Consider the following 55191-nt stretch of genomic DNA (forward strand, 5'->3'; position numbering starts at 1 on the left):
GCCGATCCTCGCCCATCACCTTGATGCTGACCGGCTGGCCGATCCGCAGACCTGACAGCTTGGTCTCCTCGAAATAACCCTCGACCCGGAACGAGCGGCTGTCGATCAGAGCCAGCACCGGCTTGCCGGCGGTGACATAGTCGCCGGTGCGCAAGGTCAGGTCCGACAGGAAGCCGTCGGTCGGGGCCAGCACCACGGTGCGCTTGAGGTTCAGCACCGCGACATCCCGCGCCGCCAGGGCCTGGGACAGGGCCGCCTGGCTCAGCTCGACCTTGGACAGGCTCTGCTCGGTGACCTCGCCGGCGACCAGGTCGCCCAAGGCGCGGTTGCGGACGAGCTCACGGCGGGCCTGGGCGAGACCCGCGCGCTGGGCCTCGACGGCGGCGTCGGCCTGGCGCAGGGCCAGGGCGTAACGCTCGCGGTCGACATAGAACAGCGGCTGGCCGACCTTGACCGTCTGGTCGTTGGCGGCGTCGACCCGGGTGACCAGGCCCGAGACATCGGGGGCCACCTGCACGACATCGGCGCGGACGCGGCCGTCGCGGGTCCAGGGATCGACCTGGTAGTGGGTCCACAACGCCTTGCCGCCGACCAGGGCGGCGATGACGACGACGCCAGTGACGGCGACGCGGGCGGTGGTCATCAGAACGGATTTCAGCGGGGGCATGGGTCAGAACTTCAGGGGTGATGGAACCGTCACGACGGCGGCCCAGAGGATGACGAACAAGGCGGTGTCGAAGAGCGCCGGGTGCCAGACAAAGCGGTAGACTCCGACCTTCGACAGGGCGCGACGCAGCACGAACGAGGCGGCCAGGGCGATCACCGCCGAGACCAGGACGGACGACAGGAAGACCCCGTCGATATTGAGTTCACCGGTCATCGGGCGATCTCCGGAACGAAGGCGGGAGCCTCCGGGAACAGGTTGCGGCGCAGGCCGACCAGGCCCGAGACGCCCTGCACGGCCGAGGCGGCGGGGGCGATCGACAGGCTGCGCAGGGCGGCGTCGACACGGGCCAGCAGGTCCTCGCCGGGCTTGCGGCTGTGGCCGGCGGCCAGGGCGGCGAAGTGCTCGCCGACGCCGTCGAGGGCGGCGTCCAGCTGGCTCTTGCCCTCGGGCGAAAGGTCCGGACGGGCGGTCTGGACAGCGACCAGGTTCATGCCGACCCGCAGGTCGCGCAGGGCGTCGACGCCGACGAAGTCATGCTGCTGGCCGGCCTGGGCCAGCTTGGGCGTCAGCATGCCCAGACGGTCGACCAGGATGGCGGCGAAGGCGGCGGGCTCGGGCGCCTGGCGGGCGCGGGCCAGACGGGCCAGGCCCCTCCAGGTGCGCACCAGCAGCCGTCGGGCGCTGGCGTCCACGCCCATCGAACGCAGGCCGGCCGTGACCATGATCGCAAACAGCAGGCCGACGAACTGGCCCAGATTGCCGTTCAGGAACCCGGCGAAGTCGGCGCTGAAGGTCTCTTGCAGAGCCAGGGCGTTGCAGAAGCCCATCAGCACGGCCAGGGCGGCGCCCATGGTCGCGGGGTTGGGGATATAGAGGCCCAGCAGCAGCAGCGGCGGGGCCATGACCAGCAGCAGCATTGGAAAGCCGTCAATCGCCGGCAGGATAGCGAACATGTAGACCGCCGCCAGCGGCAGCGAGAACAGCGAGAACAGGCCGAAGTTCTTGATGGCCGGCACGGGATCGTCCATCGCCGCGAAGAAGCAGCAGAACACCGCCGCCATCACCGGCGCGGCCGCCCCGTCGCCCCAGCCGGCCAGGATCCAGGTCGCGCAGGACAGCAGGATAGCGATCGCCGCCGCGCCGCCCGACAGCAGGGCCAGCGGCAGGTCGGCGTGCATCGGGCGCAGGCCCTTAGCCCTAGCCGAGGCGTCCAGGGCCGGCGACAGTGGGGCGTCGGGATTGTCCAGGCGCGCCATCAGGGCGTGGCCCTCGGCCAGGGCGCGGACGGCGTCGGACAGCCGCACCAGCAGGCTCTCGATCAGCAGGCTGTCCCAGGCCGCGCCGCGACGACGGGCGGCGAGGTCCTGCAGGCGCTCGATCAGGTCCAGGCCCTGGTCGCGCGGCGAGCCAGCCTCGATCCAGGTGACCACCGTGTTGAGGGCGGCGCGGACGCGGTCGTCGCGGACCTCACGCAGGGCCTCCATGCGGTCGGCCAGGCCCGACAGCAGCGGGATCAGCAGCAGCATGCGCTCGTGCAGGGCGCGGACGACGCCGGTGGTCTCGCGCAGGCGCGAGGTGTCGAACGGCAGGTGGACGGCCAACATCTGGATCTCGCTGGCGGCGGCGGCCAGGTGGCGACGGTCGCGGGCGATGGCCTCGGCGTCCTCGCCGCGCAGCACGTCCAGCGCCCAGCGGTCGGCCTCGCCCAGCCAGGTCTTCAGGCGCGCGCGCAGCACCGCGCCCACCGGACGCGGGAAGACCAGGCTGTGGGTCAGGGTGGCGCAGAGGATGCCCAGGCCGATCTCGATCACCCGCGAGACGGCGACGTCGAAGATCGCGCCGGGCTGGGAGACGCTGGGAAAGCCGATGATCGCGGCCGTATAACCGGCCAGCATCAGCACATAGCTGCGCGGCGTGCGGTCCAGCAGCGAGATGGTCAGACAGCCGCCGACCCACAGGGCCAGGGCCAGCGACAGCAGCCACGGCGCGTTGACCAGGTTCGGCACGAGGGCCACCGCGGCCATGGCGCCCAGTATGGTGCCCAGCACACGATAGACGGCCTTGGAGCGCACGGCCCCGGCCAGCGGCTGGCTGACGATATAGGCGGTGGTCATCGCCCAGTACGGGCGCGGCAGGCCCAGGGCGAAACCGATATAGAGGGCCAGCATCGCCGCCGCGAAACTGTTCACCGAGAACAGCAGCGTATGCCGATCGAGCTTGGGGAACATGGGAGCCTAGACCCCCTGCCCGGCCGCGGCGTCCAGGGCGGCCTCGAAGGCGGCGAAGGTGCGCAGGGCGGCTTGAAGGTCGGCGTCGCTGACACCCGTCAGCATCTGGGCCCGCACCACCTGTACGGCGTCCTCGACCACGGCGGCCAGCGCCTGGCCTTCGGCGGTCAGGTGCAGGGTCTTGGCGCGCTTGTCGGAGGGGTCGTCACGACGTTCGACCAGGCCGGCCTGGGCCAGCTGGTCGAGGATGCGGACTAGCGAAGGCCCTTCCACGCCAATCTCCTCGGCCAGGGTCCCCTGGCGCATGCCGCCGCCGGCGCGGGCGATGTGCAGCACCGGCATGGCCTTGGCGTCCGAGATGCCGTGGGCGGCCAGGGCGCGATTGACTTCCTTGCGGTACACGCGCGCCAGACGCAGCAAGGCGCCAGCGAAGGCGCGTTCATCGAGGGTGCGAGGAGAGGTCATGGAACGGCGATCTTTTAAATAGGTAGCTTCCTATCTAAAATAGATAGCATCCTACCTATCTTTCCGCAAGAGCGGCGCCGTGAAAGGACTCAGAGCGGCGGAGGACCGTCCCGCCACTGCGGCCAGTCGGCGACGATGTGGTCCACGACCCGCGATCCGACCACGCCGATATTGGCGACGGTCTCGGCAAAGCCGCCGGCTGTCTGGCCTGGCGCAGGGTCGAGATGCTGCAGGGTCGTCTCACCCGGCGCGCCCTGGTCGAAGTTCACCGCGCCGCGCAGGCTCAGGATGCGCCCCGTTCCCCACTGGCGCTTGATCACCAGCGCCAGGGCGACGGCCTCCATCTCGGTGATCACATAGTCGTCGGCGCCGTAGAGCTTGGCGATGTATTGGGCCTCCTTCGACAAGCCCGGCCCATGGAAGAAGGTGTCGCCGGTCATGTGCGTGCCGACCGTGACCGAGGGGGCCGCGCGCGCCCGAGCGTCGGCATAACGCATGCGGTAGCGGCGGGCGGCGTCGCTGTCCTGCATCGGCGCGCCTTGCGACAGGCGCACGGCCCAACCAACCAGGGTCGGATCCAGCTTGAAGCGGCGATACTCCTCGTAGCCGGCTCGCGGCATGAAGGTCGGCGCGCCGGGCGTGTTCTCCTCCGGCGCCCAGCGATGGCCCAGATCATAGTCGACCAGCCAGGTGGCCCAGGAGACGTCGCCGATCGTCCCACGCGACGGCGGGGTTCCGCCGACGCCGCTGAGGATGAAATAGGCCTGCGAGAAGTCGTAGGCCGGGTCCAGCAGGATGGCCTGCATCGAGGCCGACGCATTGACCTTGCCCATGCCCAGGATCGAACCGCAGACGCCGTCGGTATTGCAGTAGACGGGCTTGAGGGCGCCCTTCACGGTCCGGGGCGGGCTCTGGCGCCAGTAGCGTTCGTACCAGGGCTGGAACTCGCCGGCGCGATCGCCGGTGTTCTCGCCGATCTCGAACATGGCGGCCACGAAGACCTTGACCTTGATCGGGTCTGCGTGGGCGCCGCTCGCCAGGGCGAACGCGGCGACAATCGCGGCGAGAGCAAATCGGAAAAGCGGTCGAATAGTCATGGCTGAACGCTATCGACCTTCGAGGCTGATTTGCCGAAGGCCCGCGCCGTCGAAGACGCGGGCCTTCCCGTCATTGCTCGATTTCGATGCGCCAGACCTTAGCCCAGCGCCTTCTTGTACAGCGCCAGCAGGTTGGCCCAGGCCGTCTCGGCGGCGGCCTCGTTGTAGACTTGGCTGCCCTTGACCGTCCAACCGTGGGCCGCGCCGGCGAAGACCTCGACCTGGGCCGGGCGCTTGGCCTCGGCGAAGGCGGCCTTCAGCTTGTCCTTCACGTCCGGTTCCTTCTGATCGTCGTTCTCGGCGATCTCGATCAGGTACGAGGCGTGGGTCTTGGGGATCAGCAGGTGCGGGCTGTCGGCGTCGGCGGTGATCAGGCCGCCGCCATGGAAGGTGGCCACCGCGCCGATCCGGCCGGGAGCCGCGCCAGCAGTGCGGAACGACAGCGGACCGCCCATGCAGTAGCCCTGCACGCCGATCTTCTTGGCCTTGTCGGTCTGAGGCTGGGCGTCGAGGAAGGCGACATAGGCCTCGGCGTCCTTGAAGGTGCCGGCCGGCGTCACCGAGGCGCGCAGCGGCGTGATCTTCGCGCGGTCGTCGGGGTTGGCGAAGTTGAACGTCCCGTCGATCACCGGCGCCTTCTTGACCCGGTAATAGAGGTTGGGGACCAGCACCACATAGCCGGCGGCGGCCAGGCGGCGGCCCATGTCGCGGAACACCGGACGCAGGCTCATGACGTCGGGCCACAGCAGCACCGCCGGGTGCTTGCCCTTGCCCTTCGGATAGAACAGGGCCGCGTCGGCCTCGCCGTCGGCGGTCTTGATGGTGACGTCCTTCTCCTCGACCGTGTCGTCGGCGCGGGCGACCGAGGCGACGCCCGTGGCCGCCACCGTCAGCAGGCCGAAGGCGCGGCGCGACAGGCGCGGATCGTGAACCAGGCCGGGGTGGATATCGTCGTCACACATGGCGGTCTCCCTCTGAACTTGGGCGGCACGCTATAACCGCGTTATGCGATCGCCTACCCTCTTTACGACGCGACTTGATAGGTAGCTTTACCCGGCAGCAGCAGGTCCTGCTTCTTGCCGTCGCACAGGGCGTAGCTGAAGCCCGACTGGATCGCCCAGGCCCCGACCTCGCCCTTCTTGTTCACCGCCAGGAAGCCGACCTGGATGTCCTTGGCCTGGGGTTTCTTCTTCAGGATCCGCTCGACGGCCTCGCGGCAGGCGGCCTCGGGCGAGCGGCCCTGGCGCATCAGCTCCACGACCAGGAAACTGCCGACATTGCGGATCACCTCCTCGCCGACGCCAGTCGAGGTCGCGCCGCCAACCTCGTTGTCGACATACAGACCCGCGCCGATGATCGGGCTGTCGCCGACCCGGCCGCGCATCTTCCAGGCCATGCCGCTGGTTGTGCAGGCGCCGGCGATATTGCCCTTGGCGTCGATGGCCAGCATGCCGATGGTGTCGTGGTTGTTGGCCCCGCCCGGCGTGCCCAGCTGGCCGGTGGTCTTACCGTAATCGCCGACCTCGCTATTGGCCTTGGGCGCGTACTTGGCGTCCTTCTTCCAGGCCTCCCAGGCGGCCTTGGATTCCGGAGTCAGCAGCTCCTCGTAGGTGAAGCCCTGCTCGATCGCGAACTGCAGGGCGCCGGCCCCGACCAGCATCACATGCGGGGTCTTCTCCATCACCCGGCGGGCGACCGAGATCGGGTGGGCGATGTGCTCCAGGGCCGCGACCGAGCCGCAGTTGCCCAGCTCGTCCATGATGCAGGCGTCCAGCGAGACGTGGCCGTCGCGGTCGGGATAGCCAGCCCGGCCGACGCTGTGGTTCTTCAGGTCCTGCTCGGGGATACGCGCCCCGGCCTCGACGGCGTCCAGCGCCCGGCCGCCCTTGGACAGCACCGCCCACGCGGCTTGGTTGGCGGCGACGCCGAAGTCCCAGGTGGAGATCACGCACGGACCATCCAGCTTGGTGATCGTCTCGCCGGCTGACGCCTTGCCGCTCAACAGCGCCGATCCGGCCAGGGACGCGCCGATCAGGCCTCTACGATTCAACATCCGTGTGCTCCAAGAAGACCGCGCTGATTCCCTAGCATGACCTGGAAAGACACCATGGCCGCCGATCACATTCTTCTGGAAGTCTGTGTCGATACGCCCGCCGGATTGGCGGCGGCGATCGCGGGCGGCGCGGATCGGATCGAACTTTGCGCGGCGCTGGGCCTGCAGGGCCTGACCCCTGCCCCCGGCCTGATGGCGCTGGCCTCAGAAGCGCCGATCCCGATCTATCCGATGATCCGGCCACGCAATGGCGACTTTTGCTTCGACGCCCGTGACCTGGACGCCATGCGGCGCGACATCGACGCGGTGCGCGGCTACGGCCTGGCCGGCGTGGCGATCGGCGCCAACCGCCCGGACGGCGAGCTGGACGTCGAGGCGCTCGAGATGCTGGCCAAGCACTGCGAGGGCCTGGGCATGACCCTGCACCGCTCGTTCGACTTCGTGGCCGACCAGGCCGCGTCGCTGGAGATCGCCGTCGAGCTGGGCTTCGAGCGCATCCTGACCTCGGGCGGCGCCCTGACCGCCCAGGCGGGCGCCGAACAGATCGCCGCGCTGGTGAGCCAAGCCGGCGACCGCATCGCCATCCTGGCCGGCGCTGGGGTGCGGGCCAGCAATGTCGCCGAGCTGGTCCGCAAGACCGGCGTGCGCGAGGTGCACGGCTCGTTCGCCGGGACGCTGCCGGGCGCCGATCCGGCCTCGCGCCTGGGCGCCATGGGCTTTGTGCCGCCCGAGCTGCGGGATACGGACCAAGCGGCCGTGGCCGAGGCGGTCCGCATCCTGCGCGCGCTCTGAGGCCCTACTTGGCCGGGTGGGTCTTGGCCCAGCCTTCGTACATCGTGATCGCCTTGGCCGGACCCGTGCCGAACCAGGCATAACCGTTGCGGCGCTCCAGCGAGAGTTCGTTGGCGTCGTCGCGCAGGGTCTTGTCGCGCTCGCCGAAGACCGGTTTGCCGGCCGTGCTGTAGTAGCGCGACCACAGCGGGCCCGCGCCCGGCTGGTCGACCAGACGGCGACCTTCGGGATTGCCCTTGCCGCCGGTCCAGGCCTTGCCCGTGATCGCCGCGCCCTTCAGCCAGGCGACGCCCGCATGGACGGCGGCGACCTCGGCCGGGGTCGGATCGGGCAGGCTCATCAGATAGGTCAGCAGGTCGGCGCTCTCGCCCGTCGACAGGGCCGGCGGCTCGAAGTTGCGGCCGGCGACGGGAGCGAGGGTGAACGGGTCGGCCTGCTGGCCCCAGATGGTCAGCTTGCCGTCGACGCGGATCTGCGAGGCGACGATGACCGCGCGGCCCTTCTTGGCGGCGACGCCGGCCTTGGCGCGCAGGTCGGCCGGGACGAAGGCGAATTCCGGCTTGGCTTCGGACACCTCGGTCAGCAGATCGGCGGCTTCGGAGACGGCGTTGTCGTTGAAGGTGACGGCGTCGTGGTAGCCGCCTTCCAGCGGCCAGACCTGCGGCCAGCCGCCGTTCGGGAACTGGGCGTTCAGCAGGTAATGCACGCCTTTCAGGAAGCTCGCCCGATAGGCCTGGCCATCCTTGCCCGGCGCCTGGGCGGCGACCTTGGCCAGGAAGCGCAGCTCGGTGATGGTGGCGTTGTTGTCCAGCGTGCCGACATAGCCCCACTTGGGGTCGCGGGCGGCGTCGAAGTCGTTCTCGGTCAGGTATTTGGAGTTGTTGTCCGACGCCCAGGGCTGGCCCGGCAGGCGCAGGGCGCCGGTGCGGTCCTGGTTCTTGCTCCAGCCGCCGGCCGGGGTCTGGAAGCTGACGATGACGTCGGCGACGTGGCGAGCCTCGGGCGAGGCGTACCAGGCCGCGTCCTTGTTCAGCGGCATGCCGCCATCGCCGTGACCGGTCGGCGGCGGCGCAGGCGCGGTCTCGCCAGGCTTCAGCTCAGCGGCCAGGGCGGCGCGGTCGGCCTTCTCCTGGGCGTCCGAGCGGGCGAGGTAAGCCTTCCACGCCGGCTGCTGCGCGGCCGGCAGCTTGGCGATGCGTTCGGCGGTGATCGGTTGGGCCGGCGTGTTAGTCCCGATCACGCTGGCGAAGGCGGGCGCGGCCAGAAGGCTCGTGGACAGGAACATGCCGATAGCGGCGGCGCGGTAGGTCATCCGGACGTCTCTCCCCGAAGGCGTCATTGTCGTTGAACGCCTTGATATCCGGGGAATGATACCGGTTTCCTACCGGGTTGAAACACATGGCAAGCGCCGCGCGTGATCCTCGCCCTTCGACAAGCTCAGGATGAGGATCAAGGATAGGCGGCGTCAGTAGAGAACCTCATCCTGAGCCTGTCGAAGGACGAGGTTCTCGGCCCCTCAGCCCTCGATGATGTGCGGCACGAACCGCGAGCGGTCGCGGGTCACGCGGCCGCGGTCCTCGCGCACGCCAATCCCGGCCGCCTGATCGCCGATGACCCACGAGCCGACCACCGGATAGTTCACGCCGAACTTGGGCGGGGGCTTCAGTTCCTGGCGGATCCAGCCTTCCTCGCCATAGCCCTGGTCCAGCACCCGCCCCTTGCGGCCGTCTTTCCAGAGCTCGACGTTCGCGCCTTCGCGGCTGAACAGCGGCTTGCGGGCGTAGCTGTTACCCAGGCGCTCGACCTTGGGGTCGTCGTCGAAATAGGTCTCCAGCAGGTTCGGATGGCCCGGGTTGCGCTCCCACAGTAGCGGCAGCAGAGCCTTGTTCGACAGCACCGCCTTCCAGGGCGGCTCCAGGAACAGGGTCTTGGAGGCGGCGATATTGGCCGCATAGGGCTCGCGCAGCATCTCTTCCCAGGGATGCAGCTTGAAGATCGCGCCGATCAGATAGTTGTCCTGGTCGACGAAACGGCCATCGGCGTCCAGACCGATCTCCTGGATCGGCACGAACTTGGGCTCCAGCCCCGCCAGGGTCGCCATGTCCTCCAGGAACCGCACCGTCTGGCGGTCCTCGACGAAGTCGGGGACGCTGGCGAAGTGGACGAAGCCGCCATTCGGGAAGATCGCCTTGAACCGCTCGGCTAGCTGGTCGTGCAGGCTGTTGAACTGGTCGGTGCTCTCCGGCAGCGCGCCGCGCTGGATCAGGTCCTCCAGCCACAGCCACTGGAACACGCCCGCCTCATAGATGCTGGTCGGGGTGTCGGCGTTGTATTCGTAGAGCTTGGGCGGCCCTGCGCCGTCGTAGAAGAAGTCAAAGCGGCCATAGAGCGAGGGATCGCGCGCCTTCCACGAGGCGGCGACCACGTCACGCGAGGCTTCCGGGATCTGCAGCCGCGCCATCAGCGCGTCGCTCTGCACAGCGTCCTCGACCAGCTCCAGACACAGCTTGTGCAGCGCCTCGGTCGCGGGCTCGATGTGGCCCTCGATCTGTTCGAGCGTGAAGGCGTAGGCCGCCCGCTCGTCCCAGTAGCGTCGGCCGTCGGCGTGGTGCCAGGTGAAGCCGACCGCCTCGGCCTTGGACTTCCAGTCCGACCGAGGCGTCAGGGTGAGACGGCGCATCAGGCGTCCGAGCCGTCCCGAGCCACTTTTTGCTTGTCCTCGATGGCCAGCACCGGGGCGGGAAGAGCCTCGTCCTTCGGAGCCATCAGGCGAGCCAACACGTCCTCAGCGCCGCCACCGCCCGGCAGGATGCCGGCGGCCGCGAGCTTGGCGTCCAGATCCGCGCCCGTCTTGCGGTCCTCGGTCTCGTTGTGCAGGCGGAACTGCTCTTCGCGGACCGACTGGCGCTCCTTGATGCGCTTGAGGCTATCGGCGGCCGAACCGACGACGCCGCTGGCCGAGCCCGAGCGCGAAATGACGGCGGCCTGAGCCTTCTGGACGCTCTCGTTGACCTTCACGATCTCGATTTCGCGACGCAGCGCTTCGACCTTGGTGTCGGTCTGCGCGATGATCGTGCGCAGCCGGTCCTCGGCCGTGCGCAGCTCGGTCATCTGAGTCGCCTTCTGACCCGCGTCCTTCTCGAGGTCGGCGATGCGCTGGGCCACTTCCAGGGCCAGGGCCTGGTCGCCCTTGTTCATCGCCGCGCGGGCCGACGACTCGTACTTCTTCGACTGGTCGGTCAGCTGGGCGACCTCGGTCTCCAGGCTGCGGCGGCGGGCGACCAGCTTGGCCAGCTCGTCCCGGGCCTTGCCCTGGGCGTTGTCGGCGTCGCGGATTTCCTGGTCCAGGATCCTCAGGGCGTTGGCGTCCACGATGGTCTGCGCGCCGTCATGCGCGGTCCCACGGAACAGGGCCGAGAGCTTGCTCCAGATCGACATCAGTTAAGTCTCCAGGTCCGGTTCTTTAGGCGGCCGCGACGCGGCTCTTCTCGAAGGTGTCGCGCAGGTCGCTGGCAGCGGCGATGGCGTTGTCGGCCAGGGTGCGCAGCTCGATGACCAGCGTCTGCAAGGTGGTCTTGGACGAGATCTCGCCCATCAGCTCGTAATAGTCACGGCCGTCGACGCTGGTGATACCGAAATTCGACAGCGGCACGATCTTCTGGGCCTTCAGCAGAAACTCGTTGAAGGCCGCGCGGTCGTTCTGCTCGTCGCAGGGCCACAGCAGGGTCGAGACGACCAGTTGCAGCGCGCCGCCGCTGACATAGATCGGCAGGTCGCCGAACTCGTGCATCACGACCTGCAGCACGGGCTCGACGCCCTCGACGACGGTGGCGGTCAGCTCGTCCTCGCGCACGAGGGCGCTGTCCACCAGCGCGTCGCGCAGGCTGTGGATCGTCCAGGCGGTGTCGATAACGGAGTCCATGTGTCTGACGCCCTTGGGGGGATGGGGGTTGGTCTTGAGGGCCGGCCCGCGCACCGATTCCACGACGATCGACTGGACGGCCGAAAGGATGTCGGGCTTGCATGCCGCCGGGGCCCAGACTTCGATCTTCACGAAGCCGGCGACGCGGCGCGCTTCGCGCCACGCTCGGGTTCTTTCAGCGGCCTGGGCGCTTCGGGTCGGCTTTACCGGCATGCGTTACATGTACGCATAACATGTACGCTTGACAAGACGTGGTTCGACGGCATCCTGCGACCGACTTCTCCTTAGGGCAAGCGCGCCTTGGGGTAGAGCCGGCATCCCCGTTCAGATAGGTATGCCGGCCACGCATTTGAGGGCACGCGCAGCGCGATGTTCGGAAAACTTTTCGGCAGAAAAGAGGGCGCTCGCCCTGCCCTGCCCGTCATTCGCAACGTGACGATCGGCCGGACCGTGGTGCTGGACCCGCTGGCCTGGCGACGCCTGGGCGCCGAGACCAGGTTCGCCCTCGATCGCGACACGCTGGAGATCACGGCCCAGGGCCTGATCCAGCTGAACGACGGCGCGTTCGTGCATCGCTTCTATACGGACGACGAGATCCTGTTCCAGGTCGTCTCGGACGATCGCGAGGGCCAGAAAGCCAACGACTTCACCATCTTCGTGCCATGGGCCAGCGAGTATCCGGCCGACCGGAGTGACCGCGACCTGTGGACCGCGCGGCTAAGCGCCCGCACGTTCCAGCCCGAGGGCCTGCCCGCCTACACCCGCCTGTGGTTCGGCGACGAGGCCGAACAGCAGGAGCCGGTGACGCTGTGGGAAGACGTCTATTACGACCGTGAGGCCGACCAGCCCGACCGCCGCCTGTTCCAGACCGTTATGCTGTTCCACCGCGACCTCGCCGGCGGCGACGGGCGTGAGCTGCTGCTGGCCCTGAGCGTGGAGCCGGAGGACAGCAAGGACGTCAGCCACGAAACGATGATCGGCCTGCCGCTGTCGGTGGGCGAATTCAAAGCTTGATGAGGGGCCAAAGCCAGATGTTCGACTTCAGCGCATTCCAGGACGGCGCGACGGCGTTCCTGCTGGCCTTCGTCGTGGCTGGCCTGTTCACCATCGCCTTCAAGTACATCTACCAGTGGGTGACACCCTATAACGAGAAGGCGCTGATCCGGGACGGCAACATCACGGCCGCCATCGCCCTGGCCGGCGCGCTGATCGGTTACGCCCTGCCCCTGGCTTCGGCCCTGAGCCACACCGTCAGCCTGCCCGAGTTCGCCGCCTGGGCCACCGTGGCCGGCGTCGTCCAGATCGCCGCCTTCACCGGCGTGCGCCTGCTGGCCCTGCGCGACGTCAAGGCGCGGGTCGAGAACAACGAGATCTCCATCGGCGTCTATCTGGCTGGCATCTCGATCACGGTCGGCCTGCTGAACGCCGCCTGCATGACGTCGTGAGGACCTGAGACCATGCGCAAGCGCTCGAGCTCATTGAAACTCACCACCATGCTGGCCGGGGCCACGGCCCTGACCTTGTCCGGCTGCGACGATCCCTCGCCCCAGGCCAGCTGGGACCCCAACCGCGGCGAGCAGGTCGAGGCCTTCAGCTACAAGTCGCTGGAGGAATGCAAGGCCGCCAACGAGGTGCCCGACGCCCAGTGCGACACCTCCTATGCCGCGGCCCAGAAGGACGACCAGAAGAACGCCCCGCGTTACGAGGCCCGCGCCTCGTGCGAGGACGTCTACGGCGTCGGCAACTGCGTGCCGCGCGGCGGCGAGAACGGTGGCGGCAGCTTCTTCACGCCCCTGTTGGCAGGTTTCGTGATCGGCCAGATGCTGGACGGCGGCGGCTATCGCGGCACCGGCATGTATCGCCGGAACGACGAGTATGGCGGCGGTTACTATTCGACCTATGGCGGACGCCTGGGCCGTGACTACGGCACCGGCCGGACGACGATCAGCAAGACCAGCATCGATCCGCCGGACGCCATCCGCAACGCCCCGCCCAAGATCCAGACCCGCACGTCGGTCGTGTCGCGCGGCGGCTTCGGCGGCGGTCGCAGCTACGCCCGCAGCAGCGGCGGCTACAAGGGCGGTTTCGGCGGCTGATCCGAGCTCGACATTTTTGCAATTGACTCGCAACTGCGCCTCGCGTTTAGTTGCGAAGTGTTCGCAAGAACGCGTCGGGCCGCTCACCGAGATCGGTTCGCCACGGCGGGTGTCGGCCCCCTGCTTGGCGAGGAGATTTCCGGCGTGCGGCCCGACCCTTTCCACGAGACTCACCTGAATCACTGTGGCCCGGTCGGGCTGGCCGATGGCGAGCGGATCCTGCTGTGGATGCTGCGCCAGTGGGTGACGGCCCGGGTGCTGGGCGAAGAGCCCGGCCAGCGGCTGTCCAAGAAGGCCGGCGGCCTGGTCTCGGCCCGCGTGGCCAGCGCCTTCATCCTGATGATGAGCGCCATCGAAGGCCAGGTGCGCCGCCCCCTCTGCGTGTCCGCGCCCTGCTGCAAGGGCTACGCCGACGACGAGCAGCGCCTGATCACCGCCTGCGGCGTCTGCCCCGCCTCGCCCGAAATCGCCGGCCGGCTGATCGAAGGCATGGTGGTCACGCCCGAGAGCGTCACGGTGATGGCGCGGTTCCTGAACATGGCCCTGGCCAGTGACGGCATGGCCCTGCCGATGCGGTTCGACGAGCCGGAGGTCGTGGTTCAGCCGGTGAAGCGGCCGACGCTGCACTAGCCCCTAGCGCCAGCCCTCTTCCACCAGCCGCTGGGCCAGCGCCCGCGCGGCCATCTCCACGTCGTTCCAGGTCACGTCGAAACCAGCGTCGTCGCCATAGTAGGGGTCGGCCACCGCGCGGCCCGCATGCCCTTCCACCAGGTTCAGCAGCAGCCCGACCTCGGCGGTCGCGTCCGAGGGCGCGACCTGCAAGAGGCCGCGCAGGTTGTCGTGGTCCAGGGCGTAGATGTGGGTGAAGGTCCGGAAGTCGTCCGGCTTCACCTGGCGGGCCTTCAGGCCGCTGATGTCGACGCCGTTGCGGCGGGCCACGGCGATGGCGCGGGGATCGGGCGGATCGCCCTTGTGCCAGCCGCCAGTGCCGGCGCTGTCGACCGTGACGTCCAGGCCCAGCCGCTGCGCCTCGGCCCGGAACGCGCCTTCGGCCAGGGGCGAGCGACAGATGTTGCCCATGCAGACGAAGAGTACGCTGGCCTTCATGCCTTCCCCCAACCGCCGCCGCCCGGCGTCTCGATGACGATCGCATCGCCGGCGCCGACCTCGACGAGATCGGTGGCGGCCATGGTTTGCACGGCGCCATCGGCCCGCTCGACCCGCGCCGCGCCGACCTGGCCAGGACCACCGCCTTCCAGCCCGAACGGCGGCACGCGGCGGCGGTTGGACAGCAAGGTGGCGGTCATCGGCTCGCGGAAGCCGATCCGGCGCACCACGCCGTCGCCGCCCCGCTGAGCCCCCTGCCCGCCCGAACCGCGCCGGATCGAGAAGGCCTCGACCAGCACCGGATAGCGGGTCTCCAACACCTCGGGATCGGTCAGGCGGCTGTTGGTCATGTGGGTCTGGACCGCGTCGGTCCCGGCGAAGTCCGGCCCGGCGCCCGAACCACCGCAGATGGTCTCGTAGTACTGCCGCCGCGCGTCGCCGAAGGTGAAGTTGTTCATTGTCCCCTGCGCGCCGGCCATGACGTTCAGCGCGCCATAGAGGGCGTCGACCACCACCTGGCTGGTCTCGACATTGCCGGCCACCACCGCCGCCGGATAGCGCGGTCGGAGCATCGAGCCTTCGGGGATGACCAGCTCGACCGGCCGCAGGCAGCCGTCGTTCATCGGGATCTCGTCATCGACGAGGGTGCGGAACACGTACAGCGCCGCCGCTCGGCAGATCGAGGCCGGAGCGTTGAAGTTGGTCGGCACCTGGTCGCTGGTGCCGGTGAAGTCGACGCGAGCGGTGCGGGCCTGCTGGTCGACCGCGATGGCCACCTTCACGACCGAGCCGTCGTCCAGCTCATAGGCGAACAATCCGCTCTCCATCGTCGCCAGCACGCGGCGGACGGCCTCCTCGGCATTGTCCTGGACGTGGGCCATGTACGCCTCGACGACGTCCTGGCCGAACTCGGCGACCATGCCGGTCAGGGCCTCGGCCCCGCGCGCGCAGGCGGCGATCTGGGCCTTGAGGTCGCCGATGTTCTGATCAGGATTGCGCGCCGGCCACTTGCCCGAGGCCAGCAGCGCCCGCGTCTCGGCCTCCAGGAACCGCCCGCCCTCGACCAGCAGGAAGTTCTCGATGAGGACCCCCTCCTCCTCGACCGTCTTGCTGGTCGGCGGCATCGAACCTGGCGTGATCCCGCCGATGTCGCCCTGGTGGCCCCGTGCGGCGACGTAGAACAGCAAGGCGCCCGCCACGTCAAACACCGGCATGACCACCGTCACGTCCGGCAGGTGGGTGCCGCCGTTGTAGGGGGCGTTCAGCATGTAGACGTCACCGGGCTTCATGCCGCGTCCGTCATGCTCGCGCGCGTCACGGATAGCCCGCACGCTGTCGCCCATCGAGCCCAGGTGCACCGGCATGTGCGGCGCGTTGGCGATCAGGTCGCCGTCGCGGCTGAACAGGGCGCAGGAGAAGTCCAGCCGCTCCTTGATATTGACCGAATAGGCCGTGTTCTGGAGGGCGAAACCCATCTCCTCGGCCACGGCCATGAAGAGGTTGTTGAACACCTCCAGCATGACGGGATCGGCTTCGGTGCCGATGGCCTTGCGGGTCGGCAGGGCGACGACGCGGTCGAGGATCAGGTTCAGGTGGGCGTCGACGGTGGCCCGCCAGCCGGGTTCGACGACGGTCGTGCCGGTGGCTTCGCGGATGATGGCGGGGCCGAGGACCTCGGCGTCGATCGCCAGGGCCTCTCGGTCGAAGACGGGCGTGCTGTGGAGTTCTCCGGCCATGCGGGCTTCGATGCTGGCAAGCGGAGCGACTTCCGCAGACGCACTAGATTTAGGTTCCGGTGCGTCTCCCGCATCCGAATGCCCGATCGCCTCGACCGACAGCGTCTCGACCACCAGCGCCGTCGTCGGCGAGGTGAAGCCGAAGCGACGTTGATGCAGCTCTTCGAACTCCTCGCGGACCCGATCGCCGAACGGCACGACCAGCGGCGTGTCGGTGCCGGCGTATTTCACCCGCAAGCTGGCGACGGTCTCGACCGAGGCCATCGGCACGTTTTGGCCGCGCAGAGCGGTTTCCGCCTCGGCCGCCAGCACCTTCGCGCGCGCAGCCAAGTCACCCACCGCGTCCAGCGGCCGCTCCACCGTCTCCTCGCGGATCAGGCGCAGGTCGGCCAGGCCCATGCCGTAGGCTGAGAGGACACCGGCGAACGGGTGGATCATCACCTTGGTCATGCTCAGCGCATCGGCCACCAGGCAGGCATGCTGCCCCCCCGCGCCGCCAAAGCAGGCCAGCACATAGCGTGTGACGTCGTAGCCACGCTGGATCGAGATCTGCCGCACGGCCTTGGCCATGTTCTCCACGGCGATGGTGACGAAGCCCTCGGCGACCTCCTGCGGGGTCATCGCCCTGCCGGTCGCCGCTTCGATCTGCGCCGACACCGCCTCGAAGCCGCGCGTCACCGCCTCGGCGTCCAGCGGCTGGTCGGCGTTGGGGCCGAACACCTTGGGGAAGAACTCGGGCCGCAGCTTGCCCAGCATGACGTTGCAGTCGGTGACCGTCAGCGGCCCGCCTCGGCGATAGGCCGCCGGCCCTGGAACCGCGCCGGCCGAGGCCGGACCGACCCGCAACCGCGCGCCGTCAAAGCTACAGATCGAGCCGCCGCCGGCCGCCACGGTGTGGATGTTCATCATCGGCGCGCGCATCCGCACGCCGGCCACCACCGTCTCGAACGCTCGCTCGTACTGGCCGGCATAGTGGCAGACGTCGGTCGAGGTGCCGCCCATGTCGAAACCGATCACCCGCTCGAACCCGGCCTCGCCGGCCGTCCGCGCCATGCCGACCACGCCGCCGGCCGGGCCGGACAGGATGGCGTCCTTGCCCCGAAACGCCCGCGCGTCGGTCAGGCCGCCGTTCGACTGCATGAACAGCAGCCGCGTGTCGTGGCCCAGCGCACCGGCCACCTGATCGACATAGCGCCGCAGGATCGGCGACAGGTAGGCGTCGACCACCGTGGTGTCGCCCCGTCCGACCAGCTTCATCAGCGGGCTGACCTCGTGGCTGACCGACACCTGGGTGAAGCCGATCTCGCGCGCGATCGCCGCGACCCGCGCCTCGTGGTCGGTGAAGCGGAAGCCGTGCAGCAACACGATGGCGATAGCCCGGAAGCCTTCGTCGAAGGCGGCCTGCAAACCGGCTCGAGCGGCTGTCTCGTCCAGCGACCGCAGCACCTGGCCCTCGACGCTCATCCGCTCATCGATCTCGACGACGTGGTCGTAAAGGGCTTCGGGCTTGACGATATGGCGCTCGAACAGCTTGGGCCGCGCCTGATAGCCGATCCGCAGGGCATCGGCGTGGCCGCTGGTGATCGCCAGCACCGTCGGCTCGCCCTTGCGCTCCAGCAAGGCGTTGGTGGCCACGGTGGTGCCCATCTTCACCGCGTCGATCGCCGCGCCTTCCGGCAGCAGCACTCGGACGCCGGCAACGGCGGCGTCGGCATAGTGCTCAGGGTTTTCCGACAGCAGCTTGTGGGTGACCAGCGATCCGTCCGGCCGCCGCGCCACGATGTCGGTGAACGTACCGCCCCGGTCGATCCAGAATTCCCAGCCGCGGGGGTGCTCGGTCATGAGGGGCGGAACTCCATGCTCCGCCCCTCATAGCCGTTAGGCCGTCTACTTCAACAGCCCCGTCAGCTCAGCCACCTGCCAGATGCCAAGCAACAGGAAGATCAGCGCCGCGCCCATCCGGACGTACTTCAGCGGCACGATCTTGGTCGCGGCCTCGCCCAAGTACACGGCGGGAACATTGGCCAGCATCATGCCCAGGGTGGTGCCGGCGGCGACCCAGAAGATCGAGTGGAACTTGGCGCCCAAAGCGACCGTGGCGATCTGGGTCTTGTCGCCCATCTCGACCAGGAAGAAGGCGATGGCCGTGGTCACGAACACGCCGTAGCGGCCGGCGCTTTGGCCTTCCTCGTCATCGGCCTTGTCGGGGATCAGAGCCCAGCCGGCCATGGCGATGAACGAGATGGCGATGGCCCACTTGAACCAGGCGCCGCTCAGGAAGTCGGCGACCCAGTAGCCGGCCGTGGCGGCCAGGGCGTGGTTGGCCAGGGTGGCGACCAGAATCCCTAAGATGATCGGGATCGGCTTCTTGAACCGCGTGGCCAAGATGATGGCCAGGAGCTGGGTCTTGTCGCCGATTTCGGCGATGGCCACGACCAGGGTCGAGACGAGCAGGCTTTCCACTGAAATAGTCCTCCGGGCCGGGCGCATGCCAATAGCGTCGACGTCCACCCGGCCCGGATGAAAATCGGCGCCATTGGTCTCGCCAAGGAAGCTCTAAAGTCGCCTCCCTTCCCCGCGCCATGGTCCGAAGACCAAGTGTGTTGACGGCGGGGCCCGCTGATAGATGCGGGCGGCTACTCCCCAAAGGTGAGGCGCGTGTAGCCGCCTGAGCCGCCGCCGTCAACGCGTCAGGCGACCGCGGCGGGCGCGTCGAACCTCAAAACGTGGATAGCCACCCTTACCTTCCCGGCGACGAAGTTCCCGCCCACCGCCGTGAGCAGCACCGGCGTGTCGGCATAGAAGGCCGTCGGGCCGATCACCCCGATGTTGCTGGAATTCTTGGCCACGCCCAGCGAGCCGCCGAACTTGCTGGCCTCGCCCGAGACCCCGCAATTGTACGACGCCGCGCCGGTGATCGCGGCCGTGGTGCGGGTCGAGACGGCCAGCACGATGGCGCGGCTCGGGATGGCGATGCTGGTCGCGGTCGAGGCGCCCGAGACGGTGACCTCCTGCTCCAGCACCTCCAGGCGCGTGTTGGCAAGATTCGGCGTCTGGGCGGCGATCGTGCTGCGGAAGGTGGCCGACAGGGGGACCCAGGCCGCGCCGTCGAAGGCGACCATCTGGTTCTCGTCCTTGACCCAGGCCAGCACGCCCTCGGCCGGCGTCAGCGCCTCCCAGGCGCCTGCCTCGAAGCGCATCAGGGTTCCGGCGAGCGCGCCGGCCCAGGCGCAAATCCAGACGTTGCCGCTGACGGGATTGGCCGGCAGCACGGTGACCGACCGGCTTTCGACCGCCAGCTGCACCAGGCCATCCAGCCGGGCCAGGCTCTCATTGATCGGGATATGTTTCTGGGCCTGGGCGGCGACCACATAGGGCAGGCCAAGGCGGGGCGTCGTTTCATCGAACATAGGGCGGCTCCGGGAGCGGTTGATCTCGCTCCCAGCATCGCCGCGCCGCGAGGACCGGGGACAGGCGACGCCCTGTCCCCGTGCTTCACCCGTCTACTCGGCGGCGAAAGCCAAGTGATTTCCGGACGTAAGCGCCGTCTTGGCCGCCAGTTCGGCCTTGGCCTGCTCGTACTCGTCGGCGAAGCGCGCGATGAGTTCGGCGGCCGGCAGCACCTTGTCGATCGCGCCGATGCCCTGGCCCGAGCCCCAGATGTCGCGCCAAGCCTTGGCCTCCTGGTTGCCGCCCGAGCCGAAGCTCATCTTGGACGGATCGCTGACCGGCAGGTTCTCCGGGTCCAGCCCCGCATTGACGATCGACGAGCGCAGGTAGTTGCCGTGCACGCCGGTGAACAGGTTCGAATAGACGATGCCGTCGGCGCGCCCCTCGACGATACCCTGCTTGTAGCCCTCGATCGCGTTGGCCTCTTCGGTCGCGATAAAGGCCGAGCCGATATAGGCCAGGTCCGCGCCCATGGCCTGGGCGGCCAGGATCGAGCGGCCCGAGGCGATCGAGCCCGACAGCGCCACAGGCCCGTCGAACCATTGGCGGATCTCCTGGATCAAGGCGAACGGCGACAGGGTGCCGGCGTGACCGCCCGCGCCCGCCGCGACCGGGATCAGACCGTCTGCGCCCTTCTCGATGGCCTTGTGGGCGTGCCGGTCGTTGATGATGTCGTGCAAGGTGATGCCGCCGTACGAGTGGATCGCGGCGTTCAGGTCCTCGCGCGCGCCCAGCGAGGTGATGACCACCGGCACCTTGTGCTTCACGCACAGCGCGATGTCTTCCTCGAGCCGGTTGTTGGTCTTGTGGACGATCTGGTTGACCGCGAACGGGGCCGACGGGGCTTCGGGGTGAGCGCGGTCGTGGGCGGCCAGCTCTTCGGTGATGCGGTGCAGCCACTCGTCCAGCTGCGAGATCGGACGGGCGTTCAGCGACGGGAACGACCCGACGATCCCGGCCTTGCACTGGGCGATCACCAGGTCGGGATTGCTGATGATGAACAGCGGCGAGGCGATGACCGGCAGACGCAGGCGGTCACGCAGGATGGGCGGCAGGGCCATGGAAAAGCTCCCCTTCGGAGATCGGCTTGAGACGCCGAATATGTGATCACCGATCAGATTAAACGCGCGTTCGACTTCTGCGCAAGACTTGACGGCCGTAAGGGCAGGAGCGCATCACCGTCCAAAAGACAAAAAATGCTGCACCGCAGGAGAGAGACGCTTTGACCGTGCCGACGACGTCCCTAGCCGAGGATTTTGGCGCCCAAGGCGACGACGCGACGCGCGCCTGCTGGATGGCCCTGGTCGAGAAGACCCTGAAGGGCCAGAGCTTCGACGACGCCCTGACGGTCAAGACGCCCGATGGCCTGACGATTCAACCGCTCTACACGGCCGAAGACGGCGTCGCCGTGGCCCGCGACCTGCGCGCCCGCGATCCCGACCGTCCCTGGGACCTGCGCATGCGCGCCGCCCATCCCGACGTGTCGCATACCGCCAAGGACGTTCTGACCGACCTGGAGAACGGCGCGGCCTCGGTGCTGCTGCAGATCGATCCGACCGGCGCGAACGGCGTTGCGATTGGCTCAGCCGAGGACTTGGCCAAGGCGCTGTCGGGCGTGCTGGTGGACCTCGCCCCCGTCGCTCTCGACGCCGGCTTCCTGGGTCCCAAGGCCGCTGACTGGCTGGGCGCTCTGGCCAAGGCCGCGCCCAATGCCCCGCTGGCTTTCCACCTGGATCCCCTCACCGCTTTCGCGATCGCCGGCGTCAGCCCCGGTCCGATCGAGAGCCACGTCTTCAACGCCGCCACGGTCGCCTCGCGCCTTGCCCAGACCTACGTGAAGGCCAGCCTGTTCCTGGCCACCGGCCGCGCTGTCCACGAGGCCGGCGGCTCCAATACCGAAGAGCTCGCGGTGATGGCCGCCAGCGCCGTGGCCTACGCCAAGGCTCTGGTGCGCCAGGGGCTGACGATGGAAGACGCCTTCGGTAGGATCGTGCTCGGCGTCAGTCTGGATGGGGAATATTTCACCGGCGTCGCCAAGGTCCGCGCGGCCAAGGCGATGTGGGCGCGGCTGACCCAGGCGTGCGGGGTCGAGGTCGCCCCGAGGATCGAGGTCCGCTCCTCGCGTCGGATGCTGGCCAAGGCCGACGCCTGGACCAACCTGCTGCGCCTGACCTCGGCCGGGTTCGCCGGCGCGGTCGGCGGGGCGGACGTGATCCTGCTGGACGCCTTCACCGACGCCATCGGCCTGCCCACCGCCTTCGCCCGCCGCCAGGCCCGCAACACCCAGCTCGTCCTGATGGAAGAGAGCAATCTGGGCCGTGTCGCCGATCCGGCCGGCGGGGCCTGGTACCTGGACAGCCTGACCGACCAGATGGCCCGCGCCGCCTGGGGCGGTTTCCAATTCATCGAGGGCCTTGGCGGCATGATCAAGGCGCTGGAGAGCGGCCAGATCGCGCAGATCGTGGCCACGACCCGCGCCGCCCAGGAAGCCGCCTTCGCCGACAAGAGCCGCAAGATCCTGGGCGTCACGGTCTTCCCCAACGCCGATGACAAGACGCCGGAGGTCGAGACGCCCGAGGCGGTCGCCGTCGCCGGTCCCGACGTCCGCCTGCCCGGCCCCGACAGTCATTGCCGGGCCCTGACGCCCGTCCGCTTCGCCGCCGCCTTCGAGGGAGCGTAAGCCATGAGTAAGTTCCCCGACTTCACGACGATCGACTTCGCCGAGGTCGCTTCCGCGCCCGCTCCCGAGGGCGAAGCCTGGAACACGCCCGAGGGCGTCGCCGTCGCGCCGGCCTATGACGCCGACGACGTGGCTGGCCTCGACTTCACCGGCGGCTTCCCGGGCGTCGCGCCCTATGTGCGCGGCCCCTACCCGACCATGTACGTCACCAATCCGTGGACGGTGCGACAATACGCGGGCTTCTCGACCGCCGAGGACTCCAACGCCTTCTACCGCCGCAACCTCGCGGCTGGTCAGATGGGCCTGTCGGTGGCCTTCGACCTGGCTACTCACCGCGGCTACGACTCTGACCACGAGCGGGTGAAGGGCGATGTCGGCATGGCCGGCGTGGCCATCGACTCGATCCTGGACATGCGCACGCTCTTCTCGGGCATCCCGCTCGACAAGATGAGCGTGTCGATGACCATGAACGGCGCGGTGCTGCCGATCCTGGCGCTCTACATCGTCGCGGCCGAGGAACAGGGCGTCACGCCCGACAAGCTGTCGGGGACGATCCAGAACGACATCCTCAAAGAGTTCATGGTGCGGAACACCTACATCTATCCGCCCGCGCCCTCGATGCGGATCATCTCGGACATCTTCGCCTTCACCTCGGCGAACATGCCCAAGTTCAACTCGATCTCGATCAGCGGCTATCACATGCAGGAGGCCGGGGCGTCGGCCGACCTGGAGCTGGCCTACACCCTGGCCGACGGCGTCGAATACGCCCGCGCCGGCGTCGCGGCGGGCATGAGCATCGACGTCTTCGCCCCGCGCCTGTCGTTCTTCTGGGCGATCGGCATGAACTACTTCATGGAGGTCGCGAAGATGCGCGCGGCCCGCCTGCTGTGGGCCCGCCTGATGAAGCGCGAGTTCGAGCCCAAGGACGACCGCTCGCTGTCCCTGCGCACCCACAGCCAGACCAGCGGCTGGTCGCTGGCCGCCCAGGACGTGTTCAACAACGTCTCGCGCACCTGCGTCGAGGCCATGGCCGCGGTGAACGGCCAGACCCAGAGCCTGCACACCAACGCCCTGGACGAGGCCCTGGCCCTGCCGACCGACTTCTCGGCCCGCATCGCCCGCAACACCCAGCTGTTCCTGCAGATGGAGAGCGGCACGACCCGCGTCGCCGACCCCTGGGGCGGCAGCTACTACGTGGAGCGCCTGACCCATGACCTGGCCCAGAAGGCCCTCGCCCACATCGAGGAAGTCGAGGCGGCCGGCGGCATGGCCAAGGCCATCGAGCAGGGCATCCCCAAGCTGCGCATCGAGGAGGCCGCCGCCAAGACACAGGCCCGCATCGACGCCAATCGCCAGAGCGTGGTCGGCGTCAATCGCTACAAGCCCGAGGTCGAGGACGTGATCCCGATGCTGAAGGTCGACAATGGCTCCGTGCGCGCCCAGCAACTGGAAAAGCTGGCCCGCCTGAAGGCCGAGCGCGATCCAGCCGAAACCGAACGCGCGCTGAAGGCGCTAGAAGACGGCGCGCGCGGGACCGGCAACCTGCTGGCCCTGGCCGTCGACGCCGCCCGCGCCAAGGCCACGGTCGGCGAGATCAGCATGGCCATGGAGAAGGTCTTCGGCCGCCACCGCGCCGTGATCAAGGCGATCGAAGGCGTCTACGGCAAGGAAGCCGGCGCCGATCCCAAGACCGCCCGCGCCCGCGCCATGGTCGCCGCCTTCCGCGAAGCCCATGGCGGCCCGCCGCGCATCATGGTCGCCAAGATGGGCCAGGACGGCCACGACCGCGGCCAGAAGGTGATCTCCAGCGCCTTTTCCGACCTCGGCTTCCAGGTCGAGATCGGGCCGCTGTTCCAGACCCCGGCCGAGGCCGCCGACGAAGCCATTGCCGCCGGCGTCCACGTGGTCGGCGCGTCATCGCTGGCGGCGGGACACCTGACCCTGGTGCCCGAGCTGAAGGCCGAACTGGCCAAGCGCGACCGCTCCGACATCGTCGTGGTGGTCGGCGGCGTGATCCCGCCCCAGGACTTCCAGGCCCTGCTGGACGCCGGCGCCGCCAGCATCTTCCCGCCCGGCACGGTCATCGCCGAGGCGGCCATCGAGGTGCTGGAGAAGCTGAACGTGCAGCTGGGCTACAGCCAAGGCACGGCGGCGTAGCGGCTCGCTAGCCGCCCTTCTTGCGTCCGAACAGGCCGCGCCGTTTCTTCGACCGCTCCACGGCGATCTCTTCGGGAAGCCCGTGGCGGGCCTCGATGTCTTTCTGCAGCGCCTTGGCGGCCATCAGGTGGCCGGGGAACAGGGTGTCGACCAGCCAGCCGGCGACCGGCACGGTGTCGGACAGGTTGTCGGCCGCGAGATAGGCCGCCATCCGCGCCAGGGTGCCGGCGGTAGCGCCGCCCTGGAAGGCTTGGAACATCAGGAGTGCGCCCGCACCCAGGCCGTAGGCCAGGCCCACGCCCGGCACCCAGGCCAACACGCCGTCGAGGCCGATGCCGAAGGGCCCGACCCCGATCAGTCGGTCGGACAGGCGCTTGATCGTCTCGGCCGAGCGCCAGGCGCGGTGAGCCTTGGCGCGGCGGCCTTCATGCCGATCCGAATAGCCGGAGGTGAGCGAAAGATCGTCGGTCATGCTTGGCTCAACGCTCCGCTCCGTACCTCGTTGCTATCGGACGATCAGCCCAGGAACACGACCCGGCGACGTTCCTTGCCCTGCTGGATGCGGGCCAGCAGGTCGCGATACTCCTGAGTGGCCTGCACGTCCTTGCGCGAGCCCTCGAAATAGATCGTGTCGTCCATGTGCTTGGTCAGCATGTCGGCCGACCACTTGTGGCCGGTGAACAGCACGTCGACCGCCTTGCCGGCTACCGGGATCGAGCCGGCCACCGTGTCGATCAGGATGATGGCCACGATCTGGATGACGATCATCGGCGCGGCGCGGGCCCGCACGGCGTCCAGCACGATCAGGCCGCCGGCCCCCAGGCTGTACAGCTCGCCCGCCCCCGGAATCCAGGTCAGCAGGCCGTCCAGGCCGATGCCCAGTGGACCGATGCCGACGACGTTGTCGGAGAGCTTCTTCACCCGCTCGACATTGTTGCGGATGTTGTGCAGCTCGATGTGCGACTTCGCGAAGATCACCAGGCGGCTCCGGACACGGTAAACGCGGGCAATCTGCCTGAAGCCCGGCCGTGCAGGAAGGGCAAAGGCCCTGCTGAGCGAACGTCGTGATGATTAGTGTCGCTTTCCGGGGGAGCCCCTCGCGAATGGCGGCGTTTGCGCCTAAGTTAACCCTGTTGCGCGCCAGGATTCCCGGATGCTGATCTCGACCACGCCGTTCATCGAAGGCAATCCCGTCCGGGAGTACAAGGGCGCGATCTATGCCCAGTCGATCCTGGGCGCCAATGTCGTGCTCGATCTGCTGGCGGCGATCCGCGACTTCGTCGGCGGTCACTCCAAGTCGTACGAACGCGTCCTGGCCCGCGCCCGCGAGGACGCGATGAAGAACCTGGTCAAGGAAGCCGAGAAGCTGGGTGCCAACGCCATCCTGGCCGTCGACCTCGACTACAACACCGTCGGCCCCAACGGTTCGATGATGATGGTTTCGGTTTCCGGGACCGCCGTCGTCCTCTAGGCGCGGCGCAGCAAGCCTTCCAGCATGGCCTTGAAGGTCGGGATGGCCTTCAAGGCCGCCGCTTCCGGGTCCTTGGCATTGGCGATCCACAGCGCCGCGTCGGTCGAGGCGCCGCAGACCAGCCGCGCGCCGGCGTTGGCGTCGATATCGGCGCGCACGATCCCCTCGGCCTGCAGGTGGTCTAGATTGGCGCGGATCGTGGCGATGCAGCCGTCGGCGCTGGGCCAGGTTGACGGATCGCCCAGTATGGCGGGCGCGTCACGCAGCATGATCCGCTGGATGTCCGGCTCCAGCGCCATCTCGATATAGCCAACATTCTCGGCCACCAGGCCTTCCCAGCGCGACGGCGCGGCCGCCGCGATCGCCGACAGCCGCTCGGCCATCTCGGCGTCGATCTGCAGGACCACGGCCTCCAGCAGGCCCTTCTTGTCGCCGAAGTGGTGGTACAGCGCGCCCCGCGTCAGCCCGGCCTCGGCGGTGAAGTCGTCCATCGAAGCCTCGGCATAACCCTTCTCGCCAAAGGCCTTGCGGGCCGTGGCGATCAGCTTGGCGCGGGTCTCCGCGATCATCTCGGGGCGCGATCGGCGCGACATCATGGACCTCGGTGAAAACGATCTGGAGCGTAGTTGACATACGACGCGTATGTCACCACCTGCGATAACATACGAGGCGTATGTATGTCGTCGGAGACGTCGCGCCAACTGGAGGCGAATACCGTGTCGAACCCCTATCGCGAGATCTTCCAGGCTCCGGGCACCAAGGGCTTCGCGGCCGCCGGTTTCGCCGCGCGCCTGCCCATCGCCATGGCCCCGATCGGCATCGTCACCATGCTCTCGCAGGCCAAGGGCGGCTACTGGCTGGCCGGCGCGGTCGCGGCGACCTTCACCCTGACCAACGCCATCCTCGCGCCGCAGATCTCGCGGCTGGTCGACCGCCATGGCCAGAGCCGGCTGCTGGTTCCGGCCACCGCGATCGCCGTCGTCGCCTTCGCCCTGCTGATGCTGGCCACGCACCTGGACTGGCCCGCCTGGACGCTGTTCGGCTCTGCCCTGCTGGCCGCCGCCATGCCCAGCATGCCGGCCATGGTGCGGGCGCGCTGGACCGAGGTGTTCCGCGACACGCCGCAGCTGAACACCGCCTTCGCCTTCGAATCCGCCGCCGACGAGCTGGTCTATATCGCCGGCGCGTCGCTGTCGGTGGGTCTGAGCGTGGCGCTGTTCCCCGAGGCCGGGGTGCTGATCTCAACCCTGTTCCTGGCCGCCGGCATGACCGCCTTCGTGCTGCAGAAGGCCACCGAGCCCAAGGTCCGCGCCGTCGAAGGCGTGCCGCACCGCTCGGCCATCACCCTGCCGGCCGTCCAGATCATTACGGCCGCTCTGGTCTTCGTCGGCGCGATCTTCGCCACCGCCGAGGTCAGCACCGTGGCCCTGACCAAGGACTTGGGCCAGCCGGGCGCGGCCAGCCTGGTGATCGGCGTCTACGCCATCGGCTCGTTCGTCGTCGGGCTGATCGTCGGGGCCCTGAACCTGCGCGCGCCGCTGAACCGTCAGCTGCTGGTCGCCCTGGGCGTCCTGCTGGTCACCACGATCCCGCTGCTGGCAGCCAACAGCGTCGTCACCCTGGCCGGCGCGATCTTCCTCAGCGGCGTGGCCATCTCGCCGACCTTCATCACCGCCTTCGGCCTGGTCGAGCGTCGCGTGCCCGCCGAAGTGCTGACCGAGGGCGTGACCTGGGTGATGACGGGGATCGGCATCGGCATGGCCCTAGGCGCCTTCGTGGCCGGCTGGGTGGTCGACAGCTTTGGGGCACACAATGGCTTCTGGGTGTCGATCGTCGCGGCTAGTGCGGCCCTGGCGATCGTGGGCTTGGGTCAGCGGGTTCTAGCGCGACCGGTCTAGACCCAATCGTTCGACCACGCTGCTGGTCGACGCGCCGCGCGGGACCACGGCCCACTCGCGCGGCGCCGAGGCCTTCACCGCCACGACCGCCCCCTTGGGACAGACGTCCAGGCAGTCGACCTCGATCACCGCAGCACTCGCTTTGCGACCCTTGCCCTTGGCCCCGATCGCCTTGCGCAGCACCTTGGCCAGCTTCTGGTCGCCGTCGTCGCCGAAGCCGCCCTTCAGCTTCTTCGAGCATTTGCGGCACACCAGCACCACTTCGCTCCAGTCGGCCTTCACGCGCTTGATCGGCTTCTCGCTCATGACCTGAAGATGGGAACGGTGCTAGGAGGGCGCCATGGCTCGCAAACTCACCGCCAAAGTCGTCAAAGATCCTACCGCTGAGGCCGATCGCGCCTGGTTCGAGGCCAATCCCGAGCGGCGCTTCCGCCTGCGTGATCCCGCGCCCGTCGAGTTCAAGGATCCGCTGGGCGATCCTGGCGACGGCTTCTCGTGGCGCGTGCTGATCGCCCGTCTGCCCGACGGCGGCCGCCTGCGCCTGCCGGTCTCGCTGTCGTGGGAATTGCACAACGACCACGCCAAGGACCAGCACCTGCAGATCCTGTTCGACCAGGTCGCCCCGCCCGAGGCCAAGGCGCGCCTTTAGTCCTCGCGCACCCACAACAGGGCCAGCATCCGCCAGCCCTCGCGCGTGCGCAGTAGCAGGGCGCGATCGGCATAGGTCGCGCCGGACGCCGACTTGAACGTCCAGCTCGCCGCGCCCAGGTCGCCCCGCCCCTCTTCTGATCGCGTCTGCACCGTCTGTTTCGAAGGGTAGTTCGTCCGCGCCCGCACGGCGTAGCGCGCCTGCCAGTCGGCTACCGAGGCGGCGACCATCTGCTCGTCGTCGAGGGTGATGACCAGAGCGCGCGGCTCGACCGCTTGCGCCAACTCGGCAGGGTTCCAGCTGGCGTCGGATCTCAGCTTGAGATCTACCGCCGCCCGAACGCCATCCGGTGCCTCTTGTGCGCTGTCAGGACCGACCACCCGGCCGACGATGCGCCAACTGCACTCCAGCCGAGCCCACAGGGTGTAGTCGCGTCGCGCGGCGCCGGTTTGTGTCCACCGCGCCGTGACGATCGCCGTGCGCGGCCCCTCGCTGACGACCTGTGTCTCCAGGTCCGGCACGGGCTGGGCCGGCGCGGCTTTCCAGGCGGAACGGGTCTGGCCGACGACCTCGCCGCCCTCCATCGCATAGACGACGGTCGAGGGCTGGACGCGGGCCACGATCGCGGCGGCGTCGCCGGCGCGGAAGGCCTGCTCATAGGCGGCCATGGCGGCCGGAAGAGTCTCGCATGCGTCGATCATGACCCAACCCTAGCAGCCCCGCCCCATTCGGGAATTTCGAAGATCAAGGCCGATCGTTTCGCCAGATGGATGCTGGCGATCCCGCTGCGGATCGCGCACCTTCACCGCCATGATCCGCACCGTTCTCCTATGGGCGCTGGTGCTGGCCGTCGGCGCTTTCGGGCTGCAGTGGCTGGAGTACCGGTTCCTGGTCCGCGCCTTTTCCTGGCAGGTCTATGTCGGGCTGGTCGGCGTCGCCTTCGCGGCCAGCGGGGTCTGGATCGGCTGGAAGCTGGCGGCGCGGGCGCGGCCCGAAACCTTCTCGCGAAACGACGCGGCCCTCGCGTCGCTGGGCCTCACGGGCCAGGAGGTGAAGGTGCTGGAACGCCTGGCCGCCGGTCGCTCCAACAAGGAGATCGCCCGCGACCTGGGCCTCTCGCCCAACACCGTGAAGACCCACGTGACCAACCTCTACGGCAAGCTGGAGGTCAGTCGTCGCACTCAGGCCGTGGGCAAGGCGCGCGAGCTGGCCCTGATCCCCTGAAACCGGTCGAATTCACCCGTTCGGGTGATACCGTTCCTGGCCGCGAACCCGGCAGTCTGGCGGTGCGTCGCAGGGGGCGGCGTGGAGGAGGAACATCATGCAACGCACCATCCTGACCTACGGCCTGATCGCCGGCCCATTCATCATCCTGGGCATGATCGGCACGATGATGCTGCCCGCCCATCTGCAGAAGCACTGCCTGTGGCTGGGCTATCTGATCATGCTGATCGGACTGTCGGCGGTGCTGCTGGCGATCAAGACCCACCGCGACAAGGCGCTGGGCGGGGTCATCAAGTTCTGGCCGGCCTTCCTGATCGGCCTGGGCGTGGTCGCCGTCGCCAGTGTGGCCTACGTCGCGACTTGGGAGGTCTATCTGGCCGTCACCCACTACCGCTTCATGGACGAGTTCACGGCCCAGGCCCTGGAGGCCAAGCGCGCCGCCGGCGTCACCGGCCCGGCCTATGACAAGGCCGTCGCCGAGATGGCGCGGATGAAGGCGAACTACGCCAAGCTCTGGTACCGCCTGCCGATGACCTTCGCCGAGATCTTCCCGGTCGGCCTGCTGGTCGCCCTGGCCAGCGCCGCCCTACTGCGCAATCCGAAGTTCCTGCCGGCGCGGGCCTAGACCCGGCTGACTCGCACCGCCATCCACGGCCGGCCGGGCAGCGCCACGGTCGGCCGCTGGGGGTCGTGCAGGTAGTAGGCGTCCTTCTTGGCCATGACGAACTCGCCGTCGATGGGTGTCACCGTCATGGTCCAGGTGTCGAGCACGTCGACCTTGAAACGCTCACCACCGGTCAACTCGTCCTTGGGCAGGTCCAGCGCCCACTGGGTCGGCGTCGCCTCGCCGAGATAGCGCAAGTAGTAGGATCCGGCCTTGCCGCCCAGGTGCTGGTCCCAAGTGCGGTCGATGGGGTCCAGCCCCGGCGTCGGGCCGGCCTCCAGCACCGCCTTGAGGAAGGCCAGGCGCGGGACGCTGTGGCCGGTGAACCGGCCGCCCTTGGCCGTCCAGCGCACGCCGTCCTTGAAGACCTCGCCGTGGCCGACATAGGTCCCTGCCACCGTGCCATGCCAGAACCGCTGGACCAGGTCCTCGGCGCTCAGATCGCCCCAGCGCTTGTCCAGGTCGCCCTCGTAGCGGACCTCGTCGAAGATCACGGGCTTCCGCCAAACATCGCGATAGATCTGGGCCCGACTGTCGTCCATCACTGCCGCGCCGTGCTGGACGCTGGCGTGGCTGATCCACGGCCGGCCATAGTCGTAGAGGTCGCGCCAGTTGTGGATCGAGCACAGGCGGCCGTACGGGTCTTCGGCTTGGATCAGCTGGCCGATGCGCTCGAAGTCGGCGACCGACTTGGCCTTCACCAGGTCCCACTCGTTGGCCAGCGACCACCACACGTTCGAAAACGCCGCGAACCGCGCGACCATGTAGCGGATGTAGCGGTCGTCCCGCGCCGGCGTCATGGCGTGCCAGCCGGTCTTGTCGTCATAGGGGTGGAACAGGATCAGGTCCGCCTGGACGCCGATCTCAGCGAGGCGCCGGACGCGGTCCTCCAGCATCCGGAAATAGGCGGGGTTCGGACGGTCGTAGTCCCACCCCTCGCCGGCCTTCTCGAACGGATGGATCGGCTCGCCCGCCACGTTCGGGAAGATGCACATCCGCATCTTGTTGAACGGCGAGGCCTTCAGGGTCGCCAGGGTCTCGGCGCACAGGGCGTCGCTCTGCTGGGCCCAGGAATAGGCCGTGGTGCCGACCTGGCGATAGGGCGTGCCGTCGGCATGGGCGAAGTGGAAACCGGCGACGACCTTCAGCGGGCCGTGGTCGCGCGGCGCGATGGCGGTCACAGCGCCCGCCTGGCCGTTCAGCGCCTTGACCGGACTGGTCGTCCGCCACCGCCACAGCCCTTCCGTCGGCGGGCTGAAGCGGATCTTCCAGGTCCCGTCGCCGTCGTGGAAACCCCGAACCTTCAGGGAGGTCTTGCCGTCCGTGAAGGTCGCGGTCAGGGCGACGTCGAACGGATTGCCCCGAGCCCTCGCCTTCAGCGTGATCTCATGTACGCCCCAACGGGGGACAGTGGACGCGGCGGCCATAGCCGGGGTGGCGAGCAGGGTCAGGCCGAGGGCGGCCTCGCGACGGGTAAGCATGGCCGGGAGTTAGTCAGGCCCGACCACGATTCACAATAGTCTGAGTTAAGCCGCCTGCAGCTGCTGCTTGACGCGTTCGGCCAGGGTCTTGATGTCGATCGGCTTGGGCAGGAAGGTCACGCCCGTCTCGCCTTCCAGCAGGTCGCTGAACTCGGCCTCGGCATAGCCCGAGATGAACATCACCGGCGCGGCGCCCAGATAGACGCGGGCCTTCTTGAGCAGGGTCGGGCCGTCGATGCCGGGCATGATCACGTCGCTGATCAAGAGGTCGATCGTGCCAGCGTTCTCCTCGGCGATGATCAGGGCTTCCTCGCCGTCGGCGGCTTCCAGCACCTCGTAGCCACGGGCGCGCAGCAGGCGGGCGGCGACGCTGCGGACGGCGTCCTCGTCCTCGACGAACAAGATGCGGCCGGCGCCCGACAGGTCGCGGGCGGCGCGCGGCTTGACCGGCTCGGCCTTGGCCGCGGCCTGGGCGGCGGCGACGGCCGGCGGCGCGTCGTAGATCGGCAGGAAGATGCGGAACGCCGCGCCCTCGCCCGGACGGCTATGGACGTGGATCCAGCCATCGCTCTGCTTGACGATGCCGTAGACCGTGGCCAGGCCCAGGCCCGTGCCCTCGCCCACCGGCTTGGTGGTGAAGAACGGGTCGAAGATCTTGCCCATGACGTCGGGCGGAATGCCGGGGCCGTCGTCCGACACCTCGATGAAGGCGCAGTCGTTCTCGGCGGCCGGGAAACCCAGCTGAATGGCCTCGTCGCGGGTCAGGCGGGCGGTGCGGATGCGGACGATGCCGCCGCCCTTGGCCGCGCGCACGGCGTCGCGGGCGTTGACAGCCAGGTTCATGACCGCCGTTTCCAGCTGGCTCTTGTCGGCCCGCACCTGCGGCAGGTCGCGGCCGTAGTCGGTGATCAGCTTGACGTCTTCGCGCAGCAGGCGGCGCAGCAGGACCTCGAATTCCGAGATCAGCTCGCCCAGATCCAGCACCTCGCGCTGAACGGTCTGCTTGCGCGAGAAGGCTAGCAGCTTGCGCACCAGGTCGGCGGCGCGCACACCCGTCTGGCGGATCTCGTTCAGGCCCTCGTACGACGGGTCTCCGACCGGGTGGCGGTGCAGCAGCTCGTCCAGGCGCAGCTGGATGGCCGTCAGCAGGTTATTGAAGTCGTGGGCGACGCCGCCGGCCAGCTGGCCGATGGCCTGCATCTTCTGGGCCTGGGCCAGCTGCAGCTCGACCTGCTTTTGCTCCGAGACGTCGATCATGTAGGCCACGACGCGGCCGTCGGCGCGGTAGAGATAGAGGTGGGCGATCCGGCTGGGATCGCGGGCCAGGCGCACCTCGAACGGACCGGCGCGACCTTCGTTAAGGCGCGTCTCGGCTTCTGAGCGCGAGGCGGGGTCGATCAGGTCGCCGAACACGCCGCCGGCCTGGGCGCCGGTCATCGTCGTCAGGGCCGGGTTGGTCTCCAGAATGCGCGACTTGAAGGGCTCCATGCCCTCCAGCAGGGCCGCGCCGAACGGCGAGGCGCCGGCGAAGGCGTCCAGGGCGTTCTGCGGCGCGGCGGCGCGCTCGACCACCGGCGCGGGGATCGACAGCTCGGCCACCGGCTCGGGCACATAGATCGGGGCCAGGCGGATCAGCAGGCGGCCGCCGACCAGGCGCGAGACCTTAGCGGTGTAGTCGTTGGCGCCGGCGGTCAGCACGCCCTCGGCCAACTGGCCCTTGCGGGCTTGTACCAGGGCGGCGAACAGGCTGGAGCCCGCCGCGCCGCTGGGCAGGCGACGGCTCTCGCCCATGACGTCGCGCCAGGCGGGATTGGCCAGCAGCACGCGGCCGTCGGCGCCGGCCAGGGCGGCCGGTTCGCTCAGGGCCTCGATGAAGCCCTCGGCCTGGTCGGAATCGTCACCGCTGGCGCCCGAACCCCGAATGGCCACCAGGCCCAGCACCGCGACGCCGGCCACGCCCAGCAGCAGCAACAGGCCCGCCAGGGTGGTCGGGCCAGCCTTCAGCGCCGGGGCGGCCGAGAACGCGGCCGCGGCCACGAAAAATATAGCCGCGCCCACCAGCCACGGATCGAAGCGCCGGCGCGACGCGCCGGTCGAAGCTTTGTCCTGGAGCTGAAAATCGGCCATCGGCGGCATTGTTACCTTTGTTACGGCGAAGCAGCGACTCACCCGCAATCGGAGAAAGAATAGCCTTTCCCGAGCGGTAGGTCAGTTTTCGATGATTTGGCTTACAGAGGGCGCGCGCGGGTCGGCTGACGGGCCTGCGGCTTCTTCCCGTTCATGATGAAGCTGATGACCTTAGCGACGGCTTCGAAGTGCTCGACGGGGATCTCCTCGTCGACCTCGACACTGGCGTGCAGGGCGCGCGCCAGGGGCGGATCTTCCAGCACGGGCACGCCGTGCTCCTCGGCGATGGCGCGGATTTTCAGGGCCAGCTCGTCGACGCCCTTGGCCACGCACAGCGGCGCGGGGGTCTCGCCCGGCTCGTACTTTAGCGCCACGGCGTAGTGGGTCGGGTTCATGACCACCACGGTCGCCTTGGGCACCGCCTGCATCATCCGCTGGCGCGAGCGCTGCATCTGGATCTGGCGACGCTTGCCCTTGATGTGGGGGTCACCGTCCGACTGCTTGAACTCGTCCTTCACTTCTTGAAGGGTCATCCGCATGCGGTTCATGAAGCGCATGCGCTGGAAGAAGTAGTCGAAGGCGGCGGTGGCGACCAGGAAGATGACCACCATGATCAGCAGCTTCTTGGACAGCTTCAGCGCCTCGGGAATCAGCAGCGAGACGTCCATGCCGACCAGGTTGCGGACCTCGCCGACATTGGGCTTCAGCACCATCCAGGCGATGAAGCCGGTCACGCCGATCTTGACGATCGACTTGGCGAAGTTGACCAGGCCGTCCATGCCGAACAGCCGGCCCAGGCCCTTGAGGAGGTCCAGCTTCTGGAAGTCGGGCTTCAGCTTGTCGGGCGTCAGCATGAAGCCGGTCTGGGCGACATTGGCCACCACGCCCAACACCGAGGCCACGATCATCACCAGCACCAGCGGCGGCAGGGCGGCCATGACCGCCTGCTTCATGACCAGCATGGCGCCGCCGCTGGACAGCTCGATCGTGCCGGCGTGGGCGATGAATGGATACAGCGCGCTCATCAGGTCGCGCGTCAGCCAGCCGCCGGCGATCAGCAGCACCGAGACCGCGCCGGCCAGCGAGGCCAGCTGCGGGATGTCGGTCGACTTGACGACGTCGCCCTTGGCGCGGGCGTCCGAAAGCTTCTTGGCTGACGGCTCTTCTGTTTTCGACTCGGGATCTGAATCGTCAGCCATGCGCGCCCCCTAGCTGAAAATTCGCAGGAGTTCGGCGTAGCGGTCGGTCCAGACCATGGCGATGCCGCCCAGGGACAGCGCCAGCAGAGACAAGCCCAGGATCACGCTGAGCGGCGAGGCCACCATGAAGATCTGGAAGGCGGGCATGACCCGGCCGACCAGGCCCGTGGCGAGGTTGAAGACCAGAGAGAACACGATCACCGGCGCGGCCAGCTGGACGCCCAGGGTGAACGACTGCGCCACCGTCCTCACCGCCAGGGTCACGGCGTCATTGACCGGCACGGGACGGGTGAACGGGAACAGGGTGTAGGACTTGACGATAGCCCCGATGAACAGGTGATGCAGACCCGTGGCCATCACCAGGGTCAGGCCCATCATCGACAGGAAAGTGGCCACCGCCGTGCTCGAGCCCTGCATCGAGGGGTTCACGCTCTGGGCGAAGCTCAAGGTCGTCTGCATCGAGATGATTTCGCCGGCCGTGGTCAGCGAGGACATGAACAGGCGTAGGACCGAGCCGATCATCAGGCCGATCAGGATCTCGTGGATCACCGCGCCGACCAGGCCGCCCAGGGTGCTCGGGATCGGCGGCACGGTCGGGGCGACCAGCGGCCCCAGGATCAGCGCCATCAACAGGGCGAACGACAGGCGGATGCGCGGCGGCACCGACTGCTCGCCGATGCCGGGCATGGTCATGACCATGGCGGCCACCCGCGAGAACACGAGGGCGCCGACATAGACCTGAAATGCCGTGGCGAAGGAATCCACCGGTTCGGCCCCTGCCCTTCCCTACATGCCCGCGATGCGGGCGGCGATCTGGCGCATGAACCCGCTCATCAGCGCGCCCATCATCGGCAGGAAGATCAGCAGCGAGACGAAGATGGCGACGATCTTGGGGGCGTAGACCAGGGTCTGTTCCTGGATCTGGGTCAGGGCCTGGAACAGGCCGATGGCGACGCCGATCACCAGGCCGACGATCAGGCAGGGCGCGCAAAGCTGAAGCGTCAGCCAGATCGCGTCCCGGCCGACATCAAGAACCTCTGCGCCCGTCATGCCAAGCCTCGTGGGAATCGGCCGTACTGGCCGCGTTGTTTCGAGGCGTGAAGATGCTCGGAATATGGTTAACGGAGCGTTAGGAGTTGTTACCCGGACGGTCAGAAACGGGGGGCGCGACGAGCGGTCGCGGGGGCGTCACTTGGGTCCCCGCACCTCGACCAGGCGACCGCCTGAAAAGCGCGCCTCCACCCAGGTTAGCCGCTCGCCCGGGGTTCGGGACCAGCCATGAATCGAGATCAGCTGCTCGTTCTCTGCCTGACACGAAATGTCGAAATGGGAGAACAGCGCCACCCCGTGCAGGGCCTCGTTCCACGTCTTCAAGTCGGCCGTCCGATGTGATCGCTCTATCGCGCTGTACCGCGTGACCTTCACCCAGCCATAGCCTGCGGAAATGTTGAGCCGCACGTTGGTTCCGGGACACAGATAGTGGGCCGATAGCTCCGTGCCCTGCGGCGGACGAAGCTCGACGATGCTCATCGGAATTCGAGTGTCGGCGACCTGGGCCATTGCCAGGGCGGAAACAGCGGCGATCAGCATGCCTACGAACACCCCTCCCCCTTCATCGCCAGGTCGAACCGTGTCCTGACCGCCGCCGGGTCGCTCCAATCTAGCTTGCAACCGTGCTCACGCAGCCAATAGGCGTCCAGGATCACGCTGGACATGCTGTCGGGATGCGTGACCTGACGGGCCACGAAGAACTCGCGCAGAGGACCCCCGCGCCACAGGCCCCAGTTGTTGCGGATCCACATGCCCACGCTCATGTGCGTCAGGATCACCTGCTTGGCCGGAAGGGCAGCGAAGCGCTGCTTGGTGTCGGCGCTCCAGTGTTTGTCCAGGCAGCCCATGGCCTGGACCATGTCGGCGGGCGCGCGGGCGGCCACAGCGTCGACACTTGTCGCTTTGTCATCCCGCCCAGCGCCTAAATATCGCCTAGCGAGGTTACAACCTCAAGTTATCGCGTCAATTTTAGCTGTCCGACGAGGGGGCCCGTGAAGGCCCCCTACTCGGGATCAGCCTAGCGAATACGAATGCGCACCGGGACCTGGATGTACGAGCCAGCGCGGCTCTTGCCGTCCGGACCCAGCAGGTCGACTTGGAACTGGGAAGCCATCGACAGGGCGGCTTGGCCGACGCCGAGGTCGTTGGGGCTTTCTTCCTGCACGGTGCAGCCGGTCAGGTGGCCATCGTTCTTGACCAGGCAGTTCAGCAGGGCGACGGCGACGCGCGGCTCAGAGACCGGGGTCAGCAGCTCGGACGGGGCCTTGGCCGGAGCGGCGTTGGCGAGAGCGGCGGCGAGAGCGAGCGAAGCGATCACGAGTTCATCCCTTACTTTATCTTTTTCCGGCGGCCTCTCTGCCGCCGTGTGTCCTATTTCGGATCAGGCGGCTTGGGCCTGCTTCAGTCGTTGCAGGCCTTGTGCCGCCAGGTCGGTCAGCGAGCGCAGGCCCAGTTCCGAGAAGACGTCGAAGGCGCAGGCCAGGGCCGCGCCGGCGCGGGCCAGGCGGCCATCGTCGCGACCGGTGATCTCGACCCGGGCCTCGTACAGGCGGGCCAGGTTCATCTGGGCCACGGCCCAGCTGGCCGGGTCACGGCCGCCCGGCGCGGCGGCCAGCTCGGCCTTGAAGGCCAGTTCGGCGGCGTCCAGCACGGCCAGGTCGGCGGTCAGCTCGGCGCAGCGGGCCAGGCTGAGGGCGCGGTTGTTGGCGACCACGGCGCGCAGGGCCAGGGCCGGTTGAAGCTTCAGCACCACGGTGGCGCGGTCATAGGCCGACACCGCCTGCTCGAAGGCGCGCTCGCTGGTCGACGCCTCGCCCATCGCCTGCATGGCCGCGCCCAGCGAAGCCTGGGCCCGCGCCCAATCCATCGGGCTGTGGTCGGCGGTGAGGACCTCGACGGCGGCGCTCTGGGCCTCGACGCCGTCGGCGATGCACGACAGCTCGCCGTCCAGCTCGCCCAGCAGCACCAGGGCCTGGCCGCGCAGGCCTTCCAGCCGCGCCCAGGCCAAGGGTTCGAAATCGGGATCCAGCACGCCGGCGGCCGTCTTAGCCTCCGACACGGCCAGTTCGGCCAGAGCACGGTCCTTCAGGCGCTCGCCGCAGGCCAGGATCAATTCGATACGCGCGGCGCGCTGGTCGGCCAGCTGCAGACGGGCGTCGCCGCCCTTCACGCGCTTGGCGGCGGCCAGGGCGCGCAGCGGCGCCTCATAGGCCTGGACCGCGGCCAGGGCGCGGTCGACATTGTTCTCGGAGAGGGCCGTGCGGCCTTCAAGGCCAGCGGCCAGCGCGCCACACAGGGCGGTGCGCTGAGCAACCGGCGTGCGCGCCAGGGTCGCCGAGGCGGCGGCCACCAGGCCCTCGTCGCCGAACAGATCCGCGCCCAGCACGGCCAGCACGGCCTGCTCGCAGCGGGCGGCGGCCAGGGCGTCGTGGCGACGTTCGGTCTCGAAGATCTTCACCGCGGCTTCGGCCTGGGCAGCACCCTTTCTAAGGGCGGTGGCGTCGCCGCTGCGGCGGGCCAGTTCGCGCCAGACGACGGCGGCTTCCAGCAGACGCGCGCCGCGATCCTTGGACCCGATGCGGCCGGCGACCACGTCGGCCGAGCGCGCCTCGTTGGTCAGGAGACGAACATCCAGAAGCTCCAGCAGCGACGTGTCGCCGCCCGTGAGACCTTCACGCCATGCCCCCTTGAAACCGCCATCGGCATCGACGCCGAACAACCGCTTCAGATCCCGTCCGAACTCGAACATCGCTTCGCGCACTCCGCCTGCGGATCGTCCCACGTCGGGACAGCCCGACGGAGGTTCAACGCGTAATCAGCAAAACCGGAGCCAACGCACTTAACAAGTGGTTAACGAGTGTTTACGACGCGTTAACCATAAATATTTTCCATATTTTTACACCATGTTCCAAATTTCACCCATATTGGGCGAAGATGTAGTGAATTGGCACACTTCTTGCTTTGGCGAATACAAGCAGAGCCACGCAGCGACTTAATTTCTTAGAACTTTGTTCACTGAACTAAAAATGACGTTAACCCTAAGTTTTAAGTCCCAGTTTACCTTTCGTTCACGGGCGCCCTCCCCTCCGCCTCGCGAAACGGTCTAGAAAGCGCGGATCGTCATCGATTCCGGAGCCCCGCCATGGCCGCCGTCACCGTCTGGATTTCCAGCCTCTGCCGTACCGATCCGGGCTATGGCGGCTGGGCCTGGGTGCGCAGGATCGCGGGCGAGACCGGCGCGGCGGCGATCAAGGGCGCGGCCGGCGGCGAACGGCGGACGACCGCCGCCAGCATGAGCCTGACGGCCCTGGCCGAGGCGCTGGACGGCCTCTCGGACCTGCCCGCTGATGCGGCGGTGACCCTACGTTTCCTGGACATGGATCTGGCCGGCCAGCTGGTGGCCTCGGACGGCGCCTACGCCACGGCCGAGCCCGACGCCTGGGCCGCCGCCCGCACGGCCGTCGCCAAGCGTCCCGTTCTGGAACTGGTCCCCGCCTCGCCCAGCGATGCGGCGACGGGCTTCCTCAACGCCTGGTCGGAGTTCGGCCTAGACACCGCCAAGTCGCGCGGCAGCTTCAAGGCCGCCATCCCCAAGCCGAACCTGATGAAGTTCCCGGGCTAGCCTTCTCCAAGCCTATTTAGGGCAGCCGACGATCAGGTCCGCCGTCGCCGGATTGCAGGCGAACGGGATGTCGGCCAGCGTCGCCAGGCGGATCAGCGCCTTGACGTCGACGTCGTGCGGCTGCGGCGACAGCGGATCGACGAAGAAGATCAGCACATCCAGCCGCCCCTCGGCGATCATCGCCCCCAGCTGCTGGTCGCCGCCCAGCGGCCCGCTCTTCAGTCGCACCAGGTTGAGATGCGGCAAAGCCTCCAGGATCCGCCCACCGGTGGTGCCGGTCGCGAACAGCGCCTTGTCCTTCAAGAAGTCGGCGTGGGCCAGAGACCACGCGACCAGCGCCGCCTTCTTGTCGTCGTGGGCCACAAGGCCGATGGCGAGGGGGGCGGTCATAGGAACTCACAGCAAGCTAAGGGCGTAACCGCCGGTCAAGCACACCTCGAACACGTGCTTGGCAACAACAACAACCCATGGTTAAGATCAGGCGGCATCGCGGGGGCGAAGCATGACAGCCTACCTGCTGACAGCAGCCGAGATCAAATTGGCGGACGCGGTGGCGACCGCCGAGACCTGCGATCTCTCGCGCGATCGGTCCCGGACGATCCGGCCGGAAATGCTGCGCCGGTTGCTGTTTTCCCTGCCCGTCGCGCGCGCCGCCAATGCCCAGCCTGAAGTCGTGACGCTGACCGCCGCCGGCGTCCATCTGATCGGCGCCATCATCAAGGAACCCAGGCACGAGTTGAACCTGCGCAACGCGGCGGCGCCCGAGGGGTGTCCATTGCCGCCGCTGTTGCTGGAGCACTGCCTCATCCCGCGACCGATCCGCCTGGCTGGCGGCCGGCTGCGGCGGCTGTCGTTGCAGAACAGTCGGATCACGCATCTGGACGCGCCTGGCATCTGCGTGGAGGGCGATCTCGACATCTCGGGCGTCACATCCGCCGGGACCGTCAAAGGGTGCCACGATAAGGGCCTGTGCTGGGTCGAACTGCATGGCGCCAGGATCAGCGGCAGCGTCGTGGCGGCGGACAGCGAGTTCGTCGCGCCGATTGGGCGCAAACTGCGCGGCGCGCGCCCCTTCCGATACGCGCTGGACCTGAAGGTGGCGCATGTCGGCAATCGTGTCGTCCTGTCCCCGAACTTCAAGGCCTATGGCGGCGTCCAGGTCAGTGTGGTCGGCGCCGACGTATGCGCCGATGGCGCCTATCTGATCCACGAAGAGGACGACGCCTTCGTCGCTCAAGGCGCAAACATCGGCGGCTCCCTCTTGCTGCGCGCCCTGGACCGGAAGGGCGCGGCCACCGCGCCGTTCATCAGTGACGGCAATATCTGGCTGAGGGGCGCGCGCATCGGCTCGACCTTCGACATGACCGGCGCGCAGTTAAACGCCGCGCTTGTGGCCACGCATATCAATGTCGCCCACAGCATCCTGTTCAGCCCATATCAAGGCCTCCTGGGCGGAAAAGAGCATACCTTCTGCTTCCAGGCCTCGAAGCTGCTCAAGTTCGTGAACGGCTACACCGGCGGCGACTTCGATCTCAAAAGCGCACAGTTGGGTGGCGGCTTGCTGGCCGTGGGCCTGCATATCGGCGGCGATGCCCATCTAAAAGCCAGCACGGCCGACACCCCCCTAGGCAAGGCCATCCAGCCCTTCACCTCGAACAGCGATGTCAAACTGAGAGGCGTGAAGATCGCTCGCGACCTCCTCATGGACGGCGCGGTGATCGAGGAAGAACTGGACGTGCAGCAGGCCGAGATCGGCGGCAAGTTCGTGATCGCGCCGTTCAAGTCGTCGAAGGCCCGCGTCGCCAAAGACGTCCTGCTGGCCGGCATAAAGGTCAGCCGCAGCCTGATCATCGAGGCCGATCTCGGTAAGGACCTTCTCCTCGACCACGCCGAGATCGATGACAGCCTCGTCCTGGATGTCGTCGCCCTCCCCGCTCCGCCGCCAGCCAACAACCCGAACGCGCCATCGGTCAGTCCGTCGAGCGCTCAGACAGCCAGCGCCCCACCGCAGAAGCCGACGATACGACTTTGCGGAACCCGAACTGCGGAACTCAGCGACCGTGACGGCAAGGGTGTGTTGGACTTCGCCCTGAAGATGGAGGGCTTCCAGTACAACCGCCTGGTCGACTCCGAGACCCCGCCCAGCAAGGTGCGATGGGTGGTGCGGTTCAAGAATTGGCTGGACGACCTGGGACCCAAGTGGGTCGCCTACCTTCTCAGCACGATCCTCTTCATCACGGGATGCGTCGGCAAGGTGCTGGAGCGACCGTGGGCGATCCCCGTGCTTGCCCTTTGGGCACTACTCCTAGGTCTGGTGGCGCTGCGCGACCATCCATTCTCGCGCCCAATGACTAATCGCCGGCTGAAATGGCTGGCGCAGCAACCGGATGTCGACAGCACCGGCCAGGTTGTCTTTCGCCCCGAGCCCTATGAGCGGCTAACGCGGTATCTGCGCTCCCAGGGCCTCTACGAGGACGCCAAGATCGTCACCCGCAAGCGGCTGGACATCGAGCGCCGCCTGACGACGTCCGCCATTCTGAAGCCGTTCACCTGGTTCTATGGTCGGCTGTTCGACTACGGGATGACGCCGCTCTGGGCGCTGGGCATGTTCTGCGTATTCGTCGGCGCCGGTTCGGTTGGGGCCTACTACGCCGATCGAGGCTTCGATCCATTCTACGTGCCCAAGCCCTTGCAACAGTCGTGGATGCAGAAGATCGAACCAGTGCTGGTGATCGATGCTGAGCCCGTAACGCCGGTGGCCAAGGGCAAGAAGGTCGCGTTCATGCGCCAGCACGACTCGATCGAAGACGAGTTGTTTTGCGACGGTGAGATCGAGCCGTGGATCTACGCTCTCGACGTGTTCGTGCCCGCCCTGGACCTGCACCAGGAAAGCCGCTGCACGGTGACTTCGAAGGACACAGGCCAAATCTGGCGGCTGTTGCTGACGCTCTATTCCGTCGCCGGCTGGATCATCACGTCCTTGACCGTGCTGACCATCTCCGGCGTGCTCCGCCGTCACGCCGAGGGCTAGTTCACCGTCGACGCACGCCCCGTCGCCCGCTATCTGCGCCCCATGAGCGAAACCGAAATCGACGGCCGCCTGCTGCAGCGCTGGCTGCGCACCGACGGGGCCGAGCCTGACCTGCTAGTCGGCTGCGCCCTGGACGATGGCGAGTGCGACGAGCCGCTGGCGATCACTCAGGTCGACCTGGAGCGCCAGGCGATCGTCTGCGGCCGCGTCCGCATCCCGTTCGCCCGCCTCGTCGACTGCCTGCTGGTCGCGCCGCCCGAGCATCCGGCCGTGACGGCGGTCCGGGCCTGCGTCTCGCCGCAGGAGAAGCTGCACCAGCAGATGAAAACCGAACTGGGCGAGGAATATCCCCGCCCCTTCGCCTCGGTCGAAGACCTGGAGGCCGTGCACGCCGCCGAGATGGCGCGCCGCGCCGGCAAGCTGCCCGAGCGCGCTCTGCGGGGGCCGTGGGTGCGGGCGCTGAAGCGCAACGAGCTCTATCGCCAAGGCGCGCAGCTGGCCCAGTCCTGGCGCGAGCTGGCCAACGGCCTTGGCGCGCCGTGGTCGGACATCGCCCTGCACCTGGCGTGGTTCCAGCGCCATGCCGGTCACCCGAACCGGGCGATCGAGACGGCGCGCGACTTCTGGGCGTCGAAGGCCGTCGCGTCCCAGACCGAGATCGCCATGCTGGCCACGGTCGAGGCCGCGTCGTGGATCGATCGTTTCGAGCGCAAGGGCGGCGCGCCGCCGGACCTGATCGAGGCCCGCCGCGCGGCCGCCAAGGCCTATGCCATCAACACGACCGACCCCGAGATCAAGGCCGTCTATCAGCGCCTGCAGGCGATCGCGGACGGCCCTGATGACAGTCGGCGAGGCCGCTAGGCGCGTTCCTTGGTCCGCTCGAAGCGCACCTTCGGATAACGTTCGGCGACATAGCCGATTTCCCAGGACGACTTGCCCAGGAACACCGGCTGTTCGTCGATGTCCTGGCCCATGGCCGACCTGTGCTTGTTGACGAAGTCCTCGACGTCAACGCGGTCGCCGCCCAGCCAGCGAGCCTCGGCATAGGGGCTGGCCTCGAAGATGCAGTCCAGCTGGTACTCGTTGGCCAGGCGGTCGGCCATGACCTCGAACTGCAGCTGGCCGACGGCCCCGACGATGAAGTCGCTGCCGATCATCGGACGGAAAAGCTGGGTGACGCCCTCTTCGGCCAGGCCTTCCAGCGCCTTCTTCAGGTGCTTGGCCTTCAGCGGATCCTTCACGCGCACGCGGCGCAGGATTTCCGGCGCGAAGTTGGGCAGGCCGGCGAAGCGCAGGGTCCCGGTCTCGGACAGGCTGTCGCCCACCCGCAGGACGCCGTGGTTTGGGATGCCGATCACGTCGCCGGCGAAGGCGTCCTCGGCCAGTTCGCGGTCGCTGGCGAAGAACATGATCGGCGCGTTGACGCTCATGGCCTTGCCGGTGTTCTGGGCTTTCAGTTTCATGCCGCGCGTGAAGCGGCCGCTGGTCAGGCGCAGGAAGGCGATCCGGTCGCGGTGGTTGGGGTCCATGTTCGCCTGGACCTTGAACACAAAGCCCGAGACCTCGTTGTCGCCGGGCGCGACATGGGTGTCGACGCCGGCCTTGTTGACCTTGGCCGGATGCGGCGGCGGGGCATAGGCGCCGATGCCGGCCAGCAGTTCCGACACGCCGAAGTGGCGCAGGGCCGAGCCGAAGAACACCGGCGTCATGTGGCCTTCCAGGAAGCTCTGGACGTCGAACGGTTTGCCGGCCTCGGTGACCAGCATGGCGTTGTCTTCCAGCTCGGCCTTTTCCTCGGGGTCCAGGTACTGGACCACTGCGTTGCCCTTGAAGGCGATCGGGTCGGGATGGCCCTCCTCGTCGGTCGAGCTCTTCTTGGCGTAGGGGATGAACTTGTCGGCGCGCAGGTCCAGCATGCCCTTGAAGCGGCCGCCCGAGCCGGCCGGCCAGTACAGCGGCGCCGGGTCCAGGGCCAGCTTGGACGACACCTCGTCCAGCAGCTCGAACGGGTCCTGGGCCTCGCGGTCCATCTTGTTGATGAAGGTGATGATCGGGATGTCGCGCAGGCGGCACACCTCGAACAGCTTCAGGGTCTGGGGCTCGATGCCCTTGGCGGCGTCCAGCACCATGATCGCCGCGTCGGCGGCCGTCAGGGTGCGGTAGGTGTCTTCCGAGAAGTCTTCGTGGCCCGGGGTGTCCAGCAGGTTGAACATCAGGCCGTCGTGGTCGAACGTCATCACCGAGGCGCTGACCGAGATCCCGCGCTCGCGCTCGATCTTCATCCAGTCCGACTGGGTGCGGCGGGTCTGGCCACGCGCCCGCACCGCGCCGGCGGCCCGGATCGCCCCGCCGGCCAGCAGCAGGTTTTCCGTCAGGGTCGTCTTGCCGGCGTCGGGATGGCTGATGATGGCGAAGGTGCGCCGACGGGCGGCTTCAGCGGCGGGGGACTTGCTCATGGTCCGGGGGTTACCCCTTCGCCAGCGATTTAGGAAGGGGCGGCGATCCCATCTAGCATCGCCTGGGCCGCCTTGGCGCTGGCGCCGCCATGCGGGCTGTTGGCCAAAATCGTCAGCAGCGCGGTCGCTTCGGCCTTCTTGCCGCGGATGATCAGGGCCCGCGCGGTCTCCAGGCGGATGTCAGCGACCTGCGGCGCCAGCTTGTACGACATCAACAGCGCCTGCAGCGCGTTGTCGGACGGATAACGCGGGTCCAGCGCCCGGCTGCGGGCGAAGGCGAACAGCGTCTGGTAGCGGGTAGGGTCCAGTTGGAAGGCGCGCACCAGCAGACCGCCGGCCTCGTCATACAGAGCCTGGCGCTTGGCGGGATCCGCGTCGCCGGCCTTCATCCGCTGCTGGGCATCCAGCATCAGGGCGTCGACGTCGTTGGGATTTGCCGCCAGGCGCTTCTTCAAGATCTCCGCGCCAACCGCCGGATCACCCAGCACGATCTCGGCGCGCGCCAGGGCCAGGTCGGCGAAGGCGTCGCCGGCATAGCGGGGCGCCTTGGCGCGGATCGTGGCGAGCACATCCGCCTTGGCGCTGTCGGGCACGCCCGTCCGCACGTCCAGGTCCTCCAGCATCAACTCGGCCGACGGCGGCATCGCGGTCATCTTGACCTCGGCCTTGGCGCGCTTGGAGCGGTCGATCTCGCGATAGTGGCTGGCGCCCGCGTAGTAGAAGCGCATGGCCTTGTCCAAGGCCTGCGGCGTCAGGCCGGTGGCCTTGGTCATGGCGTCGACCGACTTCTCGCCCTTGGCCATGGCGGCGATATAGGCCTCCAGCTGCGGGGCGCGGGCGGGCTCGGCGTAGAAGTAGTGGGCCAGCAGCCAGGCCTGGGCGTAGAACGCCATCCGCTTAGCCTCGGGGATGTCGCTGACCCGCTCGCTCAGCACGTCCGTCCACGGCAACCACTTCTCGTTGGTCAGGCTGTATTGCCGCTGCGCGTTCGGCTTGCCGACGTCGGCGCTGCGATCCTTGATGTCGGCCGTCATCAGATACTCGGCGTAACCCTCGACGAACCAGGCCGGATAGGTCGACGGGAAATGCCGCAGCATCAGATAGTGCACGTACTCGTGCTGCATGATCGTCTGGTCGTCGGCCCGCAGGCCGATCGCGAAGGTCTCCTCCGGCGACGCCGAATAGAAACCCGCCGTCCCCGACGAGATCTCCGGCGACACGCGGCGCAGGTCGGCCAGACCGCCCGACACCAGATAGACCTTCAGCTTGCTCCCGTCGGCCGGCGACTCCAGGCCATAGAGCGTCCAGAACAGGTCGTCGAACGCCTCGAGGTTCTCGGCCGCCTTGCGCAGGGCCGTCGTGTCGCCGTTGCCATAGACCACGAAGTGATTGGTTTCGGCCTTGGACCACTTCTCGGCCAAGGCAGGGCTGCTCATGACCGCCAGCAGCGAAAGGGCGCCGGCCGCCATGCCGACGCAACGAGAAAACCGCACGAAATCCCCCGACACAAACAGTCCCGTAAGCTTAGCGGATCTCCGCCCTCAACTGAAGCTTGCGCGGTCAGCTCTTCTTGTCGGCGGCCGGCTTGTCTTCCGGCAGCGCCTTCAACAGAGCCTGGGCCGCCTCGGCTTCCGGACCGCCGTGGGGGCTGCCGGCCAGGGGCGTCAGCACCGTACGGGCGGTGTCGTATTCCTTGAACTGGACCAGCGCCCGGCCCGCGTCCAGGCGCAGGTGGCCGACCTGGGGCGCCAGCGTCATGGCCCGCACCCGGACGTTGACCATGTTGTCGTTCAGCGGTTCCAGCTGCTTGGCCTCGGCATAGCCGTGCAGCACGCGCGGATCGTCGGGCTCGATCTTGAAGGCGCGGGCGAACAGCTTGCCCGCCTCGCCCAGGATCTCCTTGCGATGATCCTTGTCGGCGTCGGCGGCCATCAAGCGGCTTTCGCCCAGCACGACCAGGGCGTCCTTGTCCTTGGTATCCTCGGCCAACAGCGCGTTGAGGATCGCCTCCCCCGCCGCGCGGTCGCCGAACTGGGTCTCGGCCTGGGCCCGCACCAGTCGGGCGAAGCGGTCGGTCGGGTAGCGGGCGGCGGCGGAACGGATCGACGCCAGCACGCCGGCCCGGTCGTCCTTGCCCACGCCCAGCTTCAGCCGCTGATAGTCCAGCAGCAGCGCGTCGGCCGAGGGCGGCAGGCTGGTCACGGTCATCTGGGCTTCGGCCGGCGTGACGCGCGGCAGCGCCCCAGCCGGCAGCGGGCGGTCCAGATACGACTTCAGCGCGTTGCGCAGGCCGTCCATGTCCTGGCCATAGACCTTCTGCCAGGCCTCGGTCGGCTTCTGGCCCGTGCGCACCGCCTCCAGGAACGGGCTCAGCTTCTTGCGACGCTCGGGGTCCGACAGGATGTAGTGGGTCAGCAGCCAGGCCTGGGCGTAGTAGCTGTTGGTTTCCCACTTGCCGAACTCGCTGGGACGCTTGGTCAGCAGGTCGGCCATCGAGACCCAGCTGGAGCCCGGCGCCACCAGGCTATAGGCCCGCCCCTTGTTGTAGCCGCCCACGACGAAGCGGTTCCAGCCCAGGTCGGTGGTCATGTAGTACTCGGCATAACCCTCGACGAGCCAGGCCGGATAGGCGCTGGGATAGTAGCGCAGCATGAAGTGGTGCACGTACTCGTGCATGACCGTGTCGTCGCCGCGGTTCGGGTCGTTGTCGTCGGACACGCCGTCGCGGATGGCGATGGTGAACACCTCGGTCGTCGCGGGGATGTAGACGCCTTGCGTCCCCTCGCGGGCCCAGGGCAGGACGCGACGCAACTGGCCCAGGTCCGAGACCAGATAGACCGGCAGCTTGATCGGCGGCGCGTCCTCCGGGGGCTGCTTGTGCAGCCGGCGCAGGACGGAGTCGAAGTCCTCCAGCATCGAGGCGTACTGGCGCACCGCCTTCTCGCTGCGGCCATAGACCACAAAGTGCTCGGTCTCGGCCCGTCGCCATTCGGCGCTGGCCGTGGCGGGCGCCAGCAAGGCCAGGCCCAGCAGCGCGGCCGACAGTTTCCGGATCATTGGCCAGAGTCCTTGGGATTGCTCTCGCTGGACGGCGCTTCGCTGCCGATCTTCTGCAACAGGGCCTTGGCCTGCTTGGCCGTCTTGCCGCCGTGCGGGCTGTTGGCCACCGGCTTGAGCAACGCAGCGGCCTCGCCGTTCTGGCCACGCGCGATCAGGGCCTCGGCCTCGGTAATGGTGATGTCGGGCACCTGCGGCGCCAGTTCATGAGCCCGATCCAGCACGTTCAGGACGTTGTCGCTGGGATATTTCGGGTCCAGCCTGCGGCTGAGCGCGTACCCGTACAGCGTCTGGAAGCGATCGGGGTCCAGCTTGAAGGCCTGGCCCATCTTCAGGCCCGCCTCCTTGTACAGCGTCTCGCGGCGGGCGGCGTCGCGGTCGCCAATGGCCATGCGGCCCAGCCCCGCCAGCTCGAAGCCTTCGGGGTCGTCAGGGTGCTCGGCCGTATAGGCGTCGACCAGCTTCAGGCCCTGCTCGCGATCGCCATAGGTCAGCTCGGCGCGCGCCAGGGTCAGGCGGGCCAGCGGCGCGTCGGGATAACGCTCGGCTCCGCGCCGGGCCTGGGTCAGCAGCCCCTGCCCCCAGGCCTTCATCTCTTCCTTGTACTCGGCGATCCGCTTGGCCGTCGCGCCGGGGGCGTCCTCGTCGACCTCTTCATCGGCGCCGAACAGGCCGGCCCGGCGCAGGCCCTGGCTGACCAGCAGCAGATCGTCGGCGGCCGGCGGCATCGGCGACAGCTTGATCTGCGGCGTCGGGAAGTTGCTGACAGTGTAGTCGGTGAACTTCAGCGCGCCCATCATGTAGCCGCGCAGCTCGACCTGCAGCTTGCCCGGCGACATGCCCGTGATCTCGGTCATGGCCTTGATCGGATCGGCCCCGCCGCCGACGGCCTTCATATAGGCCTGCAGCTGTTGGTACCGCGCCGGATCGCTCATGAAGTAGTGCGTCAGCAGCCAGGCCTGGGCGTAGAACATGAAGGGCTCGCTGCCCGACAGTTCGAACGGCCGCTTGCTCAGCAGCTTTTCCATCGAGACCCACGGGCCGTTGCGCAGGTTCTCGCCGCGCATGGCATTGCGGCCGACCTGGATCTTGGTGTCGTCCATCACCGCGCTGCCGAAGTACTCGGCATAGCCCTCGGTCAGCCAGGCCGGATAGCCGTAGGGGAAGTAGCGCAGCATGAAGTGGTGCACGTATTCGTGCTGGATGACGTGATCGCTTTCCTTCTGGCGCCAGGCCACGGCGAAGACGTCGTTGGGGCTGGGCACGTAGAAGCCCGCGACACCCTCTCCCAACCCCGGGATCACGGTCTCGAACCCCGTGCGGGAGACCACCAGATAGATCGGCAGCTTGCGCACCGCGTCGCCGTCCAGCGGCATGCCGTGCAGGTAGCGCAGCAGGCCGTCATAGCGCTCCAGCTTGACGACATAGTCCTTCAGCTGGGTCGAGGTGACGTCGCCATAGACGGTGAAGTGCGGGCTCTCGGCGCGGGTCCAGCGGCCTTTGGCCTCTTGCGCCCAGGCATTGCCCGTCAGCGCGGTCGCCGCCAACAGGCCAACCACCGCCGCCACGCTCTTGCGCCCTATCATGCGCGTACCCCTCAGCCCGCAATCTGCGATTGAGGCTAGGCGGGTTCGAGGCGCCGGTGCAAGGGGGTTCGAGGCGCGGCCGAAGCCGCGCCTCGAGACAGTCCTAGAACTTCGCCGAGATCCGGGCGTACCAGAGGCCGCCATCGGTGTCGTACGGCGCGTTGCGCGAGTAGATCAGACCGCGCGAGGCCTGGAAGGTCGCCTCATCCGGATAGGTGTCGAACAGGTTCTCGGCGCCGACCGTCAGCTTGATCTGGTCGCTCAGCTCGGCGCTGACCGACAGGTCGACCAGGGCCTTGCCGGCGAAGTTCTGGATCAGATCCGCCGTACCGTTGGCCTGAGCGTCGGTCCACTCGCCCGACCAGCGGGTGCGGATCATGCCGCTGAAGATGCCGCGACTGTAGTCGAACGTCACGTTGGCGGCGTTCTGCGGCAGGCCGTTCTCCAGGTTGATGCGCGACAGGTTCGAGACCTCGGTCAGCTTGGAGCGCGTGACCTTGGTGTCGTTCCAGTTCCAGGCCGCCGTCACGCCGGCCTTGCCGCCCAGCAGCTGGCCGCGCCACGAACCGACGACGTCCACACCTTGCGTGCGGGTGTCGAACGAGTTGGTGAAGTAGCTGACGGTGGTCAGGCTGTCGGCGCCGGGCACGCCGGCCGCGATCAGCTGGGCCCGCAGCGCCGGGGTCACCGTGAAGTTCGGCGACACGGCGAAGCGGTTGTCGACGTCGATGCGGTAGTAGTCGACCGAGGCGGTGAAGCCGCCCTGACGGAAGACGAAGCCCAGCGACAGGTTCTTGGACTCTTCCGGCTCCAGCGGCTTGCCGCCCAGAGCCTGCGAGATCGGGTTGATCGGCGACAGGCGGCCCGAGGTGAACAGAAGCAAGGTGGTGGTGTTCAGGCCCTGCGAGGTGCGGGTGTTGTTGATCTGGCCGGCGGTCGGGGCGCGGAAGCCGGTCGAGACCGCGCCACGGATGGCGAAGTTCGGCGTGAACTCATAGCGCGCGGCGATCTTGCCGTCGGTGGTCTGGCCGAACTCCGAGAAGTCCTCGTGGCGGATGGCGATGTCGGCGCCGAACTTGTCGGTGATCGGCAGGTCCAGATCGACATAGCCGGCATAGCTGGTCTGGTTCCACGACCCGGCCTGGCTGGGGGCATAGCCCGGGAAGCCGTTCGAGCCGCTAGGCAGGCCGGCCGGCGCGCCGGGGCCGACGTCCCACGAATAGCGGTCGCCCGCCTGGATCTCGTAGGTTTCCTTGCGGGCTTCCAGGCCCACGGCCAGGTTGGCCGGCTTGGCCAGGAACGACCATTCCAGCGGACGCGAGGCGTCCAGGTTCAGCGTCTGCTCCTTCTGGATCAGCGAGCCGGCGTCGAAGCTGGTCGGCGACTGCGGACCGAACGAGGCGTTGATGCTGTTGTTCAGGAAGTAGTCGACGTCGTCACGGCCCCAGTTGATCGAGGCGTCCCACGACCAGCCCATGGCGTCGCCGCGCAGGCCGCCGGCCAGCGAGGCGTTGGTCTCGTCCTGACCGAAGATCGGCGCGAAGCCGCCCGGATACAGCTGGTTCAACGACCAGCCGGGGAACAGCGGGCTGGTGCGGTACGAGGTGTCGTTCGACGGGTTGCGCCAGTTGAAGTCGGTCTCGCCGTGCATGTCGCTGTACGTGCCGAAGGCGTAGCCTTCGACATTGTCGCCCATCGGCACGACCAGGTTCAGCGAACCGCGCCAGACTTCACGATCGGGCTGGCCCCAGCGCTGGACCGGGTTCTTGACGTTGATCGTCGGGTTGGCGGCCTGGAAGGCGATGGCGTCCGGACGCTGGCGCGTGCGCGAGGTGGCCTCGGCGTTGGTGTAGTCTAGCGCGCCGACCAGCGAACCGCCGTTGCCGATCGAGACGCCATAACGGCCGCCCACTTCGGTCTTCTGGCCGTCGCCGGCATAGTAGCGGCCATACTGGGCGTGGCCGTCGAAGCCGACCTGGTTGCTCAGCAGGATGTTGATCACGCCGGCGATGGCGTCCGAGCCGTACTGGGCCGATGCCCCGTCACGCAGCACTTCGATGTGGTCAATGCCGCTCGTGCCCAGCGAGGCCAAGTCCACGCCCTGCTGACCACGGCCGCCCAGGACCGCCGAGCGGTGACGGCGCTTGCCGTTCACCAGCACCAGCGTCTGGTCGGGCGACAAGCCGCGCAGGGTGGCGGGACGCACGAAGGCCTGGCCATCGGCGGCCGGCAGGCGCTGGACGTTGAACGACGGCGTGGTGGCCGCCAGCTTGTCCATGATCTCGTCCGAGACCGTGTTGCGCAGGGCTTCCTGGCTGACGACGTCGACCGGCGCCGCCGACTCGAAGGCCGTGCGGTCGACCCGGCGCGTGCCGGTGACGACGATGGTGTCGACCTCGGCTGCGGCCGTGTCGGCAGCGGCGACCTGCTGGGCCTGGGCTTGGCTGGAAAGGGCCAGAGCGAGCACGCTCCAGGCGACGGTGGACAGAAGCTTCATCGTGAACCTGCACTGTTTGGTTTCAGCGCGGGGTAGCGACGGGTGTTGTCGGACAGGCGACGGACTGATGTCGGCCAGATGAAGGCTTGGAACGGCGTTCGCCGAAACCTTGGGCGCAACCGTGACCGCGCCCTGCCCGTTTCGCTCAAGGAAGCGACAAAAAGCCCCTATTCGAAGAATGGGTTTGGAGTCATGCTTCCCGTGTTCCGCACCGACGACGTCAGATCGCCGGACGAATGGAGGAAATCGAACGATGGCCCTGCTTGACCATCATCGCGACCACGGTCGGCGTCACCCCGCCACCAGCGCGCTGTGCTTCGGCATCACCCTGGCCGGACTTGTCGTCCTGGCGATGACGCTGAGCTGGCTGTTTACGCTGATCCGGTTCTAGGGCTTAGGCGGCCAGGCGCCGCCAGACCTGACGGTCGGCTTCGAGATTGGTGAGCGCCCCGGAATTCTGGCGCTGCAGAAGCGCGGCCATGATTTCGATGCTCAGCTGCGCATAACGCACCTGGACGTCTTCCTTGCGGCAGCCGCGACCCGGCGCGATGAACAGCGCCGCATTCACGCCCGGCCCCTTGGCCATGATCAAGGCCGCCAGACGTTCGGCGCGTTCAACATCCTTGTGCGGCAGCAGCGGCTCTTCGGCGAACAGTTCCTTGCCCAGTTCCCCGACATAGTTGAGCGACAGCGCCGCGAAACGGTCGCGAGCCATCGGCGGCGTCAGTTCGGCCGGGTCGAAACTCAGGATCACGTCGTTCATCAGGAAAAGCATGGCGAGCACTGGGGAGAGCGTTTTGGAGGCCCGTCCAAAATGCCTCAAACACGCTTTAGGTCCGGTTTAGGAGCAGGGTTAACGCTGCGCCTAAGTCGAGTTCTCCACAGACGCTCCACCTAAGAGATTCAAATCCCGCCGGTTTCAGGCCTCGACGGGTTCCGTCAGGAAGTGGCGACCGTCGCGGTCTTCGATCTCGACCACCCAGACGTCCGGATCGATCCGGGCCGCGCGCTCGGTATAGGCGTCCAGGTCGGGCTCGAACTCCGAACGGACCGGCTGCATCCAGAAACGCTCGCCGTCGCCGCGCGTGGCCTCGCTGAACAGCTTGGCGGTCCCGGCCCGGCGGTCGACCACCTTGACCAGCACCGCCCCCGCTCGCTGGTCGCCCTTGCGGGCTACCATGGCGAAGGCGCCGCCCAATTCCGCGCGGCGGATCAGCGCGCCTACCCAGATATCCGTCGACAAAAGCATCCGCTAACCGAACCGCAACCACAGCGCCCTATAGGTCGCCCTTCAAGTCTCGAAGCATACGAGCAAATGACGCCAAGTACGCACCAGAAAGGTCGCGGGGCGCGATGGGTCGGGGTGTCGATCGGGCTGGCGGTGTTCGCCTTCCCCACGGCGCTGTTCGCCAACGCCGCCGACCAGCTCTACGAACGCACGCTGATGACAGCGGCCGATGGCCGCTGCCGGCTGTTCACGCCCACCGTCTCGGCGGCCCTGGACGCCTCCCGCGCCCAGGCGCGCGGCGCGACCCTGCGCTCGGGCGCCAGCGAACAGCAGGTCACCGCCCTGGAGCAGCGCGCCCGCACCAAGGCCGCCGGCGCGGCCTGCAATTCCAACGACCTGACCCTGGCCGCCGGCCGCGTGAAGAAGGCCTTCGAAGGCTATTCGCAGATGCTGAGCCAAGTCTATCCGGGCGACGTCGCGTCCTGGAAGGCCGAGCGTTCGGTCTCGGCGACCATCCCGGTCTGGCGGCTGTCGCAGCCGTCCAGCTTCGGCGGCGACCGCCTGATGTTCGGCCTGGCCGGCCGCGCCAAGGCCGTCACAGCCGTGGCCACCTTCGACAACGGCCAGCGCCCCTATGTCGCGCGGATCATCGTACGCGACACCAACCGGACCTTGGGCCCGTACATCGCGCGCGGCGCCGGCCGCAATCTCTCGGGCAAGGTCGCGCCGCGCAACGCCAGCCTGGTGTTCACGGCCGAGACCCGCGAGGAAGCCCCCCTCACCCTGCTGCCGACCGGCGCGAAGACCGGCCTGGCCTTCCGCTTCCCGACCGCAGCGGCCGACGCGATCTCGCAGCTGGATCCGCGTGAAGCAGTGACGGTGGAGTTCGCCTTCACCGGCCGCGGCGACGAAGTCACCCGCAAGGCCTATGTCGAGGTCGGCGATTTCGCGGCGGGGCGGGCGTTTCTGCGGTAACGCGCCCTAGCGCGGCGCAAACGCGATGACGTTATCGCCCAGGGCGGCCGGCGGCGGCGCCGGCGGGCCGTCTTCGGGGGTGGCCAGATCTTCCACCGCCATAGGCTCGGGCGCGGCCGGGCGCAGCGGGGTCAGCAGCACCGGCAGGCGCACCGACACGCTGGTGCCCGCGCCCAAGCGGCTCTCGATGGTCATTTCGCCGCCATGCAGCTTGGCGAAGGCGCGCACCAGCGACAGGCCCAGGCCCGTGCCCTTGGCGCGCTGCTCGACGCCGCCGGCCTGCTCGTAGGGACGGCCCAGACGTTCCAGGTCCTCGGGGGAAATGCCGACGCCGGTGTCGGCGACGATGATCTCCAGCACGCCATCATAGCCGTGGGCCGTGACGGTCACCTGACCACCGCGCGGGGTGAACTTCAGGGCGTTGGAGACGAGGTTCAGCACGATCTGCTTGAGGGCGCGGCGGTCGGCGTCGACCTCCAGCTCGCCCGGCGGCAGCACGCCGCGCAGCTGGACATTGGCGGTGTCG

At 68.0% G+C, this 55191-nt stretch carries 56 protein-coding genes and 1 riboswitch (2 of these 57 running past the window's edge); of the genes, 17 read left to right on the plus strand and 39 right to left on the minus strand.

The features are described 5' to 3' along the window. From AC1RRR_RS09855 to AC1RRR_RS09885, 7 genes are all read right to left on the minus strand, one after another. Positions 1-643 carry the 5' portion of an efflux RND transporter periplasmic adaptor subunit gene (locus AC1RRR_RS09855; RefSeq protein WP_492812616.1) on the minus strand. It extends 215 nt beyond the left edge of the window, so 643 of the gene's 858 nt are visible here — the first part of the coding sequence; it begins with the start codon at positions 641-643; its stop codon lies beyond the left edge, outside the window. Positions 644-670: 27 nt separating this feature from the next. Next, positions 671-880, minus strand: coding sequence for a DUF1656 domain-containing protein (locus tag AC1RRR_RS09860; RefSeq protein WP_492812618.1), 210 nt, complete (start codon positions 878-880; stop codon positions 671-673). Continuing rightward, on the minus strand, positions 877-2895 hold the full coding sequence (locus AC1RRR_RS09865) for an FUSC family protein (RefSeq protein ID WP_492812619.1): 2019 nt from the start codon (positions 2893-2895) through the stop codon (positions 877-879). Before AC1RRR_RS09865 ends, AC1RRR_RS09860 begins: the two co-directional genes overlap by 4 nt. A gap of 6 nt (positions 2896-2901) precedes the next feature. Further along, positions 2902-3360, minus strand: coding sequence for a MarR family winged helix-turn-helix transcriptional regulator (locus AC1RRR_RS09870; RefSeq protein ID WP_492812620.1), 459 nt, complete (start codon positions 3358-3360; stop codon positions 2902-2904). An 89-nt stretch (positions 3361-3449) separates the two neighbouring features. Further along, on the minus strand, positions 3450-4457 hold the full coding sequence (locus AC1RRR_RS09875) for a purine-nucleoside phosphorylase (protein ID WP_492812622.1): 1008 nt from the start codon (positions 4455-4457) through the stop codon (positions 3450-3452). A 98-nt stretch (positions 4458-4555) separates the two neighbouring features. Further along, positions 4556-5419, minus strand: coding sequence for a dienelactone hydrolase family protein (locus AC1RRR_RS09880; protein ID WP_492812623.1), 864 nt, complete (start codon positions 5417-5419; stop codon positions 4556-4558). 62 nt (positions 5420-5481) lie between these two features. Continuing rightward, complete coding sequence (locus AC1RRR_RS09885) at positions 5482-6510, minus strand: glycosylasparaginase (protein ID WP_492812625.1); 1029 nt, start codon at positions 6508-6510, stop codon at positions 5482-5484. A gap of 54 nt (positions 6511-6564) precedes the next feature. On the opposite strand from AC1RRR_RS09885, the gene AC1RRR_RS09890 reads away from it, so the two are divergent. Next, entirely contained in the window at positions 6565-7302 is a 738-nt protein-coding gene (locus AC1RRR_RS09890) for a copper homeostasis protein CutC (RefSeq protein ID WP_492813539.1), read from the plus strand. A gap of 4 nt (positions 7303-7306) precedes the next feature. On the opposite strand, the gene pelA is transcribed toward AC1RRR_RS09890, so the two are convergent. From pelA to AC1RRR_RS09910, 4 genes are all read right to left on the minus strand, one after another. Next, the gene (gene pelA, locus AC1RRR_RS09895) at positions 7307-8614 is read right to left on the minus strand and encodes a pectate lyase (RefSeq protein WP_492812627.1); all 1308 of its coding nucleotides are present in this window, start codon (positions 8612-8614) and stop codon (positions 7307-7309) included. Between the two features lie 204 nt (positions 8615-8818). After that, on the minus strand, positions 8819-9982 hold the full coding sequence (locus AC1RRR_RS09900; protein WP_492812629.1) for a glutathionylspermidine synthase family protein: 1164 nt from the start codon (positions 9980-9982) through the stop codon (positions 8819-8821). Further along, positions 9982-10740 (minus strand): PspA/IM30 family protein, encoded by a 759-nt coding sequence (locus AC1RRR_RS09905; RefSeq protein WP_492812631.1) that lies wholly within the window; start codon positions 10738-10740, stop codon positions 9982-9984. The genes AC1RRR_RS09900 and AC1RRR_RS09905 overlap by 1 nt, the downstream gene beginning before the upstream one ends. 25 nt (positions 10741-10765) lie before the next feature. Then, positions 10766-11437: a YjfI family protein gene (locus tag AC1RRR_RS09910; protein WP_492812633.1), complete on the minus strand. Its 672-nt coding sequence runs from the start codon at positions 11435-11437 to the stop codon at positions 10766-10768. 156 nt (positions 11438-11593) lie between these two features. Between AC1RRR_RS09910 and AC1RRR_RS09915 the strand changes: the two genes are divergently transcribed. The 4 genes from AC1RRR_RS09915 to AC1RRR_RS09930 all read left to right on the plus strand — a co-directional run bounded on the left by AC1RRR_RS09915 (position 11594) and on the right by AC1RRR_RS09930 (position 13950). After that, the gene (locus AC1RRR_RS09915) at positions 11594-12238 is read left to right on the plus strand and encodes a YjfK family protein (RefSeq protein ID WP_492812634.1); all 645 of its coding nucleotides are present in this window, start codon (positions 11594-11596) and stop codon (positions 12236-12238) included. Then, positions 12238-12669 (plus strand): DUF350 domain-containing protein, encoded by a 432-nt coding sequence (locus AC1RRR_RS09920; protein ID WP_492812636.1) that lies wholly within the window; start codon positions 12238-12240, stop codon positions 12667-12669. The genes AC1RRR_RS09915 and AC1RRR_RS09920 overlap by 1 nt, the downstream gene beginning before the upstream one ends. Positions 12670-12681: 12 nt before the next feature. After that, entirely contained in the window at positions 12682-13320 is a 639-nt protein-coding gene (locus AC1RRR_RS09925) for a DUF1190 domain-containing protein (RefSeq protein ID WP_492812638.1), read from the plus strand. Positions 13321-13464: 144 nt separating this feature from the next. Further along, the gene (locus AC1RRR_RS09930; RefSeq protein ID WP_492812639.1) at positions 13465-13950 is read left to right on the plus strand and encodes a hypothetical protein; all 486 of its coding nucleotides are present in this window, start codon (positions 13465-13467) and stop codon (positions 13948-13950) included. 3 nt (positions 13951-13953) lie between these two features. On the opposite strand, the gene AC1RRR_RS09935 is transcribed toward AC1RRR_RS09930, so the two are convergent. From AC1RRR_RS09935 to AC1RRR_RS09955, 5 genes are all read right to left on the minus strand, one after another. Then, positions 13954-14439 carry a low molecular weight protein-tyrosine-phosphatase gene (locus AC1RRR_RS09935; protein WP_492812640.1) on the minus strand — a complete coding sequence of 162 codons (486 nt, stop codon included), beginning with the start codon at positions 14437-14439 and terminating at the stop codon, positions 13954-13956. Beyond that, positions 14424-18005 carry a hydantoinase B/oxoprolinase family protein gene (locus AC1RRR_RS09940; protein WP_492812641.1) on the minus strand — a complete coding sequence of 1194 codons (3582 nt, stop codon included), beginning with the start codon at positions 18003-18005 and terminating at the stop codon, positions 14424-14426. Before AC1RRR_RS09940 ends, AC1RRR_RS09935 begins: the two co-directional genes overlap by 16 nt. Before the next feature lie 45 nt (positions 18006-18050). Continuing rightward, positions 18051-18626 carry a TMEM165/GDT1 family protein gene (locus AC1RRR_RS09945; protein ID WP_492812642.1) on the minus strand — a complete coding sequence of 192 codons (576 nt, stop codon included), beginning with the start codon at positions 18624-18626 and terminating at the stop codon, positions 18051-18053. Positions 18627-18682: 56 nt separating this feature from the next. Beyond that, positions 18683-18815, minus strand: a riboswitch (yybP-ykoY riboswitch). A gap of 38 nt (positions 18816-18853) precedes the next feature. Continuing rightward, entirely contained in the window at positions 18854-19573 is a 720-nt protein-coding gene (locus tag AC1RRR_RS09950; protein ID WP_492812643.1) for a DUF2793 domain-containing protein, read from the minus strand. Positions 19574-19666: 93 nt separating this feature from the next. Further along, entirely contained in the window at positions 19667-20674 is a 1008-nt protein-coding gene (locus AC1RRR_RS09955) for an NAD(P)H-dependent flavin oxidoreductase (protein WP_492812645.1), read from the minus strand. A 233-nt stretch (positions 20675-20907) separates the two neighbouring features. On the opposite strand from AC1RRR_RS09955, the gene AC1RRR_RS09960 reads away from it, so the two are divergent. Both AC1RRR_RS09960 and scpA read left to right on the plus strand, forming a co-directional pair. Continuing rightward, positions 20908-22293: a methylmalonyl-CoA mutase family protein gene (locus tag AC1RRR_RS09960; RefSeq protein WP_492813541.1), complete on the plus strand. Its 1386-nt coding sequence runs from the start codon at positions 20908-20910 to the stop codon at positions 22291-22293. A 3-nt stretch (positions 22294-22296) separates the two neighbouring features. Then, a complete protein-coding gene (scpA, locus tag AC1RRR_RS09965) occupies positions 22297-24450 on the plus strand; it encodes a methylmalonyl-CoA mutase (RefSeq protein ID WP_492812647.1) in 2154 nt (717 codons plus the stop codon). A gap of 7 nt (positions 24451-24457) precedes the next feature. On the opposite strand, the gene AC1RRR_RS09970 is transcribed toward scpA, so the two are convergent. Both AC1RRR_RS09970 and AC1RRR_RS09975 read right to left on the minus strand, forming a co-directional pair. Beyond that, the gene (locus AC1RRR_RS09970; RefSeq protein ID WP_492812649.1) at positions 24458-24922 is read right to left on the minus strand and encodes a DUF4112 domain-containing protein; all 465 of its coding nucleotides are present in this window, start codon (positions 24920-24922) and stop codon (positions 24458-24460) included. A gap of 44 nt (positions 24923-24966) precedes the next feature. After that, positions 24967-25431 carry a DUF4112 domain-containing protein gene (locus AC1RRR_RS09975; RefSeq protein WP_291874416.1) on the minus strand — a complete coding sequence of 155 codons (465 nt, stop codon included), beginning with the start codon at positions 25429-25431 and terminating at the stop codon, positions 24967-24969. 172 nt (positions 25432-25603) lie between these two features. Here AC1RRR_RS09975 and AC1RRR_RS09980 point away from each other — a divergent pair, with 172 nt between their 5' ends. Then, positions 25604-25921, plus strand: a complete 318-nt coding sequence (locus AC1RRR_RS09980; protein WP_291873847.1) for a YbjQ family protein — start codon at positions 25604-25606, stop codon at positions 25919-25921. Here the strand turns inward: AC1RRR_RS09980 and AC1RRR_RS09985 are convergent. Beyond that, positions 25918-26514 carry a TetR/AcrR family transcriptional regulator gene (locus tag AC1RRR_RS09985; RefSeq protein WP_492812651.1) on the minus strand — a complete coding sequence of 199 codons (597 nt, stop codon included), beginning with the start codon at positions 26512-26514 and terminating at the stop codon, positions 25918-25920. The genes AC1RRR_RS09980 and AC1RRR_RS09985 overlap by 4 nt on opposite strands. A gap of 84 nt (positions 26515-26598) precedes the next feature. On the opposite strand from AC1RRR_RS09985, the gene AC1RRR_RS09990 reads away from it, so the two are divergent. Continuing rightward, the gene (locus tag AC1RRR_RS09990; protein WP_492812653.1) at positions 26599-27819 is read left to right on the plus strand and encodes an MFS transporter; all 1221 of its coding nucleotides are present in this window, start codon (positions 26599-26601) and stop codon (positions 27817-27819) included. Here AC1RRR_RS09990 and AC1RRR_RS09995 read toward each other — a convergent pair. Further along, positions 27802-28125, minus strand: coding sequence for a (2Fe-2S) ferredoxin domain-containing protein (locus tag AC1RRR_RS09995; protein ID WP_492812655.1), 324 nt, complete (start codon positions 28123-28125; stop codon positions 27802-27804). The genes AC1RRR_RS09990 and AC1RRR_RS09995 overlap by 18 nt on opposite strands. Before the next feature lie 34 nt (positions 28126-28159). Here AC1RRR_RS09995 and AC1RRR_RS10000 point away from each other — a divergent pair, with 34 nt between their 5' ends. Next, positions 28160-28468: a hypothetical protein gene (locus AC1RRR_RS10000; protein WP_492812657.1), complete on the plus strand. Its 309-nt coding sequence runs from the start codon at positions 28160-28162 to the stop codon at positions 28466-28468. On the opposite strand, the gene AC1RRR_RS10005 is transcribed toward AC1RRR_RS10000, so the two are convergent. Then, entirely contained in the window at positions 28465-29169 is a 705-nt protein-coding gene (locus tag AC1RRR_RS10005; RefSeq protein WP_492812659.1) for a nuclear transport factor 2 family protein, read from the minus strand. The two genes, AC1RRR_RS10000 and AC1RRR_RS10005, sit on opposite strands and share 4 nt — an antisense overlap. A 109-nt stretch (positions 29170-29278) precedes the next feature. Here AC1RRR_RS10005 and AC1RRR_RS10010 point away from each other — a divergent pair, with 109 nt between their 5' ends. Together AC1RRR_RS10010 and AC1RRR_RS10015 are read left to right on the plus strand one after the other, a co-directional pair. After that, a complete protein-coding gene (locus AC1RRR_RS10010; RefSeq protein ID WP_492812660.1) occupies positions 29279-29692 on the plus strand; it encodes a helix-turn-helix transcriptional regulator in 414 nt (137 codons plus the stop codon). A 97-nt stretch (positions 29693-29789) separates the two neighbouring features. Beyond that, positions 29790-30317 carry a DUF4199 domain-containing protein gene (locus AC1RRR_RS10015; protein WP_492812662.1) on the plus strand — a complete coding sequence of 176 codons (528 nt, stop codon included), beginning with the start codon at positions 29790-29792 and terminating at the stop codon, positions 30315-30317. On the opposite strand, the gene AC1RRR_RS10020 is transcribed toward AC1RRR_RS10015, so the two are convergent. From AC1RRR_RS10020 to AC1RRR_RS10060, 9 genes are all read right to left on the minus strand, one after another. Beyond that, positions 30314-31837 carry a DUF5605 domain-containing protein gene (locus AC1RRR_RS10020; protein ID WP_492812664.1) on the minus strand — a complete coding sequence of 508 codons (1524 nt, stop codon included), beginning with the start codon at positions 31835-31837 and terminating at the stop codon, positions 30314-30316. The genes AC1RRR_RS10015 and AC1RRR_RS10020 overlap by 4 nt on opposite strands. A 45-nt stretch (positions 31838-31882) precedes the next feature. Beyond that, positions 31883-33964, minus strand: a complete 2082-nt coding sequence (gene cckA / locus AC1RRR_RS10025) for a cell cycle histidine kinase CckA (RefSeq protein WP_492812665.1) — start codon at positions 33962-33964, stop codon at positions 31883-31885. 101 nt (positions 33965-34065) lie between these two features. Beyond that, on the minus strand, positions 34066-35163 hold the full coding sequence (gene flhB / locus AC1RRR_RS10030; protein ID WP_492812667.1) for a flagellar biosynthesis protein FlhB: 1098 nt from the start codon (positions 35161-35163) through the stop codon (positions 34066-34068). 9 nt (positions 35164-35172) lie between these two features. After that, positions 35173-35928, minus strand: a complete 756-nt coding sequence (fliR, locus tag AC1RRR_RS10035; RefSeq protein WP_492812669.1) for a flagellar biosynthetic protein FliR — start codon at positions 35926-35928, stop codon at positions 35173-35175. Between the two features lie 21 nt (positions 35929-35949). Beyond that, positions 35950-36213, minus strand: a complete 264-nt coding sequence (fliQ, locus tag AC1RRR_RS10040) for a flagellar biosynthesis protein FliQ (RefSeq protein ID WP_099580251.1) — start codon at positions 36211-36213, stop codon at positions 35950-35952. A 138-nt stretch (positions 36214-36351) separates the two neighbouring features. Next, on the minus strand, positions 36352-36753 hold the full coding sequence (locus AC1RRR_RS10045; protein ID WP_492812671.1) for a hypothetical protein: 402 nt from the start codon (positions 36751-36753) through the stop codon (positions 36352-36354). Positions 36754-36755: 2 nt separating this feature from the next. Beyond that, complete coding sequence (locus tag AC1RRR_RS10050; RefSeq protein WP_492812673.1) at positions 36756-37097, minus strand: DUF6794 domain-containing protein; 342 nt, start codon at positions 37095-37097, stop codon at positions 36756-36758. Positions 37098-37231: 134 nt separating this feature from the next. After that, the gene (locus AC1RRR_RS10055; protein ID WP_291873807.1) at positions 37232-37531 is read right to left on the minus strand and encodes an energy transducer TonB; all 300 of its coding nucleotides are present in this window, start codon (positions 37529-37531) and stop codon (positions 37232-37234) included. Positions 37532-37594: 63 nt separating this feature from the next. Next, a complete protein-coding gene (locus AC1RRR_RS10060; RefSeq protein WP_492812675.1) occupies positions 37595-38974 on the minus strand; it encodes a hypothetical protein in 1380 nt (459 codons plus the stop codon). Between the two features lie 381 nt (positions 38975-39355). On the opposite strand from AC1RRR_RS10060, the gene AC1RRR_RS10065 reads away from it, so the two are divergent. Then, positions 39356-39835: a ribonuclease H family protein gene (locus AC1RRR_RS10065; RefSeq protein WP_492812677.1), complete on the plus strand. Its 480-nt coding sequence runs from the start codon at positions 39356-39358 to the stop codon at positions 39833-39835. Between the two features lie 12 nt (positions 39836-39847). Here the strand turns inward: AC1RRR_RS10065 and AC1RRR_RS10070 are convergent, their stop codons facing one another. Continuing rightward, positions 39848-40225, minus strand: a complete 378-nt coding sequence (locus tag AC1RRR_RS10070) for a methylglyoxal synthase (RefSeq protein WP_492812678.1) — start codon at positions 40223-40225, stop codon at positions 39848-39850. A gap of 112 nt (positions 40226-40337) precedes the next feature. On the opposite strand from AC1RRR_RS10070, the gene AC1RRR_RS10075 reads away from it, so the two are divergent. Further along, positions 40338-42866 carry a hypothetical protein gene (locus AC1RRR_RS10075; RefSeq protein WP_492812680.1) on the plus strand — a complete coding sequence of 843 codons (2529 nt, stop codon included), beginning with the start codon at positions 40338-40340 and terminating at the stop codon, positions 42864-42866. A 42-nt stretch (positions 42867-42908) separates the two neighbouring features. Beyond that, positions 42909-43727, plus strand: coding sequence for a hypothetical protein (locus AC1RRR_RS10080; RefSeq protein ID WP_492812681.1), 819 nt, complete (start codon positions 42909-42911; stop codon positions 43725-43727). On the opposite strand, the gene AC1RRR_RS10085 is transcribed toward AC1RRR_RS10080, so the two are convergent. The 5 genes from AC1RRR_RS10085 to AC1RRR_RS10105 form a co-directional block, all read right to left on the minus strand. Beyond that, positions 43724-45322, minus strand: coding sequence for a peptide chain release factor 3 (locus AC1RRR_RS10085; RefSeq protein WP_492812683.1), 1599 nt, complete (start codon positions 45320-45322; stop codon positions 43724-43726). The two genes, AC1RRR_RS10080 and AC1RRR_RS10085, sit on opposite strands and share 4 nt — an antisense overlap. Before the next feature lie 29 nt (positions 45323-45351). After that, positions 45352-46815 carry a tetratricopeptide repeat protein gene (locus tag AC1RRR_RS10090; RefSeq protein ID WP_492812685.1) on the minus strand — a complete coding sequence of 488 codons (1464 nt, stop codon included), beginning with the start codon at positions 46813-46815 and terminating at the stop codon, positions 45352-45354. Between the two features lie 67 nt (positions 46816-46882). Further along, positions 46883-48379 carry a DUF1570 domain-containing protein gene (locus tag AC1RRR_RS10095; RefSeq protein ID WP_492812687.1) on the minus strand — a complete coding sequence of 499 codons (1497 nt, stop codon included), beginning with the start codon at positions 48377-48379 and terminating at the stop codon, positions 46883-46885. Further along, positions 48376-49965, minus strand: coding sequence for a tetratricopeptide repeat protein (locus AC1RRR_RS10100; protein ID WP_492812688.1), 1590 nt, complete (start codon positions 49963-49965; stop codon positions 48376-48378). Before AC1RRR_RS10100 ends, AC1RRR_RS10095 begins: the two co-directional genes overlap by 4 nt. 103 nt (positions 49966-50068) lie before the next feature. After that, positions 50069-52462, minus strand: coding sequence for a TonB-dependent receptor plug domain-containing protein (locus AC1RRR_RS10105; RefSeq protein WP_492812690.1), 2394 nt, complete (start codon positions 52460-52462; stop codon positions 50069-50071). 253 nt (positions 52463-52715) lie between these two features. On the opposite strand from AC1RRR_RS10105, the gene AC1RRR_RS10110 reads away from it, so the two are divergent. Then, a complete protein-coding gene (locus tag AC1RRR_RS10110) occupies positions 52716-52853 on the plus strand; it encodes a hypothetical protein (RefSeq protein ID WP_492812692.1) in 138 nt (45 codons plus the stop codon). 3 nt (positions 52854-52856) lie between these two features. Here AC1RRR_RS10110 and AC1RRR_RS10115 read toward each other — a convergent pair whose 3' ends face one another. Then, positions 52857-53237 (minus strand): hypothetical protein, encoded by a 381-nt coding sequence (locus tag AC1RRR_RS10115; protein ID WP_492812694.1) that lies wholly within the window; start codon positions 53235-53237, stop codon positions 52857-52859. Between the two features lie 144 nt (positions 53238-53381). Beyond that, a complete protein-coding gene (locus AC1RRR_RS10120) occupies positions 53382-53711 on the minus strand; it encodes a DUF1491 family protein (RefSeq protein ID WP_492812695.1) in 330 nt (109 codons plus the stop codon). Positions 53712-53777: 66 nt separating this feature from the next. On the opposite strand from AC1RRR_RS10120, the gene AC1RRR_RS10125 reads away from it, so the two are divergent. Then, on the plus strand, positions 53778-54665 hold the full coding sequence (locus AC1RRR_RS10125; protein ID WP_492812696.1) for a hypothetical protein: 888 nt from the start codon (positions 53778-53780) through the stop codon (positions 54663-54665). A 6-nt stretch (positions 54666-54671) separates the two neighbouring features. Here the strand turns inward: AC1RRR_RS10125 and divJ are convergent, their stop codons facing one another. Beyond that, on the minus strand, positions 54672-55191 hold the 3' portion of the coding sequence (divJ, locus tag AC1RRR_RS10130; protein ID WP_492812697.1) for a cell cycle sensor histidine kinase DivJ. Its footprint extends 1226 nt past the window's final position; the window shows 520 of its 1746 coding nt (coding positions 1227-1746); its start codon lies off the right edge, out of view; its stop codon occupies positions 54672-54674.

The sequence above is a fragment of the Caulobacter sp. GW821-FHT12D05 genome, from assembly GCF_058807295.1.

Bases quoted from the DNA above. Each gene is read 5' to 3' on its own strand.
- AC1RRR_RS10005 (WP_492812659.1), bottom strand. From the start codon at position 29,169: ATGATCGACGCATGCGAGACTCTTCCGGCCGCCATGGCCGCCTATGAG.
- AC1RRR_RS10080 (WP_492812681.1), top strand. From the start codon at position 42,909: ATGAGCGAAACCGAAATCGACGGCCGCCTGCTGCAGCGCTGGCTGCGC.
- AC1RRR_RS09865 (WP_492812619.1), bottom strand. From the start codon at position 2,895: ATGTTCCCCAAGCTCGATCGGCATACGCTGCTGTTCTCGGTGAACAGT.
- AC1RRR_RS09910 (WP_492812633.1), bottom strand. From the start codon at position 11,437: ATGCCGGTAAAGCCGACCCGAAGCGCCCAGGCCGCTGAAAGAACCCGA.
- AC1RRR_RS09905 (WP_492812631.1), bottom strand. From the start codon at position 10,740: ATGTCGATCTGGAGCAAGCTCTCGGCCCTGTTCCGTGGGACCGCGCAT.
- flhB (WP_492812667.1), bottom strand. From the start codon at position 35,163: ATGGCTGACGATTCAGATCCCGAGTCGAAAACAGAAGAGCCGTCAGCC.
- AC1RRR_RS10075 (WP_492812680.1), top strand. From the start codon at position 40,338: ATGACAGCCTACCTGCTGACAGCAGCCGAGATCAAATTGGCGGACGCG.
- AC1RRR_RS10020 (WP_492812664.1), bottom strand. From the start codon at position 31,837: ATGCTTACCCGTCGCGAGGCCGCCCTCGGCCTGACCCTGCTCGCCACC.
- AC1RRR_RS10095 (WP_492812687.1), bottom strand. From the start codon at position 48,379: ATGATCCGGAAACTGTCGGCCGCGCTGCTGGGCCTGGCCTTGCTGGCG.
- AC1RRR_RS09860 (WP_492812618.1), bottom strand. From the start codon at position 880: ATGACCGGTGAACTCAATATCGACGGGGTCTTCCTGTCGTCCGTCCTG.
- AC1RRR_RS09985 (WP_492812651.1), bottom strand. From the start codon at position 26,514: ATGTCGCGCCGATCGCGCCCCGAGATGATCGCGGAGACCCGCGCCAAG.
- AC1RRR_RS10065 (WP_492812677.1), top strand. From the start codon at position 39,356: ATGGCCGCCGTCACCGTCTGGATTTCCAGCCTCTGCCGTACCGATCCG.
- AC1RRR_RS09995 (WP_492812655.1), bottom strand. From the start codon at position 28,125: ATGAGCGAGAAGCCGATCAAGCGCGTGAAGGCCGACTGGAGCGAAGTG.
- AC1RRR_RS10105 (WP_492812690.1), bottom strand. From the start codon at position 52,462: ATGAAGCTTCTGTCCACCGTCGCCTGGAGCGTGCTCGCTCTGGCCCTT.
- AC1RRR_RS10000 (WP_492812657.1), top strand. From the start codon at position 28,160: ATGGCTCGCAAACTCACCGCCAAAGTCGTCAAAGATCCTACCGCTGAG.
- AC1RRR_RS09925 (WP_492812638.1), top strand. From the start codon at position 12,682: ATGCGCAAGCGCTCGAGCTCATTGAAACTCACCACCATGCTGGCCGGG.
- AC1RRR_RS10125 (WP_492812696.1), top strand. From the start codon at position 53,778: ATGACGCCAAGTACGCACCAGAAAGGTCGCGGGGCGCGATGGGTCGGG.
- AC1RRR_RS09915 (WP_492812634.1), top strand. From the start codon at position 11,594: ATGTTCGGAAAACTTTTCGGCAGAAAAGAGGGCGCTCGCCCTGCCCTG.
- AC1RRR_RS10085 (WP_492812683.1), bottom strand. From the start codon at position 45,322: ATGAGCAAGTCCCCCGCCGCTGAAGCCGCCCGTCGGCGCACCTTCGCC.
- cckA (WP_492812665.1), bottom strand. From the start codon at position 33,964: ATGGCCGATTTTCAGCTCCAGGACAAAGCTTCGACCGGCGCGTCGCGC.
- AC1RRR_RS09955 (WP_492812645.1), bottom strand. From the start codon at position 20,674: ATGGCCCTGCCGCCCATCCTGCGTGACCGCCTGCGTCTGCCGGTCATC.
- fliQ (WP_099580251.1), bottom strand. From the start codon at position 36,213: ATGACGGGCGCAGAGGTTCTTGATGTCGGCCGGGACGCGATCTGGCTG.
- pelA (WP_492812627.1), bottom strand. From the start codon at position 8,614: ATGACCTACCGCGCCGCCGCTATCGGCATGTTCCTGTCCACGAGCCTT.
- AC1RRR_RS09890 (WP_492813539.1), top strand. From the start codon at position 6,565: ATGGCCGCCGATCACATTCTTCTGGAAGTCTGTGTCGATACGCCCGCC.
- AC1RRR_RS09950 (WP_492812643.1), bottom strand. From the start codon at position 19,573: ATGTTCGATGAAACGACGCCCCGCCTTGGCCTGCCCTATGTGGTCGCC.
- AC1RRR_RS09875 (WP_492812622.1), bottom strand. From the start codon at position 4,457: ATGACTATTCGACCGCTTTTCCGATTTGCTCTCGCCGCGATTGTCGCC.
- AC1RRR_RS10015 (WP_492812662.1), top strand. From the start codon at position 29,790: ATGCAACGCACCATCCTGACCTACGGCCTGATCGCCGGCCCATTCATC.
- AC1RRR_RS10100 (WP_492812688.1), bottom strand. From the start codon at position 49,965: ATGATAGGGCGCAAGAGCGTGGCGGCGGTGGTTGGCCTGTTGGCGGCG.
- AC1RRR_RS09880 (WP_492812623.1), bottom strand. From the start codon at position 5,419: ATGTGTGACGACGATATCCACCCCGGCCTGGTTCACGATCCGCGCCTG.
- AC1RRR_RS10045 (WP_492812671.1), bottom strand. From the start codon at position 36,753: ATGCTGATCGCCGCTGTTTCCGCCCTGGCAATGGCCCAGGTCGCCGAC.
- AC1RRR_RS09970 (WP_492812649.1), bottom strand. From the start codon at position 24,922: ATGACCGACGATCTTTCGCTCACCTCCGGCTATTCGGATCGGCATGAA.
- AC1RRR_RS09940 (WP_492812641.1), bottom strand. From the start codon at position 18,005: ATGACCGAGCACCCCCGCGGCTGGGAATTCTGGATCGACCGGGGCGGT.
- AC1RRR_RS10110 (WP_492812692.1), top strand. From the start codon at position 52,716: ATGGCCCTGCTTGACCATCATCGCGACCACGGTCGGCGTCACCCCGCC.
- AC1RRR_RS10115 (WP_492812694.1), bottom strand. From the start codon at position 53,237: ATGCTTTTCCTGATGAACGACGTGATCCTGAGTTTCGACCCGGCCGAA.
- AC1RRR_RS09980 (WP_291873847.1), top strand. From the start codon at position 25,604: ATGCTGATCTCGACCACGCCGTTCATCGAAGGCAATCCCGTCCGGGAG.
- AC1RRR_RS10120 (WP_492812695.1), bottom strand. From the start codon at position 53,711: ATGCTTTTGTCGACGGATATCTGGGTAGGCGCGCTGATCCGCCGCGCG.
- AC1RRR_RS09900 (WP_492812629.1), bottom strand. From the start codon at position 9,982: ATGCGCCGTCTCACCCTGACGCCTCGGTCGGACTGGAAGTCCAAGGCC.
- AC1RRR_RS09920 (WP_492812636.1), top strand. From the start codon at position 12,238: ATGAGGGGCCAAAGCCAGATGTTCGACTTCAGCGCATTCCAGGACGGC.
- AC1RRR_RS09870 (WP_492812620.1), bottom strand. From the start codon at position 3,360: ATGACCTCTCCTCGCACCCTCGATGAACGCGCCTTCGCTGGCGCCTTG.
- AC1RRR_RS09960 (WP_492813541.1), top strand. From the start codon at position 20,908: ATGGCCCTGGTCGAGAAGACCCTGAAGGGCCAGAGCTTCGACGACGCC.
- AC1RRR_RS09990 (WP_492812653.1), top strand. From the start codon at position 26,599: ATGTCGTCGGAGACGTCGCGCCAACTGGAGGCGAATACCGTGTCGAAC.
- AC1RRR_RS09885 (WP_492812625.1), bottom strand. From the start codon at position 6,510: ATGTTGAATCGTAGAGGCCTGATCGGCGCGTCCCTGGCCGGATCGGCG.
- scpA (WP_492812647.1), top strand. From the start codon at position 22,297: ATGAGTAAGTTCCCCGACTTCACGACGATCGACTTCGCCGAGGTCGCT.
- AC1RRR_RS10070 (WP_492812678.1), bottom strand. From the start codon at position 40,225: ATGACCGCCCCCCTCGCCATCGGCCTTGTGGCCCACGACGACAAGAAG.
- AC1RRR_RS10010 (WP_492812660.1), top strand. From the start codon at position 29,279: ATGATCCGCACCGTTCTCCTATGGGCGCTGGTGCTGGCCGTCGGCGCT.